The sequence below is a fragment of the Piscinibacter gummiphilus genome (genome assembly GCF_032681285.1).
In the GTDB taxonomy this organism is placed as follows: Bacteria; Pseudomonadota; Gammaproteobacteria; order Burkholderiales; family Burkholderiaceae_C; genus Rhizobacter; species Rhizobacter gummiphilus_A.
On record NZ_CP136336.1, the window covers coordinates 1,382,183 to 1,438,166 of the forward strand.

At 68.3% G+C, this 55,984-nt stretch carries 50 protein-coding genes (2 of these 50 cut by a window edge); 27 read left to right on the top strand and 23 right to left on the bottom strand.

Annotated features, from left to right (window positions below; genetic code table 11):
* Together RXV79_RS06650 and bla are read right to left on the bottom strand one after the other, a co-directional pair.
* On the bottom strand, positions 1-2,450 hold the 5' portion of the coding sequence (locus RXV79_RS06650) for a valine--tRNA ligase (protein ID WP_316702609.1). The gene continues 388 nt to the left of window position 1, outside the view; 2,450 of the gene's 2,838 nt are visible here — the first part of the coding sequence; the start codon lies at positions 2,448-2,450; its stop codon lies beyond the left edge, outside the window.
* A 100-nt stretch (positions 2,451-2,550) separates the two neighbouring features.
* Positions 2,551-3,432 (bottom strand): class A beta-lactamase, encoded by an 882-nt coding sequence (bla, locus tag RXV79_RS06655; RefSeq protein WP_316702610.1) that lies wholly within the window; start codon positions 3,430-3,432, stop codon positions 2,551-2,553.
* A gap of 133 nt (positions 3,433-3,565) precedes the next feature.
* On the opposite strand from bla, the gene RXV79_RS06660 reads away from it, so the two are divergent.
* From RXV79_RS06660 to RXV79_RS06680, 5 genes are all read left to right on the top strand, one after another.
* Positions 3,566-4,453: a LysR family transcriptional regulator gene (locus RXV79_RS06660; RefSeq protein ID WP_316702611.1), complete on the top strand. Its 888-nt coding sequence runs from the start codon at positions 3,566-3,568 to the stop codon at positions 4,451-4,453.
* Positions 4,454-4,528: 75 nt separating this feature from the next.
* Positions 4,529-5,644, top strand: a complete 1,116-nt coding sequence (locus RXV79_RS06665; protein WP_316702612.1) for a hypothetical protein — start codon at positions 4,529-4,531, stop codon at positions 5,642-5,644.
* Positions 5,641-7,296: a vWA domain-containing protein gene (locus RXV79_RS06670; protein WP_316702613.1), complete on the top strand. Its 1,656-nt coding sequence runs from the start codon at positions 5,641-5,643 to the stop codon at positions 7,294-7,296. Before RXV79_RS06665 ends, RXV79_RS06670 begins: the two co-directional genes overlap by 4 nt.
* Positions 7,293-7,988, top strand: coding sequence for a hypothetical protein (locus RXV79_RS06675; protein WP_316702614.1), 696 nt, complete (start codon positions 7,293-7,295; stop codon positions 7,986-7,988). The genes RXV79_RS06670 and RXV79_RS06675 overlap by 4 nt, the downstream gene beginning before the upstream one ends.
* Positions 7,985-9,202, top strand: a complete 1,218-nt coding sequence (locus RXV79_RS06680; protein ID WP_316702615.1) for a toxic anion resistance protein — start codon at positions 7,985-7,987, stop codon at positions 9,200-9,202. Before RXV79_RS06675 ends, RXV79_RS06680 begins: the two co-directional genes overlap by 4 nt.
* Positions 9,203-9,211: 9 nt before the next feature.
* On the opposite strand, the gene RXV79_RS06685 is transcribed toward RXV79_RS06680, so the two are convergent.
* The 4 genes from RXV79_RS06685 to RXV79_RS06700 all read right to left on the bottom strand — a co-directional run bounded on the left by RXV79_RS06685 (position 9,212) and on the right by RXV79_RS06700 (position 14,345).
* Complete coding sequence (locus tag RXV79_RS06685; RefSeq protein WP_316702617.1) at positions 9,212-10,567, bottom strand: amidase family protein; 1,356 nt, start codon at positions 10,565-10,567, stop codon at positions 9,212-9,214.
* 60 nt (positions 10,568-10,627) lie between these two features.
* Positions 10,628-11,605, bottom strand: a complete 978-nt coding sequence (locus tag RXV79_RS06690; protein WP_316702618.1) for a GMP reductase — start codon at positions 11,603-11,605, stop codon at positions 10,628-10,630.
* Between the two features lie 206 nt (positions 11,606-11,811).
* The gene (locus tag RXV79_RS06695) at positions 11,812-13,875 is read right to left on the bottom strand and encodes a xanthine dehydrogenase family protein molybdopterin-binding subunit (RefSeq protein ID WP_316702619.1); all 2,064 of its coding nucleotides are present in this window, start codon (positions 13,873-13,875) and stop codon (positions 11,812-11,814) included.
* A complete protein-coding gene (locus RXV79_RS06700) occupies positions 13,872-14,345 on the bottom strand; it encodes a (2Fe-2S)-binding protein (RefSeq protein WP_316702620.1) in 474 nt (157 codons plus the stop codon). Before RXV79_RS06700 ends, RXV79_RS06695 begins: the two co-directional genes overlap by 4 nt.
* Before the next feature lie 73 nt (positions 14,346-14,418).
* Here RXV79_RS06700 and RXV79_RS06705 point away from each other — a divergent pair, with 73 nt between their 5' ends.
* On the top strand, positions 14,419-15,015 hold the full coding sequence (locus RXV79_RS06705; RefSeq protein WP_316702621.1) for a Crp/Fnr family transcriptional regulator: 597 nt from the start codon (positions 14,419-14,421) through the stop codon (positions 15,013-15,015).
* On the opposite strand, the gene RXV79_RS06710 is transcribed toward RXV79_RS06705, so the two are convergent.
* Positions 15,000-16,031, bottom strand: coding sequence for a patatin-like phospholipase family protein (locus RXV79_RS06710; protein ID WP_316702622.1), 1,032 nt, complete (start codon positions 16,029-16,031; stop codon positions 15,000-15,002). The two genes, RXV79_RS06705 and RXV79_RS06710, sit on opposite strands and share 16 nt — an antisense overlap.
* Before the next feature lie 51 nt (positions 16,032-16,082).
* Between RXV79_RS06710 and RXV79_RS06715 the strand changes: the two genes are divergently transcribed.
* Positions 16,083-18,476, top strand: coding sequence for a UvrD-helicase domain-containing protein (locus RXV79_RS06715; RefSeq protein ID WP_316702623.1), 2,394 nt, complete (start codon positions 16,083-16,085; stop codon positions 18,474-18,476).
* Between the two features lie 4 nt (positions 18,477-18,480).
* Here RXV79_RS06715 and RXV79_RS06720 read toward each other — a convergent pair whose 3' ends face one another.
* Positions 18,481-19,326, bottom strand: a complete 846-nt coding sequence (locus tag RXV79_RS06720; RefSeq protein WP_316702625.1) for a class I SAM-dependent methyltransferase — start codon at positions 19,324-19,326, stop codon at positions 18,481-18,483.
* Between the two features lie 88 nt (positions 19,327-19,414).
* On the opposite strand from RXV79_RS06720, the gene RXV79_RS06725 reads away from it, so the two are divergent.
* The 5 genes from RXV79_RS06725 to RXV79_RS06745 all read left to right on the top strand — a co-directional run bounded on the left by RXV79_RS06725 (position 19,415) and on the right by RXV79_RS06745 (position 24,273).
* Complete coding sequence (locus RXV79_RS06725; protein ID WP_316702626.1) at positions 19,415-20,368, top strand: LysR family transcriptional regulator; 954 nt, start codon at positions 19,415-19,417, stop codon at positions 20,366-20,368.
* Between the two features lie 113 nt (positions 20,369-20,481).
* Positions 20,482-21,177 carry a DUF3348 family protein gene (locus RXV79_RS06730; RefSeq protein ID WP_316702627.1) on the top strand — a complete coding sequence of 232 codons (696 nt, stop codon included), beginning with the start codon at positions 20,482-20,484 and terminating at the stop codon, positions 21,175-21,177.
* A complete protein-coding gene (locus RXV79_RS06735; protein WP_316702628.1) occupies positions 21,174-23,036 on the top strand; it encodes a DUF802 domain-containing protein in 1,863 nt (620 codons plus the stop codon). The genes RXV79_RS06730 and RXV79_RS06735 overlap by 4 nt, the downstream gene beginning before the upstream one ends.
* Positions 23,033-23,692: an OmpA family protein gene (locus tag RXV79_RS06740; RefSeq protein WP_316702629.1), complete on the top strand. Its 660-nt coding sequence runs from the start codon at positions 23,033-23,035 to the stop codon at positions 23,690-23,692. Before RXV79_RS06735 ends, RXV79_RS06740 begins: the two co-directional genes overlap by 4 nt.
* A complete protein-coding gene (locus RXV79_RS06745; protein ID WP_316702630.1) occupies positions 23,689-24,273 on the top strand; it encodes a DUF2894 domain-containing protein in 585 nt (194 codons plus the stop codon). Before RXV79_RS06740 ends, RXV79_RS06745 begins: the two co-directional genes overlap by 4 nt.
* Positions 24,274-24,303: 30 nt before the next feature.
* Here the strand turns inward: RXV79_RS06745 and RXV79_RS06750 are convergent, their stop codons facing one another.
* From RXV79_RS06750 to RXV79_RS06765, 4 genes are all read right to left on the bottom strand, one after another.
* Positions 24,304-25,464, bottom strand: a complete 1,161-nt coding sequence (locus RXV79_RS06750; RefSeq protein WP_316702631.1) for an ABC transporter substrate-binding protein — start codon at positions 25,462-25,464, stop codon at positions 24,304-24,306.
* 233 nt (positions 25,465-25,697) lie between these two features.
* The gene (locus tag RXV79_RS06755) at positions 25,698-26,246 is read right to left on the bottom strand and encodes a hypothetical protein (RefSeq protein WP_316702632.1); all 549 of its coding nucleotides are present in this window, start codon (positions 26,244-26,246) and stop codon (positions 25,698-25,700) included.
* A gap of 4 nt (positions 26,247-26,250) precedes the next feature.
* Entirely contained in the window at positions 26,251-26,694 is a 444-nt protein-coding gene (locus RXV79_RS06760; protein WP_316702634.1) for a hypothetical protein, read from the bottom strand.
* Positions 26,695-26,804: 110 nt separating this feature from the next.
* Positions 26,805-27,503 carry a P-loop NTPase family protein gene (locus tag RXV79_RS06765; RefSeq protein ID WP_316702635.1) on the bottom strand — a complete coding sequence of 233 codons (699 nt, stop codon included), beginning with the start codon at positions 27,501-27,503 and terminating at the stop codon, positions 26,805-26,807.
* A gap of 175 nt (positions 27,504-27,678) precedes the next feature.
* Here RXV79_RS06765 and RXV79_RS06770 point away from each other — a divergent pair, with 175 nt between their 5' ends.
* Complete coding sequence (locus RXV79_RS06770; RefSeq protein ID WP_413816667.1) at positions 27,679-29,925, top strand: PhoX family protein; 2,247 nt, start codon at positions 27,679-27,681, stop codon at positions 29,923-29,925.
* An 85-nt stretch (positions 29,926-30,010) separates the two neighbouring features.
* On the top strand, positions 30,011-31,441 hold the full coding sequence (locus tag RXV79_RS06775; RefSeq protein ID WP_316702636.1) for an FAD-dependent oxidoreductase: 1,431 nt from the start codon (positions 30,011-30,013) through the stop codon (positions 31,439-31,441).
* On the opposite strand, the gene panB is transcribed toward RXV79_RS06775, so the two are convergent.
* Positions 31,416-32,270: a 3-methyl-2-oxobutanoate hydroxymethyltransferase gene (gene panB / locus RXV79_RS06780; protein ID WP_316702637.1), complete on the bottom strand. Its 855-nt coding sequence runs from the start codon at positions 32,268-32,270 to the stop codon at positions 31,416-31,418. The genes RXV79_RS06775 and panB overlap by 26 nt on opposite strands.
* A 119-nt stretch (positions 32,271-32,389) precedes the next feature.
* Between panB and RXV79_RS06785 the strand changes: the two genes are divergently transcribed.
* On the top strand, positions 32,390-33,310 hold the full coding sequence (locus RXV79_RS06785) for a LysR family transcriptional regulator (RefSeq protein WP_316702638.1): 921 nt from the start codon (positions 32,390-32,392) through the stop codon (positions 33,308-33,310).
* Between the two features lie 14 nt (positions 33,311-33,324).
* Here the strand turns inward: RXV79_RS06785 and RXV79_RS06790 are convergent, their stop codons facing one another.
* The 5 genes from RXV79_RS06790 to RXV79_RS06810 form a co-directional block, all read right to left on the bottom strand.
* Positions 33,325-34,554 carry a glycosyltransferase gene (locus tag RXV79_RS06790; protein WP_316702639.1) on the bottom strand — a complete coding sequence of 410 codons (1,230 nt, stop codon included), beginning with the start codon at positions 34,552-34,554 and terminating at the stop codon, positions 33,325-33,327.
* Positions 34,555-34,647: 93 nt separating this feature from the next.
* Complete coding sequence (locus tag RXV79_RS06795; RefSeq protein WP_316702640.1) at positions 34,648-35,397, bottom strand: SDR family oxidoreductase; 750 nt, start codon at positions 35,395-35,397, stop codon at positions 34,648-34,650.
* Entirely contained in the window at positions 35,394-36,188 is a 795-nt protein-coding gene (locus RXV79_RS06800) for a BPSS1780 family membrane protein (RefSeq protein ID WP_316702642.1), read from the bottom strand. Before RXV79_RS06800 ends, RXV79_RS06795 begins: the two co-directional genes overlap by 4 nt.
* Before the next feature lie 10 nt (positions 36,189-36,198).
* Positions 36,199-37,158, bottom strand: coding sequence for a homoserine kinase (locus tag RXV79_RS06805; protein WP_316702643.1), 960 nt, complete (start codon positions 37,156-37,158; stop codon positions 36,199-36,201).
* Positions 37,159-37,230: 72 nt separating this feature from the next.
* The gene (locus RXV79_RS06810; protein WP_316702644.1) at positions 37,231-37,923 is read right to left on the bottom strand and encodes a lipase secretion chaperone; all 693 of its coding nucleotides are present in this window, start codon (positions 37,921-37,923) and stop codon (positions 37,231-37,233) included.
* A 474-nt stretch (positions 37,924-38,397) separates the two neighbouring features.
* Here RXV79_RS06810 and RXV79_RS06815 point away from each other — a divergent pair, with 474 nt between their 5' ends.
* Positions 38,398-39,261 (top strand): hypothetical protein, encoded by an 864-nt coding sequence (locus RXV79_RS06815; RefSeq protein ID WP_316702645.1) that lies wholly within the window; start codon positions 38,398-38,400, stop codon positions 39,259-39,261.
* Between the two features lie 71 nt (positions 39,262-39,332).
* Here the strand turns inward: RXV79_RS06815 and RXV79_RS06820 are convergent, their stop codons facing one another.
* Positions 39,333-40,337: an AraC family transcriptional regulator gene (locus RXV79_RS06820; protein ID WP_316702646.1), complete on the bottom strand. Its 1,005-nt coding sequence runs from the start codon at positions 40,335-40,337 to the stop codon at positions 39,333-39,335.
* Between the two features lie 226 nt (positions 40,338-40,563).
* Between RXV79_RS06820 and RXV79_RS06825 the strand changes: the two genes are divergently transcribed.
* Both RXV79_RS06825 and RXV79_RS06830 read left to right on the top strand, forming a co-directional pair.
* Positions 40,564-41,700, top strand: a complete 1,137-nt coding sequence (locus RXV79_RS06825) for a GGDEF domain-containing protein (protein ID WP_316702647.1) — start codon at positions 40,564-40,566, stop codon at positions 41,698-41,700.
* A gap of 26 nt (positions 41,701-41,726) precedes the next feature.
* Entirely contained in the window at positions 41,727-42,203 is a 477-nt protein-coding gene (locus RXV79_RS06830; protein ID WP_316702648.1) for an MgtC/SapB family protein, read from the top strand.
* A 3-nt stretch (positions 42,204-42,206) separates the two neighbouring features.
* Here RXV79_RS06830 and RXV79_RS06835 read toward each other — a convergent pair whose 3' ends face one another.
* On the bottom strand, positions 42,207-42,761 hold the full coding sequence (locus RXV79_RS06835; RefSeq protein ID WP_316702649.1) for a porin family protein: 555 nt from the start codon (positions 42,759-42,761) through the stop codon (positions 42,207-42,209).
* 63 nt (positions 42,762-42,824) lie between these two features.
* A complete protein-coding gene (locus tag RXV79_RS06840; protein WP_316702650.1) occupies positions 42,825-43,679 on the bottom strand; it encodes a DNA ligase in 855 nt (284 codons plus the stop codon).
* 165 nt (positions 43,680-43,844) lie between these two features.
* On the opposite strand from RXV79_RS06840, the gene polA reads away from it, so the two are divergent.
* From polA to RXV79_RS06870, 6 genes are all read left to right on the top strand, one after another.
* Positions 43,845-46,616, top strand: coding sequence for a DNA polymerase I (gene polA, locus RXV79_RS06845; protein WP_316702651.1), 2,772 nt, complete (start codon positions 43,845-43,847; stop codon positions 46,614-46,616).
* Positions 46,617-46,857: 241 nt separating this feature from the next.
* Positions 46,858-47,658 carry an ABC transporter ATP-binding protein gene (locus RXV79_RS06850; protein WP_316702652.1) on the top strand — a complete coding sequence of 267 codons (801 nt, stop codon included), beginning with the start codon at positions 46,858-46,860 and terminating at the stop codon, positions 47,656-47,658.
* The gene (locus tag RXV79_RS06855) at positions 47,655-48,371 is read left to right on the top strand and encodes an ABC transporter ATP-binding protein (RefSeq protein WP_316702654.1); all 717 of its coding nucleotides are present in this window, start codon (positions 47,655-47,657) and stop codon (positions 48,369-48,371) included. Before RXV79_RS06850 ends, RXV79_RS06855 begins: the two co-directional genes overlap by 4 nt.
* A 3-nt stretch (positions 48,372-48,374) precedes the next feature.
* Complete coding sequence (locus tag RXV79_RS06860; protein WP_316702655.1) at positions 48,375-49,244, top strand: branched-chain amino acid ABC transporter permease; 870 nt, start codon at positions 48,375-48,377, stop codon at positions 49,242-49,244.
* An 18-nt stretch (positions 49,245-49,262) separates the two neighbouring features.
* Positions 49,263-50,249 (top strand): branched-chain amino acid ABC transporter permease, encoded by a 987-nt coding sequence (locus RXV79_RS06865; RefSeq protein WP_316702656.1) that lies wholly within the window; start codon positions 49,263-49,265, stop codon positions 50,247-50,249.
* A gap of 81 nt (positions 50,250-50,330) precedes the next feature.
* Positions 50,331-51,545, top strand: coding sequence for an ABC transporter substrate-binding protein (locus tag RXV79_RS06870; protein ID WP_316702657.1), 1,215 nt, complete (start codon positions 50,331-50,333; stop codon positions 51,543-51,545).
* A gap of 45 nt (positions 51,546-51,590) precedes the next feature.
* Here RXV79_RS06870 and RXV79_RS06875 read toward each other — a convergent pair whose 3' ends face one another.
* Both RXV79_RS06875 and argH read right to left on the bottom strand, forming a co-directional pair.
* Entirely contained in the window at positions 51,591-52,493 is a 903-nt protein-coding gene (locus RXV79_RS06875) for an alpha/beta hydrolase (protein ID WP_316702658.1), read from the bottom strand.
* A gap of 39 nt (positions 52,494-52,532) precedes the next feature.
* Positions 52,533-53,930, bottom strand: a complete 1,398-nt coding sequence (gene argH, locus RXV79_RS06880) for an argininosuccinate lyase (RefSeq protein ID WP_316702659.1) — start codon at positions 53,928-53,930, stop codon at positions 52,533-52,535.
* Positions 53,931-54,066: 136 nt separating this feature from the next.
* Here argH and RXV79_RS06885 point away from each other — a divergent pair, with 136 nt between their 5' ends.
* The 3 genes in view from RXV79_RS06885 to RXV79_RS06895 are tightly spaced (each overlapping or abutting the next) and all read left to right on the top strand, a layout consistent with a single transcriptional unit that may run on beyond the window.
* Positions 54,067-55,200, top strand: a complete 1,134-nt coding sequence (locus RXV79_RS06885; RefSeq protein ID WP_316702660.1) for a sensor histidine kinase — start codon at positions 54,067-54,069, stop codon at positions 55,198-55,200.
* Positions 55,197-55,979, top strand: a complete 783-nt coding sequence (locus tag RXV79_RS06890; protein ID WP_316702661.1) for a LytR/AlgR family response regulator transcription factor — start codon at positions 55,197-55,199, stop codon at positions 55,977-55,979. Before RXV79_RS06885 ends, RXV79_RS06890 begins: the two co-directional genes overlap by 4 nt.
* Positions 55,976-55,984 carry the beginning of a hypothetical protein gene (locus tag RXV79_RS06895; RefSeq protein ID WP_316702662.1) on the top strand. 1,290 nt of this gene lie beyond the right edge of the window, so only the first 9 of its 1,299 coding nucleotides appear in the window; its start codon is at positions 55,976-55,978; its stop codon lies off the right edge, out of view. Before RXV79_RS06890 ends, RXV79_RS06895 begins: the two co-directional genes overlap by 4 nt.

Consider the following 55,984-nt stretch of genomic DNA (forward strand, 5'->3'; position numbering starts at 1 on the left):
ACACGGTCGCTCGGCGACAGCCCCATCTCGCCCCGCAGCGCACGGCAGGCACTCACCAGCCCCTTGAGCTTGGCCATCCAGGCATCGGCCTTGGGGTCGATGCGGTCGAGCTGCGCCGTCGGGTAGCTGGCGGTGGCGATCGTTTCGGCGTTCTTGCGGCCAGCGATCGGCGCCACCGTCTCCCACAACTCCGCGGTGAGGAAGGGCGTGATCGGGTGCAGCAGGCGCAGCACCGTTTCGAGCGTGCGGATCAGCGTGCGGCGTGTGGCGCGTTGCTGCGCCTCGTTGCCGTTCTGGATCTGCACCTTCGCGATCTCGATGTACCAGTCGCAGTATTCGTCCCACACGAACTGGTAGAGCGTGTTGGCCACGTTGTCGAGGCGGTACTCCTCGAAGCCCTGCGCCACGGCGGCTTCCACGCGCTGCAGCTCGCTCGCGATCCAGCGGTCGGCCTGGCTGAAGCTCATGTAGCCGTGGAAGGCGCCGCCGGGCTCGCACTCGGCCTTGGTGTGTTCCTTCAGGCCGCAGTCCTGGCCCTCGGTGTTCATCAGCACGAACTTGGTCGCGTTCCAGAGCTTGTTGCAGAAGTTGCGATAGCCCTCGCAGCGCTTGGTGTCGAAGTTGATGCTGCGGCCGAGCGTGGCGAGCGCGGCGAAGGTGAAGCGCAGCGCATCGGCGCCATAGCCCGGAATGCCCTCTGGGAATTCCTTCTCGGTGGCCTTGCGCACCTTGGGCGCCGTCTCGGGCTTGCGCAGGCCTTGTGTGCGCTTCTCCAGCAGCGGGGCGAGCTCAATGCCGTCGATCAGGTCGACCGGGTCGAGCACGTTGCCTTCCGACTTGCTCATCTTCTTGCCGTGCGCATCGAGCACCAGGCCGTGGATGTAGACGTGCTTGAACGGCACCTTGCCCGTGAAGTGCTTGGTCATCATGATCATCCGGGCGACCCAGAAGAAGATGATGTCGTAGCCGGTCACGAGCACGGAAGACGGCAGGAAGAGGTCCTGCTCGATCGTCTTCTCAGGCCAGCCCAGCGTGGAGAAAGGCACGAGGGCCGACGAGTACCAGGTGTCGAGCACGTCTTCGTCGCGGCGCAGCGGGCCGGTGTAGCCGGCTGCCTTGGCCTGGGCGTGGGCTTCTTCCTCGGTGCGCGCCACGAAGAGCTGGCCGCCGTCGCCGTACCAGGCCGGGATCTGGTGGCCCCACCAGAGCTGGCGCGAGATGCACCAGTCCTGGATGTTCTTCATCCACTGGTTGTAGGTGTTGACCCAGTTCTCGGGCACGAACTTCACGTCGCCCGTTTCCACCGCTTCGATGGCTTCCTGCGCGATGCTCTTGCCGTTGGCGCCAGCCTTGGTCATTGCCACGAACCACTGGTCGGTCAGCATCGGCTCGATGATCTGGCCGGTGCGGGCGCAGCGCGGCACCATCAACTTGTGCTTCTTCACCTCGACGAGCAGGCCTTCGGCTTCGAGCTGCTCGACGATCTTCTTGCGCGCGACAAAACGGTCGAGCCCGCGGTAGGCCTCGGGCGCTTCGTCGTTCACCTTCGCGTCGAGCGTGAAGATGGTGAGCATCGGCAGCTTGTGGCGCAGGCCCACCTGGTAGTCGTTGGTGTCGTGCGCCGGCGTGACCTTCACGACGCCGGTGCCGAACTCCTTGTCCACATAGTCGTCGGCGATCACCGGCACGAGACGGCCGGTGATGGGCAGCTTGACCTGCTGGCCGATCAGGTGGGTGTAGCGAGTGTCTTCCGGGTGCACCATCACCGCCGTGTCGCCGAGCATGGTCTCGGGGCGGGTGGTGGCGACCACGAGTGATTCAGACGAACCGTCGATCGGATAGCGGATGTGCCACAGCGAGCCATCTTCTTCCTCGCTCTCCACCTCCAGGTCAGACACCGCGGACTTGAGGATCGGGTCCCAGCTCACCAGCCGCTTGCCGCGGTAAATCAGTCCTTCTTCGTACAGCTTCACGAAGGTGTCGGTGACGACCTTCGACAGCTTCTCGTCCATCGTGAAGTACTCGTGCTGCCACGACACCGAGTCGCCCATGCGGCGCATCTGGTTGGTGATGGTCGAGCCCGAGACTTCCTTCCACTCCCACACCTTGGCGACGAAGTTCTTGCGGCCGAGGTCGTGGCGACTCTGCTTCTGCTGCTCCAGCTGGCGTTCCACCACGATCTGCGTCGCGATGCCGGCGTGGTCGGTGCCGGGCACCCACAGGGTGTTGTGGCCGCGCATGCGGTGGTAGCGCGTCAACGAGTCCATGATGGTCTGGTTGAACGCATGGCCCATGTGCAGCGTGCCCGTCACGTTGGGTGGCGGCAGCTGGATGCAGAACGACTCCTTGGTCGGGTCGAGCGTGGGTTCGTAGGCGCCGCTTTGTTCCCACAAAGGGCCCCACTTGGCTTCGATGGCGGTGGGTTCGAAGGATTTGGCGAGTTCGGTCATGGTGAGGCGAAGCGGACCGTGCGGGCCGGCGGAAGGACTGCGGAGAAGGGCGTGAATTGTAGGCGGCGGCCCTCCCGCGGCGGCCTGGGCGGTGGCGGCCTCAGCCTCGCTCGAACACCTGCGCGGCGATGTGGGCATGGACGCGGTTCTGGTCGGCCGCCGGCACGGTGCTGGCCGTGAGAAACGCAGCCACCACGATCGGCCGGCCGGCGGGTGTCCAGAACACGCCCACGTCGTTGGTGCTGCCTCGGCCGCTGGTGCCGGTCTTGTCGGCCAACTGCCAGCCCGCGGGCAGGTTGGCGCGCAACCGGCTGCCGCTCGTCACCGTGGCCAGGCCCCAGGCCTTGAGCTGCTCGCGCGACCGGGCAGACAACCCGTCGCCCAGCACCAGGCGCTGCATCAGCGAGGCCATCGCCCGCGGGCTGGTCGTGTCTCCCGCGTCGCCGTGGCGGGCGTCGTTCACTTCGGGCTCGTTGCGGGCCAGCAGCGTGGTGTTGTCACCTCGGCTGCGCACGAAGCGGTTGAACGCGGCGGGCCCGCCGAGGGTTCGCAGCAGCACGTTGGCCGCGGTGTTGTCGCTGTGCGCCACCGTCGCCGCGCACAGGTCGCCGACTCGCATGCCGGAGGCCACGTGCTGTTCGCTGACGGGCGAATGGGGCAGCAGCTCGTCGCGCGAATAGGTCAGCACCCGGTCGAGCGATTCGCGGCCTGCGTCCACTTCGGCGAGCAGGGCGGCGGCCAGCGGCCATTTGAAGGTGCTGCACATCGGGAAACGCTCGTCGCCGCGCCAGCTGAATTGCTGGCCACGCTGCGGGTCGATCAACGTCACGCCCAGCAGGCCGCCTGCCTGCTTCTCGAGTGCTTGCCAGCGTCGTTCGAGCGGGCCGTCTGCGTGAGGGCTGGCAGCACCCGGCCGGGCGCTTGCGCAGGATGCGCCGCTCAACGCGGTGGCGAGCAGGGCGGAAAAGGTTCTTCGATCCATGGGGCTTGCCATCGTCTGGCTGTGGGGTTGGGAAGGTCCGCACGATAGTCAGCTGCCGAGGGGTCGACAAACGGTGAATTGCAGGGCCAGACCCCAGAAAATCTGGGGGAATCCGCGCGCCAGAATGGTCGCCATGCACCTCCCCCTCAACGCGATGCGGGCCTTCGAGGCCTCGGCCCGCCACCTGAGCTTCACGCGCGCGGCCATCGAGCTCAACGTCAGCCAGGCGGCCGTGAGCCAGCAGGTCAAGAATCTGGAGGAGCGCCTCGGCGCCGCGCTGTTTCGTCGCGTGCCGCGCGGCCTCGCCCTCACCGACGAGGGGCTCGCGTTGCTGCCGACGGTGGCCGATGCGTTCGATCGCCTGAGCCGCGGGCTCCAGCGTTTCCACAAGGGCCGCGCCACGGAGGTGCTGACGGTTGGCTGTGTCTCGAGTCTCCTGGTGCGCTGGCTGATGCCGCGGCTGCCCGAGTTCGAGCGGGCGCACCCGTGGATCGATCTGCGGGTCTTCGGCAACAACAACCGCGTCGACCTGGCTGGCGAGGGTCTGGACTTCGCGCTCCGCTTCGGCCAGGGAGCGTGGCATGGCGTGCACGCGGTGCCGCTCTTCGGCGCGCCGCTGTCGGCGCTCTGCACCCCTGCGCTGGCCGTGCGCCTGCAAGAGCCGCAGCATCTGTTGCGGGAGACGCTGTTGCGCTCGTATCGCGTCGACGAGTGGCCGGCGTGGTTCGCGCAGTGCGGGTTGCAGGCGCCCCTGCTGCGCGGGCCGGTGCTCGACAGCTCGCTTGCGCTGGCCGAAGCGGCCCTGCAAGGGACGGGGGTTGCCTTGCTGCCGCTTGCCCTGTTCGAGCGCGAGCTGCAGCAGGGCAGCTTGGTGCAGCCCTTCGAGGCCTCGATCCTCACTGGCCGCTACTGGCTCACGCGCCTGCAGTCGCGCCAGGAGGGCGCGGCCATGCGCGCGTTCGCCGAATGGCTTCAGCAGCAGTGCGGCGAGGCCGCCCCCCACCGCGCCGCCGGGGTTTGATGCACATGCCGTGGCGCGGGCGCCGGCCGCGCTCCGCTATGCTCGCGTCGCGTCAACGAGGAGGAGCCTGCGCCGATGTCGAAAACCGCCAAAGTCCTGCTGACCCTTGTCTTGCTCGCAGGTTTCAGCGCCGCGCTGTACTTTGCGCTGCGCGGGCAGAAGGCGGCGGAGGCAGAGATCGCCCTGGGGCCGGTGACCGAGCTCAAGGGCGTGATCGCGCTCGACGTCGAGCCCTTCTTCAAGGACGAGCGCGTCAAGAAGATCCTGGCCGACAACCGCCTGCCGGTCTCGGTGGTGCGTGTGGGCAGCCGCGAGATGGCGGGCAAGGTGGTCGCGGGTCAGATGCCCGACTTCCTGTTTCCGTCTGGCGTGGTGGCCGCCAACCAGATCAGCGACGCGGCCCGAAAGGCCGGCGTCAACGTCGCGCAGTCGTCGCCCTTCCACACGCCGATGGTGATCGCCAGCTGGGCGCCGATCGCCAAGATCCTCGTCGCCAATGACATGGCCAAGCCGCTGGGTGAGCGCATCTATGGTGTCGACATGGCCAAGCTCACGCAGGCCATGCTGGCCAAGAAGCGCTGGAAGGACCTGAAGGACAGCAGCGCCTACGACGTGACGCGCAGCGTGCTCGTCTCCACCACCGACGTGCGCCGCAGCAACTCGGCCGCGAATTACCTCGCACTCACGAGCTACGCGGTGCATGGCGACGTGGTGACCGACCGCGCCACCGCGATCCCGCTCGCGACAAAGCTCGCCGAGCTCTTCAAGCGCCAGGGCTACCAGGAGAACTACGTCAACGGCAACTTCGACGACTACGTGGCCATCGGCATCGGCAAGACGCCGCTCGCCTTCATCTACGAGTACCAGCTCGTGGCCTACGCGCTCGACAAGAAGGGCGTGGGCCCCGATATGGTGTTGCTCTACCCGCAGCCGACCATCGTCAACAAGGTGGTGTTCATGGCGGTGAGCGAGAAGGCCAAGGCGCTGGCCGACCTGCTGGCGCGCAACGTCGACCTGCAGCGCATCGCGGTGAGCTATGGCTTCCGCGTGGCCGACACCGGCCTCTTCATGGAAGCGGTGAAGCCGACCGGCCTCGCCGTGGAAGAACGCATCACGCAGGTGATCGACCCGCCGGCCTTCGAGCTGATGGCCGAGATGATCGACGCGGTGGCCAAGGAGATGACGCAATGAAAGGAATCCTGGGAGGGGTGTTGCTCGCGGTGCTGCTGACCGCCTGCGGCAAGAAGGAGGCGGCCGATGCGCCGAAGCCGGCCGACAACAAGCCCGTCTTCACCGTGCTTGCCACCACCGACCTCAAGGACGCGCAGCCGCTCGAAGCCATGGTCGAGAAAGCGACCGGTGTGCGCCTGCGCTTCACCTGGGGCGGCACGATGGAAAGCACCGAGGCCGTGCTGAGCGGCAGCACGCCGGCCCACGCCGCCTGGTTCGCCAACGCGAAGTACCTGCTGAGTGACCCGCAGGGCCAGGCGCGTGTGAAGCTGCAAGAGAAGATCATGCTGTCGCCGATTGCCGTCGGCGTGAACCAGACCGCGGCCAAGCAGCTCGGCTGGGACGACGCGGCCACGGCCGCCAAGGTCGGCTGGCGCGAGATCACACAGGCCGCCTCGCAGGGCAAGCTGCGCTACGCGCTCTCGAACCCCGCCACCTCCAACCAGGGCTTCATGGCGCTGATGGGCGTGGTGGCGGCGGCGAGCCAGAAGTCCGAAGCGCTCACCGCCGCCGACGTGAACCGCGGCGCCATCGCCAGCTTCCTCAAGGGCTACAAGCTGCCGGGCGACAACTCCACCTACCTCACCGAGAAGTTCCTCGAACAGCAGGGCAACAACCCGACGCAGCTCAACGCCTTCATCAATTACGAAAGCTGGCTGCTCTCGCTCAACAACGGCGGCAAGCTGCGCGAGAAGCTGGTGCTCGTGTACCCGCACGAAGGCGTGGCCACCGCCGACTACCCCTTCATGCTGCTGAAGGACGAGCGCCGCGACGACTACCTGAAGGTCGTGGCCTACCTCAAGGGCGCCGATGCGCAGAAGTGGCTCGCCCGCCAGACCCTGCGCCGCCCGATCAACGCCGAGGTGGCCGCCACCGTGGCCGACGTGCTGCCCAAGGAAGGCATGCGCATCGAGCTGCCGTTCTCGCCCGACCGCGCCCTGGCCGATGGCCTGATCGACGCCTACCTCAACGAATTCCGCCGCCCGATCGCCAGCACCTTCGTGCTCGACACCAGCGGCAGCATGGACGGCCAGGGCCGCCGCGCGCAGCTGATCCAGGCGTTGCACTACGTGGCCGGCGCCGACAGCTCGCTCACCGGGCGGCTCGCCAAGCTCACCAACCGCGAGAAGGTGTGGATGCTGCCGTTTTCCGACCAGCCCTGGCGCATGACCTACTTCGAGATCCCCACCGGCCGCCCGCAGGCCAAGGGCGTGCAGGTGCAGGAGGATTCGGAGGCCAAGCAGGCCATGCTCGCCGACGTGCGCGCCTACGCCGACGGCCTGCGCATGACCGGCGGCACCGCGCTCTACGACAGCGTGCTCGCCGCACTCAAGCACATGCTGGAGCAGAAGCAGAAGAACCCGAACTACCAGTACTCGGTGGTCGCGTTCACCGACGGCGAGAACACCAAGGGCCGCAGCCTGGAGCAGTTCCAGCAGGCCTATGCAGCGCTGCCGGAAGACGTGCGCGGCATCCCCGTCTTCATGGTGCTCTTCGGCGAAGCGAAAGAGGCCGACCTAAAGGCGCTGGTGCAGACGACGGGCGGCAAGGTCTTCGATGCGCGCAAGACGCCGCTCTATGCGGTGTTCAAGGACATCCGAGCCTATCAATGATGGACAAGCTCGCCCGGGTGCTGCTGAGCGCTGCCAACTGGTGCGGTCTCGGCCTCGCCACCGTCGTGCTGGTGTTGAAGGCGCTCAACCTGATCGGCCTCGCCGGCCTGCCGCTGGCCTTCGGCGGCTACGTGGCCGGCTTCGTGGTCGGCGGCCTGTGGCTGGGCTTTCCCAAGCTAGGAGGGCCGATGTGGGAAGACGCGCTCGACTTCAGCGACGAGGGCGATGCGAGAGAGGCCATGACCCGGGCGCTAGCCGGTGTGCGGGGCCTCGTCGAATACAACCCCGAGAACCGCCTGCCCGCGAGCCTGCAGGCCAAGGCGTTGGACCTGTGCAAGTCGCTGCAATCGCTCTTGTCGCAGTGGGAGCGCAGCCAGGGCGTGCTGTCGATGCAGGAGGGCTTTCACGCCCGCCACATCGCCATCTCGTACCTGCCCGATGCGCTGAAGGCGTATCTGTCGATTCCGCCGCAGTACGCCGCCAGCCGCGTGCTGCACGATGGCAAGACCGCGCAAGACATCTTCCGCGATACGCTAAGTGAGCTCGAAACCAAGGTGAAGCAACTGGCCGACGACTTGGCCAGCCAGGACGCCCAGGCCTTCCTCGTCCACTCGCGATTCCTGCATGACAAGTTCGGCAAGCCCTCGCTTGCTGCCCCTGAGATTCAACCCGTAGCGGAGCCCAGGAAATGAACGGCCCTGAAGACACCCCCACCGTCGCCTACGGCGGCGTGCCCAACTTCCAGTTGACCCCGCCCGAGGTCATCACGCCCGTGCCGGCCGAGGCCACGCGCACGGCGGTGCCGCTCAAGCCCGAGGTGGCCAAGGCGGTCGACGACCAGGTGATGCGCTTCATCGACGCGCTGATGAGCGAAGACGTGCATAGCGCCGAGTTCAAGCACAAGCTCGACAGCGCCTTCGCGCTCGGTCGCGAGGAGATCTCGAATGCGGCTGGCCTGATGCAGGGCCGGTTCCTGCAGCGCAACTTCATCGGCGCCGAAGAGACAGCCGCCTACAAGGCCATTGGTGAGATCCGCGGCCACCTCGACAAGCTGAATCCCGGCAATGAAGGCGACCTGCTGGCGCCCAACAAGCTCCTGGGCATCATCCCGTTCGGCAACAAGCTCAAGGCCTACTTCCGCAAGTTCGAAAGCGCCGGCTCGCAGCTGCAGAAATCGATGAGCCAGCTCTACGCCGCGCGCGACGACGTGCAGAAGGACATCGTCGACATCGAAGCCACCCGCACCAAGCTGTGGGACGCGATGCAGAAGCTCGCCGCCGCCGCGCAGTTCGCCACCTCGCTCGATGCGCGCCTCGCCGAGAAGGTGCAGTCGCTGAAAGCCACCGACCCGCAGCGCGCCAATGCGCTGGAGCAGGAGGTGCTCTTCTACGCCCGCCAGAACCTCGCCGACATCCTCACCCAGCAGGCGGTGTGCGTGAACGGCTACCTCGCGCTCGACGTGCTCAAGAAGACCGGCCGCGAAATGATGAACGGCTGCAGCCGCGTGGCCACCACCGGCATGAGCGCGCTGGCCGTCGCGCAGACCGTGGCGCGTGCCACCGGCAATCAGGTGCAGGTGATGGAGATGCTGCAAGGCGTCAACACCACCATCGGCAACCTCATCACCGAAACCGGCCGCCAGCTCAACAGCCACGTCGACAAGACGGCCGAGTTCGCGAGCAACCCCATGCTGGGCATCGACAAGATCAAGGAGATGTTCGACCAGACCTACAAGGCCATGGACGCGATGGACTCGTTCCGCTCCAAGGCGATCACGGTCATGGGCCAGAACAACACCATCATGGCCGAGCAGTTGCAGAAGAGCCAGCAGTACATCGACCGCGTGCGCCAGCAGCAGGCCCGCGAGGCGGGCCAGGCCCAGATCCAGGGGCCGGTCGCGCTCTGACGGCGGGGCTCAGCGCCTGAGCTGGCCCACGATGCCGGCGAGTGCGAGCGTGGTGCGGTCCTCCTGCCAGGGCCCGATGATCTGCACGCCGATCGGCAGGCCCTCCTTCGAGCGGCCCATCGGCGCCACCGACGCCGGCAGGCCGGCCACCGTGGCGATGCCGGGCCAGCCGAGCTGATCGCCGTAGGGCGTGAGTTCGCCGTCGACGCTCAGTTGCCTCGCCTGCCACGGGCCGTCGTCGAACTGAGTGAACGCGGGCGTGCCGAAGACCGGCGTCAGCACGGCATCGAACTCGCGAAAGAGCGCCGCCCACTGGTTGCGCAGGCGTTGGCGTGCATCGAGCAGGCCCAACCACTGGTTGGCGCTCAGCTCCGGCTGCCGCTCGGGCGTGGCGCGGTTGATCTCGGTGAGCAGCAGTGGGATGTAGAGCTTGTGTGAGGCGTCGAGGTCGGGCAGCAGCGGGCTGCTGCGCGCGACGCTGGCGCCCGCGCGCTCGAAGTCGGCGGCCAGTGCTGCCAGCGTCTGTCGCGTGTCGGCGTCGGTGGCGCAGCGTGGGTGGGTGTCGATCACCAGCAGGCGGGCGCCTCGCGGCGAGGTGACACGCGGCTTCGGCGGCTCGAAGCGCAGCCCGGGGTCGAGCGGGTCGGCCACGGCGAGCAGGTCGAAGGCGAGGGTGAGGTCGTCGATGTTGCGCGCCAGCGGGCCGATCACCGCCAGGCCCGAGCCGGCACCGTCGGCGCGCGGCGGCTTGTGCCCGCGCGGCGGCAGCAGGCCGAAGCTCGGCTTGTGGCCGTACAGCCCGCAGAAATGCGCCGGCACGCGGATCGAGCCGCCGATGTCGGACCCGAGCTCCAGCGGCACCATGTACGAGGCGAGCGCCGCAGCCGAGCCGCCCGACGAGCCGCCCGGCGAGCGCTTGAGGTCAAGCGGGTTGTTCGTGCGGCCGTAGAGAGGGTGCACCGTCTGCCAGTCGCCGAGCGCCACCGGCACGTTGGTCTTGCCGAGGAGGATGGCGCCGGCTTCCTTCATGCGCGTGACGGCCAGCGCGTCGGCCTCGGGCCGGTAGTCGGCAAATTCGGCGAAACCCCAGGTGGTGGGCAGGCCCGCCACGTCATACGACTCCTTCACTGTCATCGGCACACCGAGCAGCGGCTTTCGCTCGCCGCGCGCCAGCGCTGCATCGGCGGCACGGGCGGCCTCTCGTGCGCGGTCGAAATCGCGCACCACCACTGCGTTGATCTCGGGGTCGCGCTGCTCGATGCGTGCGATGTGCAAGTCGCACAACTCCAGCGCGCCAATCTCGCGTTGGGCCAGCGCTCGAGCCAGCTCGATGGCGCCAGCCTGTTCGGGGAGGGATGAGGGCATGTGGGGCTCCTGGGTGAAAGAGGGTCGACCTCGTTTCACCATAGCACCGGGCCCAAGGCCTTACATCAGCAGATGCTCGCCCGCGTTGTCGCCGCCGAGGATCACGTAGTTGACCTTGCGGATGTCGGCGAGCTTGGTGCCGCCGGCGTAGCTGATGGAGCTTTGCACGTCTTCGCGCATCTCGCGCAGCGTGTCGGCCAGCTTGCCCTTGATGGGCTCCAGGATGCGCTTGCCTTCCACATGCTTGTATTCGCCCTTGTTGAAGTCGCTGGCCGAGCCGTAGTACTCCTTGAAGAGCTTGCCGTCGACTTCGACCGTCTTGCCTGGCGACTCTTCGTGCCCGGCGAAGAGGGAGCCGATCATCACCATCGCCGCGCCGAAGCGCACGCTCTTGGCGATGTCGCCGTGGTCGCGGATGCCGCCGTCGGCAATGATGGGCTTGGTGGCCACGCGCGCACACCACTTGAGCGCACTCAACTGCCAGCCGCCGGTGCCGAAGCCCGTCTTGAGCTTGGTGATGCACACCTTGCCGGGGCCCACGCCCACCTTCGTTGCATCGGCGCCCCAGTTCTCGAGGTCGATCACCGCTTCCGGCGTGGCCACGTTGCCGGCGATCACGAAGGTGCTGGGCAGCTTCTGCTTGATGTGCTCGATGGTCTTGCGAACGCTCTCGGCGTGGCCGTGTGCGATGTCGATGGTGATGTAGTCGGCGCCCACGCCTTCGGCGGCCAGCTGGTCGATGACCTTGAAGTCGTCGGGCTTCACGCCTGAGCTGATCGACACGAACAAGCCCTTGTCGCGCATGCGTTTCGCATAGGCGAGGTTGTCGATGTCGAAGCGGTGCATCACGTAGAAGTAGCCGTTGGCGGCGAGCCACTCGGAGATGGGCTCGTCGATCACGGTCTTCATGTTGGCCGGCACCACCGGCAGCTTGAAGGTGTGGCGGCCGAACTGCATCGAGGGGTCGCATTCCGAGCGACTCTCCACGCGGCATTTGCGCGGCAGCAAGAGGATGTTGTCGTAGTCGAAGATTTCCATGTCAAGGCTCCTGTGCGTCAAACGGGCGGCGCGTTGAGGCAGTGCGCGGCCCAATGGCTGCTGTGAGCGCTTGACTTGGTGACCCGGCTGTCCGCGGCGCCACCAGCGAGGGTGGAGCGGACACAAAAAACCGGGCACCAAAAATTTGGGCCCGGTGGGGCATTCTACGCAGCCGCTTCTCGCGGAAGGCGGTCAAAAACCACGGTTCACGAGAGGTCGGCTGGGGTGACCGGCAGGCGGCTTGGCTGCTTGCCACTGGCAGCCACGAGCGCGTTGTAGATGGCACCGGCGCCTGCCACGATGGCTGCTTCGCCGGCGCCGCTCGGCGGCCTGTCGCTCGCCACGAGGTCGATGTCGAGCGAGGGCATGTCGGTGATGCGCGGAAGCGGGTAGTCGGCAAAGCCGGTCTGCGCGGCGCGCGCGTCGGGGGCTGCGAGGTGGTCGAAGAGCACGAGGCCAAGGCTCCACACGAGGTTGCCTTCCACCTGTGCGCGCACGCTGCGCGCATCGACCATCGCGCCGCAATCGTGGCTGCACCAGAGCCTGGTCACGCGGATGCGCTCGGCGCTGATGGCGACTTCGGCCACTGCCGCGACCACGCTCAGCCCCTTGTAGACGCCGCATGCCACACCCCGGCCCACACGCTCGCCAGGCGCCGCCACGCGAGGGGCTTCACGTTGCGCGAGGTCGGCCGCGCGTTGCAGCACGGCGGCCAAACGGCCGGGGTCGGCCAGGTGATCGCCGGCCGGTGCGTGGGCCAGGTGACGCAGGCGAAACGCCACCGGGTCTTGCCCGCTCGCACGCGCCGCGGCATCCATCGCCGCTTCGATCGCGAGCACGTTCGGCCCCGCGCCCAGGCCGCGCCAGGGGCCGGTGGCGAGCGGCACGCGCGTGAGCTGCATCGAGCGGCGCTGCCGCGTGAACGCATACGGCGCGTGCTGGCCGCGCGAGGTGCCGGCGTCGCCCACGAAATCGGTGAAGGTCTGCATCCACGGCGGCATGCCGGCCGAGGTGAAGATCACGTGCGAACTGGAGAGCGCGTGCCACCAGTCGGAGACGAGCCCATCGGCGCCCACGCGCACCTTCACCCGGTGCGAAGACGGCGGGCGGTGAAAGCCGCCGGTGAACTCGTCTTCGCGTGTCCATTGCAGCTTGACGGGCGCTTTCATCGCGCGCGCCACGTAGGCCGCCTCGCGCTCGATCAGCGCCACGGTGCGCCCGCCGAAGCCACCGCCCAGGCGCTGGTTGTGCACGGTGATGTGTTCGAGCGGCAGGCCGTGGTCGCGCGCCATCACGTCACGGATGAAGAACGGGTCTTGCGTGGCGCACCAGAGGTCGAGCCGCTCTTTGCCATCAGCGCCGGTGCTGAACTGCGCGACGGTGCAGCGCGGCTCGATGGCGGCGTGCGCGGCCATGGGCACGTCGAGCCGCAGGTCGACCGTCCAGGCACCGTCCTGAACGCTGCCGCTGTCTTTGGTGAAGCGGCCTGTCGCGAGCACCGCATCGATGTCGACCATGCGCTCGGGGTCGGGCCTGTGGGCCGGCTTTTTCCAGCGCACGGCTGCGGCGGTGCGCATCGCGAAGAGTGCCTGCGGGTGCAGGCCCACCAGCACCGGCCCGTCGATCTCGCGCAGCAAGATCTGGGCGACGAAGCCGGGCACGGCCTGCACCGCGGTGCGTTCCCAGCCTTCGAGTTCGACGCCGAGCTCCGGGCGCCAGGGTGGGCGCAGCACGGTCGCGTGCAGCATGCCGGGCAGGCGGACGTCGGCGGCGAAGACCGGCGCGCCGGTCACGAGGGCGTGGTGCTGGGGCGGTGCGATGGCCGGCGAGGCAGCGGGCTGCCGCAGGGCCGTGATGGCACGAAGCGGAGACTCCACGCCGCGGGCCTTCATCTCGTCGCGCAAGCGGGCGCAGGCCGTGGCCAGCGGCACCAGCAGCTCGCGCACCGAGTCGCTGCCGACGGTGCCTTTCACTCTCCCGATGTCGCCGGTGCCGGGGATGCGCACGTCGATCGCCTCCTCGGCCACGCCCAGTTCGAGTGAAGCGATGCGCCGCAGCCCACCCAGCACGTTCTGGCCCATCTCGACCCGCGGGCACCACAGCACGAAGCGGCCCTCGGGGGTCCGATGGATCCAGCCGACCGCATCGTCGAGCGTGGGAGTGGGGCGCTTGGGGATCGGCGGGATCAGCGAGCACCCGCCGAGGCCGTAGCTGACCGTGATGCTGCCGGCCGTGGCCAGCAGCGCGCGGCGCGAGACGGCGGCGCTCATCGTGCGCCTTCCTCGCGGGCGATCTGCGCGGCGCGGTGGATCGCCGCGCGGACGCGGTCGTAGGTGCCGCACCGGCACAGGTGGCCGGCCATCGCGGCGTCGATCTGCTCGTCGCTCGGGTTCGACGTGCTGGCCAGCAACGCCGCTGCGCCCATGATCTGCCCGCTCTGGCAGTAGCCGCATTGCGCAACGGCCAGCTCCAGCCACGCCTGCTGCACCGGGTGCAGCCGCTCGCCGCGCGCCAGGCCTTCGATGGTGGTGAGCTCGCGCCCGTCGGCGGCGCTGCAGGGCGTGATGCACGAGCGCACCGCCTGCCCGTCGAGGTGCACGGTGCAGGCGCCGCACACGCCTTGGCCGCAGCCGTAGCGCGTGCCGGTGAGGCCTTGGTCTTCGCGCAGCCACCACAGCAGCGGTTGCGCGGCGTGCTCGTCGCCGAGCGTCTGGGTTTGTCGGTTGAGTTGGACTTGCATGCCGCGACCTTAGGAGCGGGCTCGGGGTTTGTCGTTATCTCGGGTTAAGAGCGCGCTGCGTTACCGTGCGGCGATGCGAACGCTCGCCGCGCAGCCTCTGCTCGAACACCTCGCCGGCGGCCCCCTGCCGGAATGGGCCGCCTTCTCCGCGGAGGTGCAGCCACGCACCCTCGCAGCGGGCGAAGCGCTCTTCGAGAGCGACGTGCCCTGGCCTTGGCTGTGCATCGTGCGAAGCGGCTTGTTCAAGCTCGCCTACCTGCGTGAAGACGGCAGCGAGCGCATCAAGTCCTTCATCCACGAGGGTGGCTTCTTCGCCAGCCTGGCCGCGCTCGCACCGGGTGGGCGCACGAGCTTCACCGCGGTGGCGCTGGAGCCGAGCGTGGTGGAGCCGCTCAGCTACCCGCGCATCCTCGCGCTCGGCGAACGGCACCTCGCGTGGCAGAAGGCTCTGCGTGCCGGCATCGAGCACTACGGCGTGCGCAAGGAAAAGCGCGAGCGCGAGCTCCTGATGCTGAGCCCCGAGCAGCGCTACCGGCTCTTTCTGCAGGAATCGCCCGCGCTCGCGAAACGCATCGCGCAGCAGGACGTCGCGCTCTACCTCGGCATCACGCCGGTGGCGCTGTCGCGCATCCGCGGGCGCATGGCGCGCGTCACTCAGACCGGCGCGTAGAGCGCGGCGAGGTCGATGCTCGAGCGGTGGCCCACGTCACCCGCATGCGCGTCGAGCCAACGCCCGGCGCGGGCGCGGCCGAGGTCGCGCAGGTTCTCGAGGAAGGGCAGGTGCGCGATGAGCCGGGTTTCGCCGGCCAGTTCACCCAGCTCGTCATGCGCGTCGATCAGGTGCAGGTGCAGCCGGCGTAGCCGCCGCTCCAGTGCGCCGATGAAGGGCCAGCGCGATTGCCGCGCTTCGGCGCACGCTTCGGCCAGCGTGCGCGCTTCGCGCAGGAAGGTGGCGTTGAAGGCGAACTCCAGCGCGCGCGCCTGGATCTCGTCGGCGCTCACCGGCGTACGTGTGTAGCGCAACGGGGTGAGCGAGACGATCAAGGGCTCGTCGATGCCGCTTCGCACCAGCGGAAAGAGCGCGGGGTTGGCGCTGTAGCCACCGTCCCAGTACGGCTCGCCGTCGATCACCACCGCGTGGTGCAGCGTGGGCAGGCAGGCCGACGCGAGCGCAGCGTCGACGCTCAGCTCGTGTGCCTCGAAGAGCCGCAGCCGCCCGGTGTTGGCGTGCGTGGCGGCGATGTGCAGGGCCATCGGGCTCGCCGCGCGCAAACCTTCGAAGTCGATCTGCTCCTGCAGCACTTCACGCAAGGGGTTGGTGCCCAGCGGGTTGAACTGGTAGGGCGAGAGCAGGCGCGTCCAGTGCATCAGCGCACGGGCCGCGGCATTGAGGCCGGGCCGGGCCGCGTCGCCCGAGGTCAGGAGGTCGAAGGGCACGCGGGTGCCGATGGCCGTCCAGAAGCGGCTGAGGGCATCGCGTGCGCCGTCGGGGCCGCCGCGCCGCCAGCCGTCGGCCAGCGCAATCGCATTCATCGCCCCCGCGCTGGTGCCGCTGATGGCGGTGATGTGGAAGTGCCCGGCTTCGAGCAGGCAATCGAGCACGCCCCAGGTGAACGCACCGTGTGCACCGCCGCCTTGCAGGGCGAGGCCGAGGGAAGGGGTTTTGAGACGTGGGATCAAGGGCATCGAAGGGGGATGGCAGGAAGCATGCCGGGGGTGTTTTCCTAGAATGTGTCGATGACAGCCTCCCTGCCTCTTTTTTCGCCCGACGCCCCTGAAGAAGGCGCGACCGGCGCGCCCTCCGGCCACGAACCACAAGGGCTGCTGCGCGGCCTGAACCCGGAGCAGCTCGCGGCCGTCACGCTGCCGGCGAAGTCGGCGCTGATCCTTGCCGGGGCAGGCTCGGGCAAGACGCGCGTGCTCACCACCCGCATTGCGTGGCTGATCCAGACCGGGCAGCTTACGCCCGGTGGCGTGATGGCGGTGACCTTCACCAACAAGGCTGCGAAGGAAATGCTCACCCGGCTGGGTGCGATGCTGCCGGTGCCGGTGCGCGGCATGTGGGTCGGCACCTTCCACGGGCTGTGCAACCGTTTCCTGCGCGCGCACTGGAAGCTCGCGAACCTGCCGCAAGGCTTCCAGATCCTCGATTCGAGCGACCAGCTCTCGGCCGTCAAGCGCATCATCAAGGCGATGAACCTCGACGACGAGCGCTTCGTGCCCAAGCAGGTCACCTGGTTCATCGCCGGCAGCAAGGAAGAAGGGCTGCGCCCCAAAGACGTGGACGTGCGCGACGAGCAGAGCCGCGTGATGGTGCAGGTCTACCAGGCGTATGAAGAGCAGTGCCAGCGCGAGGGCGTGGTCGACTTCGCCGAGCTGATGCTGCGCACCTACGAGCTGCTGCGCGACAACGTGGCGCTGCGCGAGCATTACCAGCGGCGCTTCCGCCACATCCTCGTCGACGAATTCCAGGACACCAACCGCCTGCAGTACGCCTGGCTCAAGATGTTCACGGGCCCGCAGACCGCGGTGATGGCCGTGGGCGACGACGACCAGAGCATCTACGCCTTCCGCGGCGCGCAGGTGGGCAACATGACCGCCTTCGAGCGCGAGTTCGGCGTGGAGCAGGTCATCAAGCTGGAGCGCAACTACCGCTCCTACGGCAACATCCTCGACGCGGCCAACGAGCTGATCTCGCACAACACCAACCGCCTCGGCAAGAACCTCAGCACCGAGGCGGGGCCCGGCGAGCCGGTGCGCGTGTTCGAGGCGACGAGCGACTTCTCCGAAGCGCAATGGTTCGTCGACGAGGCGCGCCAGCTGCACCGCGACGGCATGGCGCGCAGCGACATCGCGCTGCTCTACCGCAGCAACGCCCAGAGCCGCGTGATCGAAAGCGCGCTCTTCAACGCCGGCATGCCCTACAAGGTGTATGGCGGCCTGCGCTTCTTCGAGCGCGCCGAGGTGAAGCATGCGCTGAGCTACCTGCGCCTGATCGAGAACCCGAACGACGACACCAGCTTCCTGCGGGTGGTGAACTTCCCCACGCGTGGCATCGGCACCCGCACCCTCGAGCTGCTGCAGGACGCCGCCCGCGCGAGCGGCCGCAGCCTCTCGCAGAGCGTGACCGCGGTGCCGGGCAAGGGCGGCAGCAACCTGCAGGCCTTCGTGGCGCTCATCGATGCGATGCGCGAGGCCACCAAGGGCCTCAACCTGCGCCAGATCATCGAGCACATGCTGCACGAGAGCGGGCTGCTCGACTTCTACAAGACCGACAAGGAAGGCCAGGACCGCATCGAGAATCTGGAAGAACTGGTCAATGCGGCCGAAGCCTTCGTCACGCAGGAAGGCTTCGGCAAGGATGCGGTGGCATTGCCCATCGACGAACATGCCGGCGCCATCGCCGAAGGCCTGCCCAAGGCCGTGGCGAGTGTCGACCTGACACCCGATGCCGAGACGGGCGAGATCATGTCGCCGCTCGCGGCCTTCCTCACGCACGCCTCCCTCGAAGCCGGCGACAACCAGGCGCAGGCGGGGCAGGACGCCATCCAGCTCATGACGGTGCACTCGGCCAAGGGACTGGAATTCGATGCCGTCTTCATCACCGGGCTGGAAGAGGGCCTCTTCCCGCACGAGAACAGCGTGTCGGACGTCGACGGCCTCGAAGAAGAGCGCCGCCTGATGTACGTGGCGATCACGCGCGCCCGCAAGCGCCTGTACCTGAGCTTCAGCCAGACGCGCATGCTGCACGGCCAGACCCGCTACAACATCAAGAGCCGTTTCTTCGACGAGCTGCCCGAGAGCGCGCTGCGCTGGCTCACGCCGCGCAACCAGGGTTTCGGCTCGGGCTTCGCGCGGGAGTACCAGTCGGCCTGGGCGAAGGGCTCGGGGCTGGGCTCCATCGTCGGCGCGGGCAACGTGGCGCCGCGCAACGCACCCGCGAGTGGCCCGGTCACCAAGAGCAGCCACGGGCTGCGCGTGGGCCAGAGCGTCTTCCACACCAGGTTCGGCGAGGGCGTGCTGGTCACGCTCGAAGGCACGGGCGACGATGCGCGCGCGCAAGTGAACTTCGGCCGCCACGGGATGAAGTGGCTGGCCTTGAGCGTGGCGAAGCTCACGCCGATCGAGTGACGGGTCAGCGCACCCGCGCGTGCGTGATGTGTGCGGCCGGGTTGGAGCGCAGCCCGTTCACGCCAGCGGCGTCGTAGCGCTGCACGAGGGCGTCGCCGCCGAGGTCTTCGAGCAGCTCGTAGCCGAGGCTGAGCAGAAGCGCCGCCAGCCCCGCCGGGTCGAAGCCGGACAGGAAACCTTCGCCGGCGGAGGCGACGGCCTGCTGCAGCTCGCGGAAGTCGGCCGGCGCGTCGTGGCCGGGGCGGAGTAGCGCTTCATCGACATAGGTGAAGACCAGCTCGCTGCCTCGTGCCGCGCAGGACGCGACGGCTCGCAGCGTCGCGAGATTGGCTTCGCGCGAGAGATACATCGTCACCCCCAGCCACGAGAAGAACGCCGGCCGGCTGCTGTCGAACGGCGAGCGTTCCAGCGCTGTGGCCAGGCTCTCGTGGGCCAGGTCGGCGGCGATGTAGTGCGGCTGCCCCGCTTGAGCGGCCGTGTGATTGGCCAGCAGGCGGCGTTTCAGGGCCTGCGTGGCGGGGTGGTCCACCTCGTAGATCGACAGCGCGCCGGCCGCGCTGTCATGGCGCTGCGGGTAGCTGTCGAAGCCGGCGCCGATGAGCACGTACTGTGCGATCCCGTGCGCCTGGGCGACGTGCAACGCGTCTTCGGCGCAACGGCTGCGCAGGATCACGTCGGCAAATGCCGCGTTGGCCCGCAGCGCCGCATCGGGCACGGCGCGGCGTATCTCGGCCGGCACGATCCGGTCTGCCCAGTCGTCGTGGAGCAGCGGCGAGGGCGCGCTGCGGGTGTGCAGGGCGCGCATCAGTGATGTAGCAATGGCGGTGCGGCTGGGGTCGTGTGGCGTCATGGCAGGCGATGGAGCTGAACGGGGCCGCAGTGTGAGCGCCGGTGGCATGTCTGTACAGTGCATTGTTCTGACGCCATACCTGCATCAAATGAAATTCATAGACCTCAACCTGCTGGCCGCACTCGATGCCTTGCTGAGCACCGGCAGCGTGACGGCCGCCGCCGAGCGCATGCACCTGAGCCCACCCGCCATGAGCCATGCACTGGCGCGATTGCGCGAGGCCTTGGGCGACCCGCTGCTGGTGCGCGCCGGCCGCGGGCTGATGCCCACGCCGCGCGCGGTGGAGTTGCGCGAGCCGGTGCGTCGGCTGGTGGCCGAAGCGTCCGAGCTGATGCAGGCAGGCGCCGAGACGCGTTTTGCGCAGACGCGGCGCGAGTTCGTGATCCGTGCGCCCGAAGGCGCCGGCATCGTCTACGGCGCGACGATGCTCGCGATGGTGCAGCAGCGGGTGCCGCTGGCCAGCCTGCGCTTCGTGGCCGAAAGCGACAGCGATGCGATGGCCCTGCGCGAGGGCCGTGTCGACCTCGAGATCGGCGCCGCCTACGACCGCGGGCCCGAGGTGCTGAGCGCACCGCTCTACGAGCAGCAGCTGGTCGGGGTGGCGCGCAAAGGCCATGCTCTGCTGGCCGGGCGCGTGACGCTCAAGCGCTTTGCCGCCGAGGCGCACGTGGCCGTGGCGCGGCGAGACCGCACGCTGACGCCGCTCGACCGCCTGCTCGGCGAGGCCGGCGTGGCGCGGCGGGTGCTGCTCACGGTGCCCAGCACCTACGGCGCGATGATGGCCGCCGGCATCTCCGACCTCGTGGCCAGCGTGCCGGACCGCATCGCGCACACCGTGGCGGCCGCGCTCGACCTGGTGGTGTTCAAGCTGCCCGTGGTGGTGCCGCCCGAACAGGTGGTGCAGGCCTGGCACCCCCGCCTGGACGCCGACCCGGCCCACCGCTGGCTGCGCGAGTGTGTCGAGACCCTGCCGGCCCGGGTCCGGCATGGGCCGTTGCGCGAGCGTGCGCACCGCGCGATGCTGGGCTTCGACGAGCGCTGAGGCCTAGCACGGCAGGCTGCCGCCGGAGAGGGTCTTGGCGCCGGCCGGGCAGGGGCTGCGTAGTAAACTGCGCCCCCTTTTCCAAGGCACCCAAGTCACTTCGACAGGCATTCATGCAGCACGGGTCTTTCCCCGCGGGCGTGGCCGGTTCGGAGCTCACCCGCCTCCTGGCCCGCCTGGCCGAGACGCCTCCCCCCGACACCGCACCGGCCTTTGCCGAGGGTCTGGGCCGCTGGCTGGGCTGGGCCGACGCCGTGTCGTTGTCCACCGCGCTGAGCACCGACCTGGGCCGTGTGGACGCAGGTCCAGCGTCTGGCGCCAGCGGCCTCGAGGAGGCGGACTTTCATCGCGTGCGTGCGGCCCTGGCGGCATCCATCGCCAAGGGGCCCGACGACGACGCATCGAGCCCGGCCGACTTCAGCCCCTATCGCCGCCACTGCCATGCGCAGCAGCAGGCGATGCAGAACGCGATCGCTGCGTTGCGGCAGCGCCTGCGCGATGCGCTGTCGCGTCGCTCGCCTGCGTTGGCCAAGCTGGCTGCGATCGACGCGGTGATGGACCGTGCCCTGAGCGCGCAGGAACGCACGCTGCTGGGCCTCGTGCCCCTGCGCCTTCAATCCCATTTCGAGCGGATGGCCCGCGCCGCCCGCTCTGCTGACCGCTCTGGTGGCGACAGCACCGACGACACCCGCTGGACAGACGCTTTCCGGCAAGACATGGAACGCGTTCTCCTGGCTGAACTCTCGCACCGGCTGATGCCGGCGCAGGGCCTGCTGGACAGCCTGCACCCCTTACCCCAAACACCATGAACCGATTCCTTCCTCACACCGCCTTCGTGGCGGGCCTGGTCGCCGTTGCCTGGGTGGGCGCGGGCTACCTGCCGGGGCACCTGCTGGCGTTCTCGCTGGTGCTGCTGATCGGCCTCTTCTACCTGCTGGGGGCGCTCGAGCTGCATCGCTTCCAGCAGGCCACCGACAGCCTGGGCCGCGCGGTGAAGGCAGCCGCCGCGCAGGCGCCGGCAACCCTTGCCGAATGGCTGGCCACGCTCCACCCGAGCCTGCACGCGAGCGTGCGCCTGCGTGTCGAAGGGGGCCGTGCCGCGCTGCCGGGGCCGTCGCTCTCGCCGTATCTCTCGGGCTTCCTCGTGCTGCTGGGCATGCTCGGCACCTTTCTCGGCATGGTCGTCACGCTGAAGGGGACCGGCCTGGCGCTCGAACATGCGACCGATGTGGATGCGATCCGTGCCTCGCTGGCCGCACCCGTGCAAGGTCTCGGCCTGGCGTTTGGCTGCTCGGTGGCGGGTGTCGCCGCGTCGGCCATGCTCGGCCTGATGTCGACCCTCGTGAAGCGCGAGCGTGTGCGATGCGTGCAGCAGCTCGATGCGCAGATCGCCGGCCCGCTGCGCGGCTACACGCGGGCGCACGAGGAAGCGCGCCAGCGCGACGAATCGCTGCGCCTGTTGCGCACGCAGGCCGATGTGATGCCAGCGGTGGTGGCGCAACTGCAAGGCTTGGTGGAGCAGATGGCGAAGCAAGGCGAGCTCTTGCACGAGCGCCTGCTCGACAGCCAGGCAAAATTCCAGCACGAAGCGCAGCGTGCCTACAAGGACCTGGCCGCATCGGTGGATCAATCGCTGCGGTCGAGCCTCGCCGACAGCGCCCGCGTGGCCAGCGCGGCCATCGAGCCGGCGGTGCAGGCCACGATGGCCGGGCTGGCGCGCGAAGCCGGGGTGCTGCGCGACGCCCTGGCTGAGCGCGCCGATGCGCTGGTGGACAGCGTGGCCGCACGCCTCGACGACAGCACCACGCGCTGGGCCGCCGCCTGGGGCACGGCCTCGGCCCAGCAGCGCGACGACCACGTCGCCCTGGTGGAACACACCCGCAGCGGCTGGTCGGCGACCCAGCAGGCCTTCGAGCGCCATGCCGCATCGCTGCTCCAGGCGGTGGGTGAGGCACAGGCCGCGCAAGCCGAGCGCAGCGAGCAGGCGCTGGCCGCACGCCAGCAGCAGATCTGCTCGGCGCTCGAATCGACGGCCCAGGCCATCACCGCGCAAGCCGAAGCGCACGCACGCGCCACCCTCGACGAGATCGGCCGCCTCGTGCAATCGGCCGCCGAAGCGCCGCGTGCGGCCGCCGAGGTCATCGGCGAGCTGCGCGGCGCCCTCAGCGACAGCCTGGTGCGCGACAACGCCGCCCTCGAAGAACGCAATCGCCTGCTCGCCACCCTGTCGGGGCTGCTCGATGCGGTGAACCACGCGAGCACCGAGCAGCGTGCCGCGATCGATGCGCTGGTGTCGGGCACGACGGAAGTGATCGACCGCGTGGGGGCGCGTTTCCATGAGACGGTGGCTGCCGAGTCGCGCACGCTGGAGCAGGTGGCGGCGCAGGTCACCGTCGGTGCCGCAGAGGTGGCGAGCCTGGGCGAAGGCTTTGGCACAGCGGTGGATCTCTTCAGCCGTTCGAGCGAGCGGCTGATGGCGCAGCTGGAGCGGGTGGAAGGCGCGCTGGGCCAGAGCCTCGCGCGCAGCGACGAGCAGCTCGCCTACTACGTGGCGCAGGCGCGCGAGATCGTCGACCTCACGCTCGGCTCGCACCAGAAGATCGTCGAAGACCTGCGGCGGGTGGGCCGTGCGGTGCATGACACCGCCACCGAGGCCGACGCAGCATGACGGCGAACGACGAGATCGATGACGTCGAGGGCGGCTCGACCGCCACCGTCTGGGCCGTGTTCGGTGACCTGATGGCGGGCCTCTTGGGCGCCTTCGTGCTGATCCTCGTGTTCGTGATGGCGACGCAGCTCGAGCTGGCCGAGCGCCTGAAGAGCGAGGTCGCGCAGCGCCAGGCCGAGCAGCAGCGCCGTGAGGCGCTGGAGCGCGCCTTGGCCATTCCGCTCGCGGCGGGCCGCGTGAGCCTGGCCGATGGCCGCATCGCGATCAGTGGCAGCGTGCTGTTCGCCTTCAACTCCGACGAGCTGCAGCCCGAGGGCCGGCAACTGCTGCAAAGCCTGGCCGCCCCGCTGGCCACCTACCTGGCGACGCGCGACGAGGTGCTGATGGTCAGCGGCTTCACCGACGACCGCCAGATGCGCGACAGCTCGCGTGCGAAGTTCGCCGACAACTGGGAACTCTCGGCCCAGCGCGCGCTGACCGTGACACGCGCGTTGATCGAGGCCGGCGTGCCCTCGAAGTCGGTGTTCGCCGCGGCCTTCGGCTCGCAGCGGCCGGTGGCCTCGAACCAGGAGGCTGCCGGGCGTGCGCTGAATCGCCGGGTCGAGATCGCACCGATGCCGGCACCGAAAGACTCGACGGCGGGAGCGAAGAAGTGAGTTCCAGCGACGGCGCGGCCGAGCTGCTGGCGCGTGTCGAATCGGTGCGGGCACAGATGGCGCCGGTGAGGCACCGCGTGCTCGCGGCCATGGCCCGTCGGGTGGCGCAGCACCAGGGCGAGGCCCGCCGGCAGTTGCTGGCGCGTGTCGAAGCTTTGATGAGCGAACCGGCGGCGCAGGCCGAGTCAGCCGCAGCGGTGGCGCCGCTGCCGGCCCGGGACGACGCTCAGCTCGGGCTGTCGCAGCTCGTCAACTGGCTCAACCGCCATGCGGGTGACACGGCGGCAACGCCCGCGCGCATGGCCGCGCCGCAGCCGCTCAAGTCGGTGGCCAACTTCCAGGGCACCTGGTCGAGGCTGCGCGTGGAGCAGCGGCTACGCCAGGCGCTGACCCAGGTGCCGGCGCAGGCGGGGCCCTTGCACTCGGCCCGCATCGTGAGCCGCGCACTGCAGACCCTGCATGACCTGTCGCCGGCCTACCTCGACGCGTTCATGACCCACGTCGATGCGCTGCAGTGGATGGAGCAGACCAGCGGCGGCGGCGATCTCACGCCGCGTGCCTCACGATCGCGCGCGAAGTGAATCGCGCGCGACGTGAAGCCTCGACGACTGTCAGCGCAGCAGCCGGCCGCCGCTGCCGATCACGGTGACTTCGACGAAGCGCGAACCCACGCGGTTGTCGCCGCCGAAGTTGACCTTGAAGCCGCCGGTGTCGAAGTCGCGCATGTCGGCGAGGTTCTGCAGGATGCGCTCGCGGCTCGGGTCGGCGCGTGAGCGTTTCACCGCCTCGACCAGCACCTTGGCGGCGATGAAGCCTTCCATGCTGGCGTAGGAGACGGTCTTCGTCGGCTGGTACTGCTTCATCGCGGCGTGGAACTCACGCACCACCGGCACCGGCGAGGCCATGTTGTAGGGGAAGGGCATCACCTGCGAGATGCCCACGCCGCGGGCGAGTTCGTCGCCGGTGTTCTTCAGGAGTTCCTTGAAGTTCACCACCGAGATGCTGAAGAGGCGGGCCCGGTTGCCGCTGTCGCGCAGCTTCTTGATGAGGGCCGACGAGGCCTTGTTCACCGCGACCATGATCACCGCGTCGGGTTGGGCGTCACCGATGGTCTTGGCGGCGGCGTCGATGTCGTCGGGCTTGGTGCGGTCGTAGTGGCCGGTGGCCACCGCCTTGAGCTTGAGCTTTTCGAGCGCCCGCTCGGCACCGATCAGGCCACCCTTGCCGAAGCCGTCGTTCTGATAGAACACCGCGAACTTGCGCAGGCCCAGCGTGTAGAGGTGCTCCACCATCTTGGCCGTCTCGTCGGGGTAGCTGGCGCGGATGTGGAAGAGGTTGGGGTTCACCGGCACGCGCAGCTCCTCGGCGCCGGTGTAGGGCGCGAGCAGGGCGATCTTGTTGTCGGTGAGGATGTTGTTCTTGTTCAGCGCGGCGATGTTGGCCGTGCCCACGTAGCCGAAGAGGGCGACGGGGTTGTCCTTCTCGAGGATCTCCTTCGTGTGCGCGACGGTCGCCTCGGGCTTGTACGCATCGTCTTTCTGCACCACGCGGATCTTGCGGCCGTAGACGCCGCCCTTGGCGTTGACGCTCGCGAAGTAGGCGGCAGCGCCGGCCGAGTACTCGTCGCCCGTGCCGGCGATCACGCCGGTCAGCGGCACCACCTGGCCGATGACCACCTCGTTGGCCGCGTGGGCGGCGAGGGCGCTGAACGCCAGCAGGGGTGCGGCCAGCAGCCGCAGGGAAGAATTCACAAACCGTCGGACGTCGTGCATGTCGTGCTCCAAGTGCTTGCGGTCTGGTTGCCGCTCGTGGTCAGTGGCGCGCAGTCTAGGTGGGCCCGGTCGGCAATCGCACAGGCGGAGCCCCGCGAGGTGTGACGCTGTGCACACCAGCAACTGTTTTGAAAGTCGGTTCTGCACTGCAGGCGGCGGGGCGCTCGAGTGCGCACCCTGGAAGAAAAACACCCGCTCGGGTTGCGAGCGGGTGTCGGCTGGAACGCGGCAGCTCAGAGTTTCAGCTTCGCGATCTTGCCCAGGCCCTGGGCGATGTTGTTGCTCACGGCACGCTCGGCCGCCAGGCGGATGCGCTCGACGCCGGCAAATGCTTCGCTGGTGGTCGCGGAGCCTTCGCTCCGGATCGACTCCTTCCATACCGTGCTGCCGTCTGCGCGCTTGAGTTCCCAGATCATCTCGTTCTTCACGGTGAAGTTGAGGCCCATTGCCGGGTAGTCGGCCGTGAGCAGCGCCACGGTGAGCCGCAGGTTGCCGGCCCCGCCCTTGATGACCTGCGAGAAGGTCTTGTTCTTGTCGATGGCGGTCGCAATCGCTTCGGCCACCGAGTCGTCGGACAGGTGGCGCTGCGCGGTGGCATGCGAGCTGACGCCCGACACCGCGACCGACACGGTCTGTGAATGGCGGGTACCGGCTTCGACGGTGGCCGGCACCAGCGAAGCGGGCGTGGACGGCGCGATCGCGCAGCCGCTCAGGGCCGCGGCGGCGATGACGAGGGCAGGGGCTGCAACGCGTTGCAGCCAGGTGCTGAGTTGGATGTTCATGCGGTCACTTGGTGGGTTTGGCGTTGACGATGTTGGTCACGACTTCATCCACCATGTCGGGCGGCGACTTGCGCGTGAGCGAGGTGTGCAGCGAGTTGCCGGTGGCGAGCGGGAGCTCGTTCTTGTCGCGCACGGTGATCGTCAGTTCGAGCAGGTACATGGTGATGTCCCACATCCACTTGTCGATGTAGGTCACGACAGCGTCGGACTTGTACGGCTTGGCCTGCTCGGGGCCGATGTCGGCCTTGTAGCCGCGCTTGGCGAAATTGGCTTGGATCAGCTCGCCCACGCCGCGGTCGTCTTTGGGCTCCTTGACCACGTATACCGATTTCACGGTACTCAGGTCGGCGCCCGGCATCAGGTTCGCGGTGGCGCGGTTGACGGCACAGCCCGTGGTGAGCGCCATCGCGCCCAGCATCATGGCGAGGAACAGGAATCTCTTGATCATTTTCGGGGCCTCCCGCCCCATTTCTCTGACGGCGACGTTGCCGGGCAGAACTATGCGCGCAGGAGAGGCCGATCCCCATCGGCGAAAACCACGAACCGTGGTTCCGAGGGTCAGACCTCGATCTCGTCGAGCTCGCGGTAGATGTCGCGCATCCACATCTTCAGGCGCTGGCGCTCCATGAGGCCGAGGCCGTTCGGGCCTTCGCTCTCCTGCGGCGTCTTGGCTTTCCAGAAGCTGCTGCTGGTGGCGTCGATCTTGTTGATGACGGTGTCGTGCAGCTTGCGCATCGTGACCACCTGGGCGCCGAGCGACATGGCGCGCGACTGCTCGCCCGATTGTTCGAGCACGCTGAAATCGCTGCCGCGCACGTGGTTGCGCACCAGCACGTATTTGAGCGCCGGGCCGAAGCGGTCGAGCAGGCGCTTGAGCAGGTCGACCGAGTCCTTGCCGGTGTCCATCACGTGCCAGTAGTGGATGCTCGAGCCCATCTCGTCGACGAGATTCAGCACGCCGGAGTCGTCCATCCACTTCACCAGCGGCTCGTGCGTCTGCGCGGCCAGGTCGACGAGGATGCGGCGCTGCGGCTGGTCGACGGTGGCTTCGATGATCGAGTCGAGCGCTTCATAGCGGTCGACCACCACCGGCGACGCGTAGCCCGCGTAGAAGCGCATCAGGGCGCCGTGCGAGCGGTCGGTGTCGAAGCCGAGGAAGGGCAACTGCTTGTCGATCATGTACTGCGCCAGCGTGCGGGCCAGCAGCGATTTGCCGACACCGCCTTTTTCGCCACCGATGAAGTGGATGTTGCTCATCGAGTCGATCTCCTGTCGAAGCTGAAGGCCCTGGATGGGGGCGAGTATCTCCGCAATCCATTCCAGTCACGAAGCTGTCACGCAACCGTCACGCACCCTTCATGCCGGCTTCCTAAGCTGCCGGCGCCCGCCACGAGCGGGGCCCTGCATCGCTCATCCATCCTGCGAGGATTCCTTGAACAAACCCTTCGAAGGCCACACGCTGGCCGCCCACGGCGACGACGCCGACCTGAACACGAGCGCCAACCCGAGCTTCATGACCGTGCTCGACGCACGCCTGAGCCGCCGCAGCCTGCTGCGCGGCGGCGTGGGCACCGCCGCCACGGCCGTGCTCGGCAGCTGGAGCCTCGCCGCCTGCGGTGGTGGCGACGACGACGACGCGCCTGCCGCGCCGGCCCCCATCACCGCGCTCGGTTTCACCGCCGTGCCCAAGAGCCTGGCCGACACGGTGAGCGTGCCCGTGGGCTACACCGCCAGCATCATCTACGCGCTGGGCGACCCGCTCACCGCCACCACGCCGGCTTACCGCAACGACGGCACCGACACCGACTTCGAGAACCGCGCCGGCGACCACCACGACGGCATGGAGTACTTCGGCCTCTCTGCCGACGGCACGCGCCGCGACGTGAACGGCTCCGAGCGCGGCTTGCTGGCCATCAACCACGAGGCGACGAGCAACCTCGACGTGCGCTCGTACTACCTGCATGCCAACGGCGGCACTGTGAATCCGCGCCCCACTGCTGAAGCCGACAAGGAAATCGCCGTGCACGGCATCTCGGTCGTCGAGGTGCGCAAGACCAACGGCCAGTGGGCCTACGTGCAGACCTCGGCCTTCAACCGCCGCGTGACGCCGCTCACGCCGGTGCAGATCGCCGGCCCCGTGCGCGGCAACGCGCTCGTGCGCACGCTCTACTCCACCGCCGGCACCGCCGCCCGCGGCACGCTCAACAACTGCGGCACCGGTCAGACGCCCTGGGGCACCGACCTCACCGGCGAAGAGAACTGGGCCGGCTACTTCACGCGTGCGGCCGGCGATGACGCCGCCCGTGGCGACAAGAGCGTGGTCTCGCTCAACCGCTACGGCCGCGCGCAAGGCTCGGCCAGCCGCCACGGCTGGGAAACGGCCGGCGCCGCCGATCAATACGCCCGCTGGAACATCAGCAAGACCGGCGCGAGCACCGACGGCACCGACGACTACCGCAACGAGCTGAACACCTTCGGCTACATCGTCGAGATCGACGCCTACGACAAGACCGCCGCCATCAAGAAGCGCACCGCCCTCGGCCGCTTCGCGCACGAGAGCGCCTCGTTCGGCCTGCAGCGTGCCGGCCAGCCGCTCGCGGTCTACATGGGCGACGACTCGCGCGGCGAGTACATCTACAAGTTCGTCTCCACCGCGAACTGGGATGCGGCCGACGCCAACAGCGCCAACCGCATCGCCACCGGCGACAAGTACCTCGACTCGGGCAAGCTCTACGTCGCGCGCTTCAACGCCGACGGCACCGGCACCTGGATCGAGCTCGACATCGCCAACACCGCGATCGCGAACTACGCCACCTACGACTTCGCCGATCAGGCCGACGTGCTGGTCAACGCACGCCTCGCGGCCGACGCGGTGGGCGCCACCAAGATGGACCGCCCCGAGTGGTGTGCCGTGCACCCGACCACTGGCGAGATCTACTACACGCTGACGAACAACAGCAACCGCCGCGTCGAACCTGCGAGCGGTTCGCAACATGCAGTGGACGCGGCCAACCCGCGGGCGTACACCGACACCAAGGGCGCTGCGACGCAGTCGGGCAACGTCAACGGCCACATCATCCGCATGGCCGAGACCGGCAACACCAATGCCGCGACGACCTTCAGCTGGGACGTCTACCTCTTCGGTGCGGAAGCCGGCAGCAACGCCACGCAGATCAACCTGTCGTCGCTCACCGCCGACCAGGACTTCTCCAGCCCCGACGGCCTGTGGTTCAGCAAGAACACCGGCATCTGCTGGATCCAGACGGACGACGGCGCCTACACCGATGTCACCAACTGCATGATGCTGGCCGGCGTGCCGGGCCGTGTGGGCGATGGCACGGTGGCCACGCTCAACTACACGCGTGCCGACTCCACCACGCTCAGCATCCAGACGCGTGTCGGCCGCGCGCCGACGGCGACCACGCTGAAGCGCTTCCTCGTCGGCCCGGTCGACTGCGAGCTGACCGGCTGCGCGGAGACGCCCGACGGCAAGACCCTCTTCGTCAACATCCAGCACCCGGGCGAAAACCTGGGCGCCGTGGCCAACATCGCCAACCCGGCGCTGTACCCGAGCCACTGGCCCGGCAACGCTGGCTACGGTGCCGGTGGTGCCACGGCCCGCCCGCGCTCGGCCACGCTTGCGATCACCAAGAACGATGGAGGGCGCGTGGGGAACTGAATTCCCCGCCGAACGAACCAAGAGCATGAGAGCGTTTGGCCGCGGGTTTCCCGCGGCCTTTTTTATGGCACGGTAGATTCGCTGCATGGCCGAACGCACCCCCACCGACGAACGCATCATGGTGTCCGAGGTCTTTGCGCGCAGCAGTGCGCGCGAGGCCCGCGCCGACCTTGGCCACGTGACCGAAGCGGCACGTCGATTGCCTATCTACCGTCGCTGCGAGGTGCTGGTGGTGGGCGGTGGCCCCTCGGGCACGGCAGCGGCGGCGAGTGCGGCGCGGCAGGGTGCCGACGTGGTGCTGCTCGAGCGCTACAACCACCTGGGCGGGCTCTCGACCGGCGGCCTCGTGATCTGGATCGACCGCATGACCGACTGGGCCGGCACGCCGGTGATCCGCGGGTTTGCCGAAGAGCTGTTCGCGCGTCTGCCCGCCGACGCGGTGGCCGGGCCACCGCGTGAGGAATGGGGTTCGGCCGAGGCTGCACGTGCCGCGCATTGGGCACCGCGAACGGCGGCGTTTCACGGCATCGTCACCTGGTCGCCCACGCTCGACCCGGAGCGGCTCAAGAGCGTGTCGCAGGAGCTCTTGATCGAGCGAGGCGTGAAGCTCGTGTACCACGCATGGGCGGCCGATCCGATCGTGGAGGACGGGCGTGTGCGCGGGGTGAGTTTCGAAAGCAAGGAGGGCCGCATGGCCCTGCTGGCCGACGTGGTGGTCGACGCCACCGGCGACGGCGACCTCTTCGCCCGCGCCGGCGCCGCGTTCGACAACGACATCGAGGCCGACGACATCCATCACTGCATGAACACCGCCTGGCTCTTCGGCGGCGTCGACATGAAGCGTTGGATCGCGTTTCGCACCGGCGAGCCCGAGCGCTACGCGGCCTTCATGCAGACCGGGCGCGAGGCCTGCAGTCTCTTCGACAAGCCCTTCGTGTCATGGCGCGACGACATCGCGCTTTTTCTCGGGCCGCGGCAGTCGGGCTACTCGGCGCTCGACGTCGACGACCTCACCGCGGTGGAGGTGCGCTCGCGCCGCGCGATGGAGCAGCACCTGAATCACTACCGCGCGCACGCGCCGGGTTTCAAGAACGCCTACGTGCTGCAAGGCGCGCCGCAGATCGGCGTTCGGCATGCGCGTCGGCTCAAGGGCGTGGGCAGCGTGCTGCGCGCGCGTTGGGCCGAGGGCACGCCGTTGGCCGACGAGATCGGCCTGTCGCCCTCTGTGTCACCCAAGTTCCCGAGCATCTCGATCCCCTACGGCGCACTGGTGCCGCAATCGCTCGACGGGCTGCTCGCGTGCGGCCGCCACGTGTCGTGCGACCCGGCTTCGCATGGCTTCATGCGCGAGATCCCGCAGTGCTGGGTGACCGGCCAGGCCGCGGGGGTGGCGGCGGCGCTGGCGGTGCAGCAGGGTGTGCCGCCGAGGAACGTCAACGTGCCCGCCTTGCAGCGGGCGCTGTTGGCGCAGGGTGTGCTGCTGCGCCCGCTCAGTGCGTCGCCAGCAGCGACTTGAAGCTGTCTTTCGAGGCGGGCGTGAGGTCGGAGGTCTGCTCCGGCCCCGGGAACTGGCGCGCGCCCACGTCGGCCACGTAGCGCTTGGCGGCCGCCGCAATGTCCTGTGCCACGTTGAGGTAGCGCCGCGTGTGCCGCGGCTGGAAGTCGGTGTAGAGACCGAACACGTCGTGGAAGACCTGGATCTCGCCATCGCAGCGCGGCCCCGAGCCGATGCCGATGGTGGGGATGGTGAGGCGCTTCGACACCTCTTCGGCCACGGTGGCCGGCACCAGCTCCAGCACGACGGCGAAGGCGCCGGCCTCCTGCAGCGCGAGCGCATCGTCGAGCAATGACACGGCCGCCGTCGGCTCCTTGGCCTGCACGCGCGCGCCGCCGAGCGAGTGCACCGACTGCGGCGTGAAGCCGAGGTGCCCGCACACCGGGATGCCGCTCTTGACCATGCGCTTGACCAGCGGTGCGATCTCCGCGCCCCCTTCCACCTTCACCGCGCCCACGCGGCCTTCGGCCATCAGCCGGCCGGCGTTGCGCACGGCATCGTCGGCCGAGGCCTGGTAGCTCATGAAGGGCATGTCGCCGATCACGAGCGCGCGCTGCGTGCCGCGCACCACGAGCCTGGCGTGATAGATGATCTGGTCGAGCGTCACCGGCAGCGTGGTGTCTTCGCCTTGCACCACCATGCCGAGCGTGTCACCCACGAGCAGCAGCGGCACGCCGGCGGCGTCGAGCATCTGAGCGCCGGTGTAGTCGTAGCAGGTGAGGGCGGCCACACGTTCGCCACGGGCCTTCATCGCGACGATGTCGCGGGTGCTGAGTCGGATCGTCTTCATGTCGAGTGCTTCACCCAGGGGAAGCGGGAGTGGAGACGGGGCGCACATTGCCAGCCCCCAAGATGGCAGTCAACGCTAAGATTTGCCGCAATCTTCTTAGCTATGACTAATGGCTCGCCATGACCCTGGAAGACCTGCGCATCCTCGTCGCCGCCTGTGAAGCGGGCAGCTTGAGTTCACTGGCGCGCGACCTGAAGCGCACGCAGTCGGCCGTGAGCCAGCACATCGCGCGGCTCGAAGCCGAGCTGGGCGTGAAGCTCTTCGACCGCCATGCGCGCGGGGTGGCGCCCACGGCGGCGGGCCGCGTGCTGAAGGATTTCGCGCTCGAAGGGCTGGACGCCATCGAAGTGGGCCTGCAGCGCATCCGCGCGCTGCAGCACGGCGAGTCGGACACGCTCAGCATCACGACGGGCGGCACCACGGTGCGCCACTTCATGATGGATGCGATCGTCAAGTTCCGCAAAAAGCACCCCGGCGTGAACCTGCGCTTCCTGCCCGCGGGCTCGACCCGGCGCTGCTTCGAAATCCTGCGCCTCGCGCAGGCCGACCTCGGCTTCATCACCATCGGCGAGCCAGCGCGGGGCATCCGCGTGCGCACGGTGGCCCAGCAGCAGCTCTTCCTGCTGGCAGCGAAAGACGATGCGCTGGCATCGAAGCGGCGCCTGCGCGTGGCCGATCTCGCCGGCATCCGCTACCTGGGGCTTTCGGGCGGCACCACGCACCAGAGCGCCATCGAGCAGGCGGCGCAGGAGCGGGGGCTCGAGCTCAAGGCCGAGATCGTGTTCGACGATTTCGACACGGCCAAGGTCTTCGTCGAGCTGGGCCTCGGCCACGCCATCGTGCCGGCGGTGCATGCGCACAACTTCGCGAAGACGGGCACGGTGAAGGCCATTCCGATCGTGGACCTGCCAGCGGTGTCGATCGGCTGGGCCTTCCGGCACTGGCAGCACCTCTCGCCGGCGGCACGCGATTTCGCGGCGCTGATGGACCAGGCGCTGGCGCGCATGGCGAAGTCGGTCGCGGGCTTCTCGTTGGCCTGACGACTCTGGCCTGACTACGCCGGCAGCTTGAACCCGCTGCGCCGTGGCGGCAGCGGCACGGGCTGGCCTTGCTCGATCCAGCGTTCGAGCTGCTGGGCCACTTCGTCCGCACTCGGCATCTGGGCGATCTCGTGGGCCAGCCGCTCGGCGGTGTGGCGAAAGCGTGGCTCGCTCAGCAGCTGCTGCACCGCGTGGCGGATGGCGTAGAGGTTCTGCTCGGCCCCGAGCAGCACCAGGCCGGCGTTGCTGTGCTCCAGCGCGGCGGTGTTGACGAACTGGTCGGCCATCTGCGGCAGCGCGAGCTGCGGCAGGCCGTGGGCCGCGGCGGCGTACACCGTGCCGGCGCCGCCGTGCGAGATGACGAGCTGGCAATGCGGCAGCAGCTCCGCCTGCGGCACATGGCGCTGTGCATGCACCGTGGGTGGCAGGGGCTGCAGCTGCTCGGGTTCAACGTCGGGCCCGGTGGCCACCACCACCCGCAGTGCCATGCCCGAGAGCGCCGCCAGCACCGTGCGCAGCAGCTCGGGGCGGTTGAGCATGGTGCCCAGGCTCAGGTAGACGAGCGGCAACTCGCGCTGCGCGGCGAGCGGGCCCGGCACCAGGCGCTGCAACTCGACAGGCGCCGTGGCCGCCGCGTCAACCGGCTGCAAGGAGTGCGCGGGCAACTCGGCTGGCAAGGGCTCGGGTTGCAGGCTGGGCGGGCAGATGTCGAGGTACAGGTGGCGGTACAGGCCGCCATCGGATGGTGGGGGCGCGCCGGTGAGCCGCACCCAGTGGCTCGCGATGTGGGCCACGGCCTCCTGCACGCGATGCGCCGGCAGCGGCATGCCGAAGCCCTGCGTGACGTGCGGCACGCCGGCCACCTGCGCCGCCAGCGGCACGGCCAGCGCGGCGTTCTCGCCAATCACGAGATCGGGCTTGAAGGCGTGGATGGCGGCCTGCAGCGGGGCCAGCATCCGCGCGGCGATCACGGCGCCGTAGAGCTTGGGGAAGATACGCGCGGCAGCGTCGGTGCCGCGTGCAGCCGACAGCTCCGGCCAGCGGCCGAACAGGCGGAACCGCGCCGACTGCCAACCCGGCCCCACCTCGAAGCAGGGCACCGGCAGGTGCGACGGCACGAAGGCCTGGGTTTCGGCAGCCCCCGCCCAGGCCACGCCGTGGCCGCGTGCATGCACGGCCTGCAGCAGCGGGAGCAGGGCCCGCACATGGCCTTCGCCGGGGGTGGCGCAGAAGAGAACGCGCATGCGCTGACTCTAGGCGCCAGCATGTCGGGAGGGAATAGTCAGTTCTGAGCACGCCCGTGCAAGCGCGTGCCGGTTCTCACGGCGCAGGCGTTTTCAGCCGCGGCCGACGTAGGGCATCTTGGTCGCCATGATCGTCATGAACTGCACGTTGGCTTCCAGCGGCAGCGAGGCCATGTGCACCACCGCGTCGGCCACGAGCTGCACGTCCATGCGGGGCTCGACCATCATCTGCCCGTTGGGCTGCAGGATGCCGCGCGCCATGCGCTCGGTCATCTCGGTGGCGGCGTTGCCGATGTCTATCTGGCCGCAGGCGATGTCATACACACGGCCGTCGAGCGAGGTCGACTTGGTGAGGCCGGTGATCGCGTGCTTGGTGGCGGTGTAGGGCGCGGTGAAGGGGCGCGGCGCGTGCGCCGAGATCGAGCCGTTGTTGATGATGCGGCCGCCGCGCGGGTCTTGCGCCTTCATGATCCTGAAGGCCTCTTGGGTGCACAGAAAGGCGCCGGTCAGGTTCACGTCGACGGTGTTCTTCCACTGCTCGTAGCTCAGGTCTTCGAGCGGCATGGGCGGGGTGCCGCTGCCGGCGTTGTTGAAGAGCACGTCGAGCCGGCCGAAGCGCGCGAAGGCTGCGGCGAAGAGCGCTTTCACCGAGGCCGGGTCGGCCACGTTGGTGGGCACGGCGAGTGCGTTGGCGCCGAGGTCGCCTGAGTCGGCGATGGCCTTCTCCAGCAGCTCGGCGCGCCGGCCGGCCAGCACCACGCCGTAGCCGGCGCGCAGCAGGGCGAGCGCCGAGGCCTTGCCGATGCCGGTGCCGGCACCCGTGACGAGGGCGATCTTCTTCATGCAGTGGGCTCCTCTGCGGTGGGCGCGCCGAAGCAGTCGGCGTAGGTGAAGTACAGCGAGGCGTAGAACACGGCCATCATCACGAAGGCAATCGGCACGAGCAGGGCCATCGCCGTCTGCTGGCTGGCCACACCCAGCAGGCCGACGAGCAGCGAGGCGGCCAATGCCACCAGCACCACGGCGGCTGCGTTGGTGAGGCTGTAGACGATGAAGGCGCCCTTGTTGCGCCACACCGCGACCACGCTCGAGAAGAGCGACTGGCCGGCCGAGTGCCCGCCCCAGTGCACCAGCGCCGGGGCAAACCAGAAGGGCACGCTCAGCAGCACGGTGGCCGCGGCCATCCACAGGAGGCCGCTTTGCAGGCGCGGGTCGAGCGTGGGTGGGGGCGCGTTCGATCCGGGCGGCGGTGGTGTGGGCAGGGCCACATCGTTGCCGACGATGAGCGCGAAGCCGCCGATCACCACCACCATCACCAGCGCATAGATGGCGCCCAGCTGCCACAGCGTGCGCCGGCGGCGCGGGTCGCCGCGCAGCGGTTGCACGAAGACCTGCAGGTTGGGCGGCCCGCCTTGCAGCACCTGCTGCGTAGTGAGCATGAAGCCGAGGGTGACCAGCGGCAGCGCGGCCCACATGACGATGGTGCCGATCAGCGGAATGATCTGCACCACCACGGCCAGCAGCATCCACATGCCGATGAGGCTCAGGTAGAGCATCGGGCGCGAGGCGAAGGCACGCAGGCCGAGCAGGACCCACTGGGCGCCGCGGCGGGCGGGAACGGTGTGGAGTTTCATGCGCGACCCATCAGGCGATGGCCGGGTGCCAGGGCTCGGCAACGCGGTGGCTGAGCACACGCTCGAAATGCGTGGGGTCGTGCGGCTTGAGCATGGAAGCATCGCGCGGCAGGTGGAAGTCCCACAGCCGCGAGACCCAGAAGCGCAGCGCGGCGGCGCGCAGCAGTGCGGGCATCAGGCGGCGCTCGCTCGAGTTGAGCGGGCGCACCGCGTCGTAGGCGCCGACGAAGGCCAGGGCGCGCTCTTCGACGAGACGACCGCTTTCGAGATCGGTGCACCAGTCGTTGAGGCACACCGCCACGTCGAAGAGGAAGGTGTCGACCCCGGCGAAGTAGAAGTCGAAGAAGCCGGTGAGCTGGTGGCCGACGAACATCACGTTGTCGCGGAAGAGGTCGGCGTGGATCGGGCCCTTGGGCAGCGCTTCGTAGGCGGCGGAGGCGGCCACCTGCTGCTGGTAGGCGAGCTCGCTTTCGATCAGCGTGCGCTGCTCGGGCGTGAGGTGCGGCAGCACCACAGGGATGGTTTCGGCCCACCAGGCGAGGCCACGCAGGTTGGGCTGGTGGCGCGGGTAGTCGGCGCCGGCCAGGTGCATGCGGGCGAGCATCGCACCCACGCTTTCGCAGTGGCTGATGTCGGGGGCGAGCTGGTGGCTGCCTTCCAGGCGGTTGACCACCGCGGCCGGCTTGCCGCACAGCGTGTGCAGGATCTCGCCGGTCTCGTCGGCCTGCGGGTCGGGCACCGGCACGCCGTGCTGCGCGAGGTGCTTCATCAGGTGCAGGTAGAAGGGCAGCTGCTCGTGGCTCAGGCGTTCGAAGAGCGTGAGCACATAGCGGCCCTTTGTCGTGTCGGCGAAGTAGTTGGTGTTCTCGATGCCCGAGGCGATGCCCTTGAGGGCGGTCAGCTCGCCGATGCCCAGGTGGCCGATCAGCGCGGCGGCATCGTGGTGCGGGACTTCTGTGAAGACGGCCATCTCGTGGTCAAACCAGGGTGCGGGAGGTCATGGCCGCGGATTGTAGGCAGCGGGGTCGTGCACCCCGCGGCCTCAGGGGATGGTTGCGCTCGCGGCGGAGGCTGCCTGCGGCAGGGCCGTGCGCAGGGCGTCGATGCGCTCCTGTTTCTGGGCGTCGGTCAGCGTGGCGTCCTGCTGCACGGTCATGATCTCGAGGAGGGCGCGGGCCTCGCGCGCACCCGGGCCGAACAAGGCTTGCTCTGTGACCGGGCTGAAGTGGCGCCGCTGGATCGCATCGACCTGCGCGAAGAGCTGGTGCAACTCGTCGGCGTTGCTCGGCGGCGGCGCCGCGGCGAGCAGGCCCGACACGTCGGCCCGGTAGCCGATGTAGCCGTGCACGAGCGTGAGCGCGCGTTCAGCGTCTTCGTGCGGCAAGGAAAGGCGCACGGCCTTTTCGACGCGGGCCAGGTCGGCGGCGGTGGGCACCTCCGGCAGGGAGTTGACGAGGGCATCGAGCGCCACGCGTGTTTCTTCATCGAGCTGAAGCCCACCGGCGTAGCCGATGTGAAAAAGCTGCACCGCCTGGGCCAGCGGGTCGCCGGTCGGGCCTGTGCCTGGCGCGGGCCGCGTGTCGGTTCGCGCCGCGTCGTGGTTCGAGGCGGGAGCCGAGGTCGCGGTGGGCTCGGCCTCGGGCGCCTCGAAGTAGACGTAGGCGAGACCCACCGCCAACGCAGCCAGGACTGTGATCACGCCCGCACGAAAGGTGAGAAGAGAAGACCAGGACATGGCGCCAGCCTAACGCAAGCTTTGCGTTTGCACACCTGCTGCGCGGCGTGGCGAGTGGTCTCATCGCCTCGCATCCGAAGGGTCTTCTGACGTGCAGCAACAACGCTGGGCAACAACCCAACTGTCGTGTCGCCATTGCATGAAGCGCCTCTCGAACGCCTGGGTCCGCGTGGGTGTGCAAGGCCTCACGGAGACGTTGGCCGAAGTGGCAATGCAAGTTCTGGCGGATCACCGAAACGCGCTTCTCGCTTCGAAGGCGCGCTGACCGAACTTGCAACGCCCGTCATCCGTTGCGGAATCGGCCGCCCCCAGGCGGCGCGTCTCACGTGCCTGAATGAAGAGGGGGAAACACGGTGGAGTGCCATGTGCGCCTGCGGGAGATTTCCGCACCTCGATCGGCAAGCGTCACACGGTGGCCGATCGGGGAAACGTGGTGATCACAACCACCTGTCCAACCACAACGGAGACACTCACATGCACAACCGATTCATCCGACGTGCCGCCCTGTTCGCAGGCGCACTCTTGTTCGCGGGCGCTGCGTGCGCCGGCAACTTCACGGCCACCTACACGGCGGGCAGCACCACCTACAACATCCAGGGCACCGAGCCGGCATCGGGCCGGCACCCGGTCTTCATCTACACCGTGGGCACGGTCGAAGCGTGGAACAACGCGCAAGCCACGGCCGCGGTGGCCGAGATGGCAGCCAAGGGCTTCGTGGCGGCCACGGTTCAGTACAACAGCGGTGTCTTCGGCACGTGTTCCCAGATCCTCGCCAAGGCGCGCGCCATCTACCAGGGGAGCACGGCGAGCAGCGCCGTGGCGAAGCTGTGTTCGCGCGCCACGGCCGACTGCAGCAAGGGCATCGTGGTGGCCGGCTTCAGCCAGGGTTCGGTGATCGCCATCAACGCGAAGAACTTCGACTCGCGCGTGCGTGCGGCGTTCGGCATGGGCGCCCACAGCCAGTACTCCATCTACGACACCGACTCGTGCATGAAGAACGGCACCCACGCGCTGCCATCGAGCAACCTGCGCATCGTCAATGGCGACGTCGACATCTTCCCCGGCGGCAACCCCGTGGCCGTGCGGCTCTCCTCGCAAGCTGTCACGGGCAAGAGCTGCGGTCTGACGGCCTATTCATGCCTCAGCAGCAACGGCAGCGGCTGGATCATGGTGCGCGGCAGCCAGGTGAACGACGGCTCGGCCGACCACTGCTATCAACGCAGGTCGGGCGGTTGCCTGGGCAGCCAGAACAACCTCGACACCGGCTGGCGCAGCGGCAGCGACGCTTGGGGCTTGAAAGCCAATCTGAACTGGCTCGCAGGTTTCGCCACGCCGTGATGGCGTGATGCGGGCCGCGGCGCCACCTGATCGGTGGGCCGCGGCGCTTGCCCGACAGGCACTCGCAACGATCAGGCGCGCAAGCCGTCGGTGCTGCGAAACGCGCCCGGCGTGTCCCCGGTCCACCCCCGGAAGGCGCGGTGGAACGCGGCCACGCTGTCGAAGCCAAGCTGCTCGCTGATGTGGCTGATGGGAGTGGCTTCCTTCGTGAGCAGGTGCAGGGCCCGCTCGCGGCGGAATTCGTCCTTGATGCGTTGAAAGGTGGCGCCTTCCTCGGCCAGCCGGCGATGCAGCGTGCGCACCGAGACACCCAGGGCTTCGGCGGCGCCATCGGCGGTGGCGGCCAGCGGCAGGCGCTCTGCCAGGTACTGGTGGACGCGCTGCGCCAGCCGTACCTTGTGGGCCCGGGCAAACATCCAGTCCTCCGGGGCCCGCTGCAGGAACTCGGCCAGTTGCGGCCGTGTGCGCCGGATGGGAAGTTGCAGGACTTTCGCGTCCATCACCAGCGCCGGCTCTCGCCGTCCGAAGGCCACAGGGCCCGGGTAGAGCACCTGGTAGTCGGCTGCGAAAGCGGGCTCTGGAAAGTGGAACTCCACCTGCAGGAGGGGCAGTCGCCGCGCCGAGAGCCACGAGATCACGCCGTGGATCAACTTCAGGATCAGATCGGCCGTGAAGGGCCTGCACGGCAGGCCGCCCGGCATCTGCACGAGCGCGATCCGCGCCGTGTCGCCCTGGTTGGCGATCTCGACATGGAAGTCGTCCTGCACCACGCGGTACATGCAGGCCCAGCGGTGAAGCACCACGTTGAGGTTCTTGGCGTCGAGCAGGGCGAGGCAGACGTACTTCAACGCACCGGGCCGCATCGGCCGCGAGAAGAGGCCGAGCAGTTCATCGTCGAGGGCCACGGCCATCGCCCGGTAGAACTGCGCGAACTGCTGTTCGGTGAGACGAGCCGTGTCGTCTTCCGGCACGCCATGCGCGCGCAGCAGCTTCGATGACTGGGAAGGTGAAACGCCCGCAGCCTCGAGCAAGGCGGTGACGTATGCGAGTGAAATCGTGGCGCCTGCGTGTTTCATGCCATACACCTTTGCATGCAGCAGATGGGGTGCGCGGATTCTGCGGAGCGCGTCCCTCCGGCATGCGCAAGGTTTTCCCGAGTTCGGCCGGCAAGTGGCGTGATCGATCAAACGGAAGGCCGATCCTGCAATTCACGAGAGCCGGCAATTTCGCACCGCAGTACACGCGCAGACAGGAGCCATTGAAATCAGAATCGAGGCCACCCTGTCGACCGCACGCCGCACGATGAAGCTTGACGCCCTGACCCTCTTCGCTTCGATGTTCATCAACCTCACGCTGATCGTGGGGGCGTTGCTGCTTGGTGTTGGGCGGAAGACGCGATCGGGGATGCGGCTGTGGACGGCGGCGCTGGTGTTGCAGGCCGTGGCGTGGGCCGCGCTCGTCGCCGCTTACAAGGGCTGGCCGCGCGAGATGGCGACGCTCGGCTCGGCCGCGATGGTCACCGGCTTCAGCTTCATGTACCTGGCCGCCAAGAGCTACCTGCGCCAGCCGGTGTCCCTGCCGTGGGTCGTCGGGGTGCCGGTGGTGACGGCCGTGTTGCACTGGCTCGTGTTCGAGAACTTCGCCGCCCGCATCCTGGTCGTCAACGTGGCCATCGGGCTTCAGATGTTGTGGCTGACCTGGCTGCTCCTGCGCCCCGGCTCCACCGGCAGCTGGCGCTGGCGGTGGCTGGCCGGGCTCGCGCTGGGCGCATCGGGTGCGATGGTGGCGTGCCGAGCGGTGCTCGTGATCGTGGCGCCTGAAAGCTACCCCCGCTTCGAGTCGCCGCATTGGGTCAACATCGTCGGGCTCATCGTCAGCAATGCGAGTGTGATGGCCGGGACCTTGGCGTTTCTCCTGGCCTACCGCGACGAGGCGGAGCAGGAACTCAAGCGCCTGGCCACCACCGACGGCCTGACCGGCGTGCTCAACCGTCGCCACTGGATGGAGCAGGGGCTGGCGCATTTCAACCTGGCGCGTCGCCACGGGCGTGGCCTCGTCGTGCTGATGCTGGACATCGACTTCTTCAAACGCATCAACGACACCTACGGCCATCAGACCGGCGATCGTGCGCTGACGCTGTTCGCAGCAGCCTTGCGGCAAGTGGTGCGCCAGCCCGATCTGGTGGGCCGCTACGGCGGCGAAGAGTTCTGCGTGCTGCTGCCCATGTCGGACCTGGCCGCCGCAGAGGCGGTCGACCAGCGTCTGCGGGCCGCTCTCGCACACGACGTGAGCCCCGTGCTCGGCTTCGACGTGACCTTCAGTGCCGGCGTGGCGGCGCTCCGTGAAGGCGAGGTCGGCCTTGAGGACATCATCGCCCGTGCCGACCAAGCCCTCTATGCTGCCAAGCAGGGCGGGCGCAACCGCATCGTGCGCGGCTGACCGGCCGTTTCCAGAAGAGACCGACCATGTGGACACGCATCCTCGACACCATCGCCGCCGAGTTCTCCGACGCCGTCGACGCCGAACAGATCACGCGCATCCTGCTGCGCCTGCTGCTGGCGGCGGTGCTGGGCGGCGTGCTCGGCTACGAGCGCGAGAGCCAGGGCAAGGCGGCGGGCATCCGTACCCACATGCTGGTGGCGATGGGCGCGGCGCTCTTCGTGCTGGTACCTCAGCAGGGGGGCATGGAGATCGACGACATGAGCCGCGTGATCCAGGGTGTGGTGGCCGGTATCGGCTTCCTCGGGGCTGGGGCCATCATCAAGAACAAGAGCGAAGAGAACGTGCTCGGCCTCACCACCGCGGCAGGCGTGTGGATGACGGCGGCCATCGGCATTGCCTGCGGCCTGGGGCGCGAGATGACGGCGGTGCTGAGCACGCTGCTGGCGCTGGGGGTGCTGTCGCTGGTGCCCAAGGTTGCCGATCGCAGCGCCAAGGTCTGACGCTCAGAAGAGCACGCGGGCGCCCAGCATGACGGCGCGCACGTCGCCCTTGCTGCCGCGGAACTCGGCCCGGCTCTGGTCGACGCTGAGTTCGAGGCGGATGTTCTGCCACGGGGTGACGTAGAGTCCGAGGCCGACATACGGCGCCACGTTCTTGTCGGTCGACTGTGAGCCGGAGATGGCCGCGGAGACCCGCAGTTGCGTCCTCAGCATGGCGATGCCGAAGCGGGTGGCAAAGCCGAAGGACGAGCTGAGCGGCAAGTCGCCAGCGATGCCCGCGGTGACGCCGGTCACGGCGAACTCGCCGGTGGCACCCGAGCTGCTCACCTTGGCGTTGCCGTAGTCCACGAGGCCGACCTCGGCCGAGATGCCTCCCGGAAAGCGGCGCCCGGCGAGAAAGCGGTACGCGTCGCCTTTCCTGTCGCAGGCACTCGACCCCGTGCAGTCCACCGAGAGCTGTCCGCGACCACCGGCCACACTGGCATAGGTCTGGGCGGCGACGTTCGACGACAAGGCACAGGCGGCAATGGCCGCCAGCGCGACGATGTGGTTCTTCATGACTCCCTCTTCATTGGTGGTGAACCCGCCCTCCGCGGGGCCGCCATTATTGATGGGCATCCGTCAGTCGAGCCGCACCCTCACGAAACTCGCGAAGCGCGGGGCGCCGTCCGGGTGCAGGCCCCGGTAGCGGTAGGTGACCTGGCTGCCGATGGGCGGTGGCGACACCCGATCGGTGTCGCGCAGGCCGCTGCCCAGCTTGAAGCGCAGGCCTTGCGGTGTTTCCACGAGCAGCGCACCGACCAGGCCGTCGTACTTGCCGTGGCCCGGCACATGGCCGACCACGGTGGCCTCGGCATCGAGGTGCTGCTTGAGCTTGAGCAGGTCGTCGCTGCGTTCGCCCCGATAGGCCGATGCGCCACGATGGAGCATCAGCCCTTCGCCGCCACGGTGCACCGTGTCGTGCAGCAGGGCCTGCAGCGCCGCCTCGGTGGTGGCTTCGTGCTGCGCCACCGCTTGCACTGTGGGCCGTGCGTGGGGCAGGGCCCGGCGAAGCTCGGCGATGCGCGTGTCGAACGGGCCCGGTGCGGCGGGCAGGTCGAAGACCATGTAGCGCAGCGCGCGCCAGGCGCCGTCGTCGGGCAGGTCGCGTGCGGCGGCCGAGGCCGCGCTCGTGAAGCGGCCGTGGCCCGCCCACAGCTCGCCGTCCATCGCGTGGGCAGGCCAGCCGTCGGTGAACCACACGGGCGTGTGGATGCGGTGGCCGTGGCGGGTCCACAGCGACTGGCCGTCCCAGTAGGCACGCACGCCGTCGTACTTCTCGCTCACCCACCATCCCTGCAAGGGCATGCCAGGGCGATAGAGGCCTGCCAGCATCAAGGGCCGCGGGCCGCCCGCGCGGGCGGGTTGCGGCAGGAAGGGCGCGGCGCTGAGCGACAGCAGCAGTGCGCGGCGGATGGGGTCGGTTCGCAAGGGCATGGGGCAGGGCAGGAGTGGAAGCCCGCAAGGCTATGCAGCGCCGCCCCGCCTGCCCAGCCCACCGTCGGGTGACGCGCCGCGGCACGGCCACACCCGCATGGGTGGGCATGGGTTCGAAATGGCAGCAGTCCGGCAGGGCGAGTCGCTTCCCCGACAATCCGCGCCATGAACCTGCCCCTGCTTCCCGACGACGGCCCGCTGCTGCTGGTCGATGGCTCCAGCTACCTCTACCGCGCCTACCACGCGCTGCCCGATCTGCGCGGGCCGGGCGGCGTGCCCACCGGGGCGATCCACGGCATGGTGGCGATGATGAAAAAGGCCGTGCAGGACGTGAAACCCTCGCACGCGGTGTGTGTGTTCGACGCGCCGGGCAAGACCTTCCGCGACGACTGGTACCCCGAGTACAAGGCCCATCGCTCGCCCATGCCCGAGCCGCTGGTGCAGCAGATCGAGCCCATCCACGAAGTGGTGAAGCTGCTCGGCTGGCCGGTGATGATGGTCGAAGGCGTGGAGGCCGACGACGTGATCGGCACGCTCTCGTGCATCGCCGCGAAAGCGGGGCAGAAGGTCATCATCTCCACCGGCGACAAGGACCTCGCCCAGCTCGTCAACGAGCACGTGACGCTCATCAACACCATGAGCAACGAGAAGCTCGACGTGGCCGGCGTGACCGAGAAATTCGGCGTGCCGCCCGAGCGCATCGTCGACTACCTCACGCTGATGGGCGATGCGGTCGACAACGTGCCGGGCGTCGAGAAGGTTGGCCCCAAGACGGCCGCGAAATGGATCGCTGAACACGGCTCGCTCGACGGTGTGATCGCCGCGGCCGACAAGGTGAAGGGCGTGGCCGGCGAGAACCTGCGCAAGGCACTCGAGTGGCTGCCCATGGGCCGCCAGCTCGTGACGGTGAAGACCGATTGCGACTTCGCCGAGCACGTGCCCGGCTGGCCGGCGCTCGAATCGCTGGCGCTGCAGCCCGTCAACCGCGAGGCGCTGCTCGACTTCTACACCCGCTACGGCTTCAAGACCTGGAAGCGCGAGCTGGAAGAGGCGCTCGGGGGCGGTAGCGCCGCGGCCGAGGCGCCCGCCGTGCTCGCCAACCCGACGCCGATGGTGGCCAACCACGCCATCAGCCGCAGCTACACCACCGTGCTCACCCCCGAGGAGCTGGAGCTGTGGGCCGACAAGGTGGAGTCGGCGCCGCTCGCCGCCATCGACACCGAGACCGATTCGCTCGACCCGATGGTTGCGCAGATCGTCGGCATCTCGCTCAGCGTGAGCCCGGGCGAGGCGGCCTACATCCCGCTGCGCCACAGCTACGCCGGGGCGCCCGACCAGCTGCCCTGCGACATGGTGCTCCAGCGCCTCAAGCCCTGGCTCGAAAACGCCGACGCGCCCAAGCTCGGCCAGAATATCAAGTACGACAGCCACGTGCTCGCCAATGCCGGCATCACCGTGCGCGGCTACGTGCACGACACGCTGCTGCAGAGCTACGTGCTCGAGGCGCACAAGCCGCACAGCCTCGACAGCCTCGCGCAGCGCCACCTCGGCCGTGCCGGCCTGTCTTATGAAGACGTGTGCGGCAAGGGCGCGCACCAGATCCCGTTTGCGCAGGTCGACATCGAGAAGGCCGCCGAGTACTCCTGCGAAGACAGCGAGATGACGCTGCAGGTGCACCAGACGCTGTGGCCGCAGGTCGAGGCCGACAAGGGCCTGCGCTTCGTCTACGAAAAGATCGAGATGCCGGTCACGCACATCCTGCAGCGCATCGAGCGCAACGGCGTGCTGATCGACCCCGCGCGCCTGGCCCAGCAGAGCCAGCAGCTCGGCGAGCGCATGCTGCAGCTCGAACGCGAAGCGCACGAACTCGCGGGCCAGCCGTTCAACATGGGCAGCCCCAAGCAGATCGGCGAGATCCTCTTCGGCAAGCTCGGCCTGCCGGTGATCAAGAAGACCGCGAGCGGCTCGCCCAGCACCGACGAAGAAGTGCTCGACAAGCTCGCCGAGGACTACCCGCTGCCGGCCAAGCTGCTGGAGCACCGCTCGCTGTCGAAGCTCAAGGGCACCTACACCGACAAGCTGCCGCTGATGGTCAACCCGAAGACCGGCCGCGTGCACACCAACTACGCGCAGGCGGTGGCGGTGACGGGGCGCTTGTCCAGCAACGACCCGAACCTGCAGAACATCCCGATCCGCACGGCCGAGGGCCGGCGTGTGCGCGAGGCCTTCATCGCGCCGACCGGCAGTGTGATCGTCAGCGCCGACTACTCGCAGATCGAGCTGCGCATCATGGCCGACATCTCCGGCGACGAGAACCTGCTCAAGGCCTTCGCCGAAGGCATGGACGTGCACCGCGCCACGGCCGCCGAGGTCTTCGGCATCGAGCCCGCGGCGGTGACGAGCGAGCAGCGCCGCTATGCCAAGACCATCAACTTCGGCCTCATCTACGGCATGGGGGCCTTCGGCCTGGCGGCGAGCCTCGGCATCGAGCGCAGTGCGGCCAACCAGTACATCGAGCGCTACTTCGCCCGCTACCCCGGCGTGAAGCGCTACATGGACGACACCAAGATTTCCGCGCGCGAGAAGGGTTATGTCGAGACCCTTTTCGGCCGGCGCATCTACCTGCCCGAAATTAACGGCGGCAATGGCCCGCGCAAGGCCGGCGCCGAACGGCAGGCGATCAACGCACCGATGCAGGGCACCGCGGCCGACCTCGTGAAGCTCGCGATGATCGCCGTGCAGGCCGCGCTCGATGCGCAACAACGGCGCACCTTGATGGTCATGCAGGTGCACGACGAACTCGTGTTCGAAGTGCCCGAAGCCGAGCTCGAATGGGTGCGCGCCGAGCTGCCGAAACTCATGGCGGGCGTGGCGCAATTGAAGGTGCCGCTGCTGGCCGAGGTGGGTGTCGGCCCGAACTGGGACGAAGCACATTGAGGAGCGCCTCGAGCGCAGCGTCCCGCGCGCGTTGAAGGCAGTTGAAGAAGCCGGTTTCAGGCACACGCGTTCGATTCCACCTCTCGGAACCGAGGCCTAGGAAAACAACTCCCTGGGCCCTCCCTTACGGGAAACACCCCTCTGCCTTTGCGCAGGACTCCACACTACATTGCGCTCGCCTTTCGATCTGAGGGGCGGAACGCCAGGTCAACGTTTTGCTTTGCAGAACCTCGGTCCATGAATGGGGAGAGTTGGAATCGACGCGCGCAGCACACCACCGCTTCTTGACGTTAGCGACGTCACGGTTCGCTTCGGTGGCATCACGGCCTTGGACAAGGTCTCCTTCCAGGTCGAGGCCGGCAAGATCGTGGGCCTCATCGGGCCCAACGGCGCGGGCAAGACCACGCTGTTCAACTGCCTGTCGCGCCTCTACGAATTCAGCGAAGGGCGCATCGCCTTCGAAGGCCGCTCGCTGACCGAAGTGCAGCCGCACGGCATTGCGTCGATGGGCATCGGCCGCACCTTCCAGAACCTCGCACTCTTCCGCACGATGAGCGTGCGCCAGAACGTGATGCTCGGCGGTCACAGCCGCACGAGCACGGGCTATCTCTCCAACGCCTTGCGCCTGCCGAGCGTGCGCCGCGAAGAGCAGCGCCTTCGCGAGCATGTGGAGCAGGTGATCGAACTGCTTGAACTCGGCTCCGTCGCCGAGACCGTGGTGGCCGACCTGCCCTTCGGCACCCAGAAGCGCGTGGAGTTCGGCCGTGCGCTCATCACACAGCCGAAGCTGCTGCTGCTCGACGAGCCGGCCGGTGGCCTGAACCACGAAGAAGTAGGTGCATTGATGGACCTGCTGCGCCGCATCCGCAGCGAACTCAAGCTGACCATCCTGCTGGTGGAGCACCACATGAACCTCGTGATGCGCGTCTCCGACCAGGTCGTCGCGCTCAACTTCGGCCGCAAGATCGCCGACGGCACGCCGGCGGAAGTGCAGGCCAACGCGGAAGTCATCAAGGCCTATCTGGGCGCGGAGGCTGCATGAGCGACATCCTCCTGCAAGTGCGCGGCCTGCGCGCGCAATACGGCCAGACCAAAGTGCTGCACGGCCTCGACTTCGACGTGAAGACCGGCGGCATCACGACCATCCTCGGAGCCAACGGCGCCGGCAAGACCACCACGCTGCGCGCCGTGTGCGGCATGGTGCAGACGCAAGGCGAGATCACGCTCGGCGGCGAGCGCATCGATGGCAAGGCCACGGAAAACATCGTGCGCCAAGGCGTGGCCCACGTGCCCGATGGCCGCGGCACCTTCCTCAACTTCTCGGTGGAAGAGAACCTGCGCGTCGGCGCCTACACACGCAAAGACAAGGCCGAGGTCGCGCTCGACTTCGAGCGCATGTACACCTACTTCCCGCGCCTGAAGGAGCGCCGCAAGCAGCAGGCCGGCACGCTCTCGGGCGGCGAACAGCAGATGCTGGCGGTGTCGCGCGCGCTGATGCTGCGGCCTCGGTTGCTGCTGCTCGACGAGCCGTCGTTCGGCCTCGCGCCGCTGGTGGTGCAGGAGCTCTTCGAGATCTTCAAGGCCATCAACCAGAGCGACAGGATCAGCATGCTGCTGGTCGAGCAGAACGCCTCGCTCGCGTTGAAGCTCGCCGACCACGCCTACCTGCTCGAGACCGGCAAGGTCGTGATCTCGGGCACCTCGGAATCCATCCGCAACGACGAGTCGGTGCGCCGCTCGTATCTGGGCTACTGATCCATGGATTTGTTGATTCACCAAGTGCTGTCGGGCCTGGCCACCGGCGGCATCTACGCCAGCATGGCGCTCGCGCTGGTCATGATCTACCAGGCCACGCACGAGATCAATTTCGCGCAGGGCGAGATGGCGATGTTCGCCACCTACCTCGCGTGGGCCCTGATGCAGGCCGGCCTGCCGTACTGGGCGACCTTCTTCCTCACCACGATCGTCGCGTTCGTGGCGGGCGTGGTGATCGAGCGGGTCGTCATCCGCCCGGTGGAAAACGCGCCGGTGCTCGCGGTGGTGACCGTCTTCATCGGCCTGCTCGTCATCTTCAACAGCGTGGCCGGCTGGATCTTCGGCTACACGATCAAGCCCTTCGCGAGCCCGTTCCCCGAGCAGCCCTTCTTCGGCAACCGCTACATGTCGTCGCACGAGATCGGCTCGATGGGCATCACGCTCGTGCTGCTGGCGATGCTCTTCGTCTTCTTCCGCTACACGCCGCTGGGCCTGGCCATGCGCTCGGCGGCTCAGAACCCCGTCTCGGCGCGGCTCGTGGGCGTGCGGGTGGGCTGGATGCTCGCGCTGGGCTGGGGCCTGGCCGCGGCCATCGGCGCGATCGCCGGGATGATGGTGGCGCCGGTCGTCTTCCTCGAGCCCAACATGATGGGCGGCGTGCTGCTGTATGCCTTTGCCGGCGCGCTGCTCGGCGGCATCGACAACCCGTGGGGCGCCGTGATCGGCGGCTTCATCGTGGGCGTGCTGGAAAACGTGGTCGGCGTATACCTGGGCACCGAGCTCAAGCACACCGTCGCCCTGGTGCTGATCGTGGGGGTGCTGGTGCTCAAGCCTTCGGGCCTGTTCGGCAAGACCCATGTCTCGCGCGTCTGAGGCCTGAGGAGCACCACCATGACCACCACCCTCCAAAAGCCCGCGCTCAGCGGCAAGCAGCTCGCCGGCCTCGCAGTCCTCCTGGTCGCGGCGGTTGCCGTGCCGATGTTCATCCCCGACTACCGCGTGTTCCAGCTCGCGCTCGCGCTGTGCTACGCCATCGCGATCCTCGGGCTCAACATGCTGATGGGCTTCAACGGCCAGATCTCGCTCGGCCACGGCGCCTTCTATGCCATCGGCGCGTATGTGGCGGCGGTGCTGATGGACAAGGTCGGCTTGCCGTACTGGGCCACGATCCCGCTTGCCGGTCTCGTGTGCCTGGTGGCGGGTTTCCTCTTCGGCCTGCCGGCGCTGCGCCTCGAAGGCCTGTACCTCGCGATTGCCACGCTCGCGCTCGGCATCGCCATGCCGCAGATCCTCAAGCACAAGGCGCTCGAGCACTGGACGGGCGGCTCGCAAGGCCTCGTCATCATGAAGCCCGATGCGCCGGAATGGACCGGCCTGTCGCAAGACAAGTGGCTGTACCTCTTCATCCTCGCGTGGACGGTGCTGCTCTTCTTCATCGGCTGGAACCTGCTGCGCGGGCGCATCGGCCGCGCGATGGTGGCGCTGCGCGACCAGCCGATCGCCGCGCGGGCAATGGGCGTCAACGCCTCGATGTACAAGTCGCTGACCTTCGGCGTGTCGGCCATGTACACCGGCATCGCGGGGGCGCTCGGCGCGATCGCGGTGCAGTTCGTGGCGCCCGACTCCTTCGGCATCTTCCTGTCGTTCAGCCTCTTCATCGGCGTGGTGATCGGCGGGCTGGCTTCGATCTCGGGTGCGATCTTCGGCGCGCTCTTCATCCAGTTCATCCCGAACGTGGCCGACCAGATCTCCAAGTCGGCGCCGTGGGCCATCTACGGCGTGTTCCTCATCGTCTTCATGTACGTGATGCCCACAGGGGTGGCCGGCCTGATCCGGATCCTGAGGGCTCGGTTTCTACGAGGGCGGGTAACTCAGTAGACCCTCATCGGTGGCCGATGCGTTGATGGGAAGCGTCTGGCCGCAGCCAATGTGTTTTCAGTTCGATCGAAAGGAAGCGACATGACATCCAGAACCTTGAACCTCGTGCTGGCGGCGTCCGCGTCGCTGGCCTTCAGTGTCGGCGCGATGGCCGCAGGCAAATACGGCCCTGGTGCCTCCGACACCGAGATCAAGATCGGGCAGACCATGCCCTACAGCGGCCCTGCCTCGGCCTACGGCACGATCGGCAAGCTGCACCAGGCCTACTTCAAGATGGTCAACGAGCAGGGCGGCATCAACGGCCGCAAGGTCAACCTGATCAGCCTGGACGACGGCTACAGCCCGCCCAAGACGGTCGAGCAGATCAGAAAGCTCGTCGAGCAGGAAGAAGTGCTTGCCACCTTCAACACGCTCGGCACCGCGCCCAACAGCGCGATCCACAAGTACATGAATGCGAAGAAGGTGCCGCACCTCTTCCTGTCGACGGGCGCCACCAAGTGGGCCGACCCGAAGGCCTACCCGTGGACCATCGGCTGGAACATCGCCTACCAGTCCGAAGGCATGATCTACGCGAAGTGGCTCTTGAAGAACAAGCCCAACGCCAAGGTCGCGATCCTCTACCAGAACGACGACTACGGCAAAGACGTGCTCAAGGGCGTGAAAGACGGCCTGGGCGCCAAGGCCGCCACGATGGTGGTGAAGGAAGCGACCTACGAGGTGTCCGATCCGACCGTCGACTCGCAGATCCTCACGCTGCAGGCGTCGGGTGCCGACACCTTCATCAACATCACCACGCCGAAGTTCTCGGCCCAGGCGATCCGCAAGGCCTTCGACTCGGGCTGGAAGCCGCTGCACATCGTGAACAACGTGGGCGCGTCGGTGGGCTCGGTGCTGGTGCCGGCCGGTCTCGACAAGTCGAAGGACCTGATCACGCTGCAGTACTACAAGGACCCCAACGACCCGCAGTGGAAGGACGACCCGGCCATGCTCGAATGGCGCGCCTTCATGGGCCGCCACTACCGCGAGGGTGACCCGAAGGATGCGTCGAACATGTACGCCTACCTCACGGCGCAGACCCTGCACCAGGTGCTCAAGCAGTGCGGCAACGACCTCACCCGCGAGAACCTGATGAAGCAGGCGGCCAACCTCAAGAACTTCAAGCTGCCGCTGCTGCTGCCCGGCATGGCGATCAACACCTCGCCGACCGACTTCTTCCTGATGGAGCAGGGCCAGCTGGCCAAGTTCAACGGCACGCAGTGGGTGCTGTTCGGCGAGCTGATCGGCGCGAACGACTGATCGCGGGTCGATCCATGTGAGAGAGCCGCCTTCGTGCGGCTCTTTTCATTGGGCCGCCGATTTCGCGGCGGTGGTGGGTGTGGTGGCCGGCTCGGCCAGCATGAAACCCGACACGTCGTCGAGCACGCTCGACATCCAGCGCAGCGACCACGCCATCGAGGCCACCAGCGTCACGTGGTCCACGCCGTCGTAGAGCTTGAGCTCCACCGGCGCGCCGGCTGACTTCAGGCGCTCGGCCATCTGCTCGGTGTTGCGCACCGGGTTGACGAGGTGGTCGCTGCGCGCCGCACCGAGGAAGGCGCGCGGTGCGTCGCGCTTCACGTAGTCGATCGGCTGCGTGCCGGGGGGGACGTCGGGGTGGTGGAACACCACCTGCGCCTGTGGGTTGCTGATCGGCAGGAACTCATAAGGGCCCGCCAACCCGATCCAGCCGGCGAGCGACGCGGGCGACTGGCCTTGCGCCTTCAGCCAGCGCTCGTCGAGCGCCACCATCGCGGCGTTGTAAGCGCCGGCGCTGTGGCCCATCACGTACACCCGCTGCGGGTTGCCGCCGAGCTTCGAGGCTTCCCTGAGCGCATAGCCGGTAGCACGGGCGCTGTCGTCGAGAAAACCGGGGTAGCGCACTTCCGGGTAGAGGCGGTAATCGGCGATCAACGCCAGCACGCCGCGCGAGGCCAGCGCTTCGCCGGCAAAGGTGTATTCGGTGCGGCTGCCCCAATGCCACGAGCCGCCGTAGAAGAACACCGCCACCGGCCACCCGCCGCGCGGCGGCTTGCCGGAAGGGCGATAGACGTCGAGCTTGTGCCGCGGGTCGGGCCCGTAGCTCACGCCCACGGTCGCCACGTAGGTGGACGAAGGCTTGAGCGCATTGAGGCCCGAGGAGCAGGCGCTCAAGGCCGGCAGGGTGAGCAGGGTGGCGAGGCGGCCAAGGTGGAAGCGTCGGTTCATGGAGACCCTTACGCGCCCGGTTTCGCCCTGGATGCAGCCTCAGCCGAGGCGCTGGCGGTGCCGCGCGATCTGGGCGCGCACCTGCACGGGTGCCGTGCCGCCGAGCACCTGGCGGGCGTTGAGCGAGCCGGCGAGGCTCAGCACGCCGAACACGTCGTCGGTGATCGTCGCGTTGAAGCCTTGCAGCGTGGCGAGCGGCAGTTCGGAGAGGTCCTTGCCTTGCGCGATGGCGGTCTTCACCGCATGGGCGACCACCTCGTGCGCATCGCGGAAGGGCAGGCCCTTTTTCACCAGGTAGTCGGCGAGGTCGGTGGCGGTGGCGTAGCCGCGCAGGGCCGCGCGTTCCATGGCGTCCTTCTTGACCGTGATGCCGCCCACCATCTCGGCCATGATGCGCAGCGTGTCGCGCAGCGTGTCGACGGTGTCGAACAAGGGCTCCTTGTCTTCCTGGTTGTCCTTGTTGTAGGTGAGGGGCTGGCCCTTCATCAGCGTGATGAGCCCCATCAGGTGGCCGACCACCCGGCCGCTCTTGCCACGCGCCAGCTCGGCCACGTCGGGGTTGCGCTTCTGCGGCATGATCGACGAGCCAGTGCAGTAGCGGTCGGCGAGGTCGATGAAGCTGAAGTTCTGGCTCATCCAGAGCACGATCTCTTCCGCGAGGCGCGACACATGCACCATCGCGATCGAGGCGAACGCGGTGAACTCGAGCGCGAAGTCGCGGTCGCTCACCGCATCGAGGCTGTTCTGGCACGCGCCGTCGAAGCCCAGCGTCTTGGCGACACGCTCGCGGTCGAGCGGGTAGCTCGTGCCGGCGAGTGCGGCGGCGCCGAGCGGCAGCTGGTTCACGCGCTTGCGCACATCGGCAAGGCGCTCGGCGTCGCGTTTGAACATCTCCACATAGGCCAGCAGGTGGTGCGCAAAGCTCACCGGCTGGGCCACCTGCATGTGGGTGAAGCCAGGCAGGATGGTGTCGACATTCTTCTCGGCCACGTCGACCAGCGACTTCTGCATGTCGGCCAGCAGCGGCGCGAGTGAGTCGATCTCGTCGCGCAACCACAGGCGCACGTCGGTGGCCACCTGGTCGTTGCGCGAGCGGCCGGTGTGCAGGCGCTTGCCGGCGTCGCCCACGAGGGTGGTGAGGCGGGCCTCAATGTTGAGGTGCACGTCTTCGAGGTCGAGCTTCCACTCGAAGCTGCCGGCCTCGATCTCGCCCTTGATCTGCGCCATGCCGCGCTGGATGTCGGCGAGGTCCTGCGCGCCGATCACACCCTGCGCGGCCAGCATCTCGGCGTGGGCCAGGGAGCCTGCGATGTCGGCCTTCCAGAGGCGCTTGTCGAAGTCGACGCTCGCGGTGTAGCGCTTGACCAGCTCGCTCATCGGCTCGGAAAAGAGCGCAGACCAGGCTTGGGATTTCTTGTCGAGTTGGTTGGAGGACATGGCGGGCGGGGGGCGTGTAACGCTGTGTGTGTGCGGTTGCCGGGGGGCGTGTCTTGGCGACAATCGCAGGACGGCGCGGTGTTCGCGCCGGCTTCAAGATCAGAGCGGCCGATTCTATTCGGCCACCCCGCCCGACATGCCCGAGCCCAAGCCCCCAGACGCCGTGAACGCGCCCAGCCGCCCGGCCCGAGCGGGGGCCGAAGGCGCCGGGTCGGCAGACCCTTCCAGCACGTCCAGCAGCAGCCTCTTCGGGCCCACCGGCTTCGGCCCTTACGAGCCCGGCGTGAAAGGGCGGAACGGGGCCGTCTCGGCCTTCGACGTGTGTCACGTGGGGGTGGTGCTGCGCGCGCTGCTCTTCGTGCACTGCACGCTCGCGGTGGCGGTGAGCTTCGGGGCGAGCGATCTGGCGTCGTGGCTCACGCTGCTGGCGGTGGCAGCCAGCATGGCGCTGCCGGCGCTGCTGCTGTGGCTGGTGCTGGCCTGCCTGCTCAAGCAGGTGTTGGCGCGGCTGCCGGCCGTGGCGCAATGGGTGGTGGCCGTGCTGCTAGGGGCCGGCAGCGGGGCCTTCGGCTGGGGCCTGCAGGCCGCGGGCGGCCTGGGCCCGGGCACCACCTTGCTGCCGCCCGCGCTGGCCGGCGCGCTGCTCGCCGCCGCCATGTTCTATTGGCTCACGCTGCGGGCGCGGGCCCGGCTGCCGGCCGATACCACCGCGCGGCTGGCCGAGTTGCAGTCGCGCATCCGGCCGCACTTCCTCTTCAACACGCTCAACACGGCGATCACGCTGGCCCGGCTCGACCCGGCCCGTACCGAAGGGCTGCTCGAAGACTTGGCCGAACTCTTCCGCGTGGCGCTGAGCGACAGCGGCGCTTCGGTCACGCTGGCCGAGGAGGTCTCGCTCGCGCAGCGCTACCTCGCCATCGAGCAGGTGCGTTTCGGCGAGCGCCTGCAGGTGAGCTGGGAGCTCGATGAAGACGCCGGCACCGCCCGCGTGCCGCCGCTCCTGCTGCAGCCGCTGGTCGAAAACGCGGTGCGCCACGGCGTGGAGCCGGCGCCCGATGGCGGCGTGGTGCGCATCCGCACGCGGGTCAAGCGTGCGCATGCGGTGGTGAGCATCGTCAACACCTTGCCGCAGCAGCCTTCGCGCCCGGGCAACGGCATCGCCCTGCGCAACGTGCGCGAGCGCCTGCGCCTCATGCACGACGTGGCTGCGCAGTTCGAGACGCACATCGACAAAGACTTCTTCCGCGTGCAGATCGTCATCCCGCTATGAACACTGAACTCAAGGTCCTGGTGGTCGACGACGAAGAGCTGGCCCGCCTGCGCCTGCGCGGCCTGGTGCAGGACTGCCCCTCGCCCAAGGCGCAGGTGGTGGGCGAGGCGGCCAACGCGAGCCAGGCGCTCGTGTGGCTCGCCGACCGCCCCTGCGACCTGGTGCTGCTCGACATCCACATGCCCGGCCTCGACGGCACGCAGCTCGCCGCGCGCATCAAGCAGCTGCCCCACCCGCCGGCCATCGTGTTCGTGACGGCGCATGCCGAGCATGCGTTGCAGGCCTTCGACCTCGACGCGGTCGACTACCTCACCAAGCCCGTGCGCCGCGAGCGGCTGCACGCCGCCTTGCAGCGGGTGGCGCAGCGCCTCGGCCAGCCCCATGGCGCCGCGCGTGCGCCAGCCGAGGCGGCCGACGAGCCGGTGATCGTCGTGAACGAACTCGGGCGCAAGGTGCGGGTGCCGGTCTCGGAGGTGCTCTACCTCAAGGCCGAGTTGAAGTACGTGACGCTGCGCACCGCCACGCACACCCACGTGCTCGACGACGCGCTCACCGACCTCGAGCAACGCCTGGGCGACCGTTTCCTGCGCATCCACCGCAATGCGCTGGTGGCGCGCAAGGCGCTGCGGGCGCTGGAACGGCGCGTGCTTCCGGCCGAGGGCGAAGACGAGGCGGCCGAAGGCTGGGTGGTGCGGGTGGCGCCGGTCGATGAATGGTTGGTGGTATCGCGCCGCCAGGTGGCGGCGGTCAAGGAAGCGATCGCAGAGGGGGGCTTGTGAACAAC

Bases quoted from the DNA above. Each gene is read 5' to 3' on its own strand.
- RXV79_RS06755 (WP_316702632.1), bottom strand. From the start codon at position 26,246: ATGAACATCCAACTCAGCACCTGGCTGCAACGCGTTGCAGCCCCTGCC.
- RXV79_RS06860 (WP_316702655.1), top strand. From the start codon at position 48,375: ATGGATTTGTTGATTCACCAAGTGCTGTCGGGCCTGGCCACCGGCGGC.
- RXV79_RS06800 (WP_316702642.1), bottom strand. From the start codon at position 36,188: ATGAAACTCCACACCGTTCCCGCCCGCCGCGGCGCCCAGTGGGTCCTG.
- RXV79_RS06830 (WP_316702648.1), top strand. From the start codon at position 41,727: ATGTGGACACGCATCCTCGACACCATCGCCGCCGAGTTCTCCGACGCC.
- RXV79_RS06675 (WP_316702614.1), top strand. From the start codon at position 7,293: ATGATGGACAAGCTCGCCCGGGTGCTGCTGAGCGCTGCCAACTGGTGC.
- RXV79_RS06810 (WP_316702644.1), bottom strand. From the start codon at position 37,923: ATGTCCTGGTCTTCTCTTCTCACCTTTCGTGCGGGCGTGATCACAGTC.
- RXV79_RS06785 (WP_316702638.1), top strand. From the start codon at position 32,390: ATGACCCTGGAAGACCTGCGCATCCTCGTCGCCGCCTGTGAAGCGGGC.
- RXV79_RS06690 (WP_316702618.1), bottom strand. From the start codon at position 11,605: ATGGAAATCTTCGACTACGACAACATCCTCTTGCTGCCGCGCAAATGC.
- RXV79_RS06705 (WP_316702621.1), top strand. From the start codon at position 14,419: ATGCGAACGCTCGCCGCGCAGCCTCTGCTCGAACACCTCGCCGGCGGC.
- RXV79_RS06765 (WP_316702635.1), bottom strand. From the start codon at position 27,503: ATGAGCAACATCCACTTCATCGGTGGCGAAAAAGGCGGTGTCGGCAAA.
- RXV79_RS06670 (WP_316702613.1), top strand. From the start codon at position 5,641: ATGAAAGGAATCCTGGGAGGGGTGTTGCTCGCGGTGCTGCTGACCGCC.
- RXV79_RS06730 (WP_316702627.1), top strand. From the start codon at position 20,482: ATGCAGCACGGGTCTTTCCCCGCGGGCGTGGCCGGTTCGGAGCTCACC.
- polA (WP_316702651.1), top strand. From the start codon at position 43,845: ATGAACCTGCCCCTGCTTCCCGACGACGGCCCGCTGCTGCTGGTCGAT.
- RXV79_RS06720 (WP_316702625.1), bottom strand. From the start codon at position 19,326: ATGACGCCACACGACCCCAGCCGCACCGCCATTGCTACATCACTGATG.
- RXV79_RS06870 (WP_316702657.1), top strand. From the start codon at position 50,331: ATGACATCCAGAACCTTGAACCTCGTGCTGGCGGCGTCCGCGTCGCTG.
- RXV79_RS06840 (WP_316702650.1), bottom strand. From the start codon at position 43,679: ATGCCCTTGCGAACCGACCCCATCCGCCGCGCACTGCTGCTGTCGCTC.
- RXV79_RS06835 (WP_316702649.1), bottom strand. From the start codon at position 42,761: ATGAAGAACCACATCGTCGCGCTGGCGGCCATTGCCGCCTGTGCCTTG.
- RXV79_RS06700 (WP_316702620.1), bottom strand. From the start codon at position 14,345: ATGCAAGTCCAACTCAACCGACAAACCCAGACGCTCGGCGACGAGCAC.
- RXV79_RS06665 (WP_316702612.1), top strand. From the start codon at position 4,529: ATGTCGAAAACCGCCAAAGTCCTGCTGACCCTTGTCTTGCTCGCAGGT.
- argH (WP_316702659.1), bottom strand. From the start codon at position 53,930: ATGTCCTCCAACCAACTCGACAAGAAATCCCAAGCCTGGTCTGCGCTC.
- RXV79_RS06890 (WP_316702661.1), top strand. From the start codon at position 55,197: ATGAACACTGAACTCAAGGTCCTGGTGGTCGACGACGAAGAGCTGGCC.
- RXV79_RS06725 (WP_316702626.1), top strand. From the start codon at position 19,415: ATGAAATTCATAGACCTCAACCTGCTGGCCGCACTCGATGCCTTGCTG.
- RXV79_RS06825 (WP_316702647.1), top strand. From the start codon at position 40,564: ATGAAGCTTGACGCCCTGACCCTCTTCGCTTCGATGTTCATCAACCTC.
- RXV79_RS06750 (WP_316702631.1), bottom strand. From the start codon at position 25,464: ATGCACGACGTCCGACGGTTTGTGAATTCTTCCCTGCGGCTGCTGGCC.
- RXV79_RS06790 (WP_316702639.1), bottom strand. From the start codon at position 34,554: ATGCGCGTTCTCTTCTGCGCCACCCCCGGCGAAGGCCATGTGCGGGCC.
- RXV79_RS06865 (WP_316702656.1), top strand. From the start codon at position 49,263: ATGACCACCACCCTCCAAAAGCCCGCGCTCAGCGGCAAGCAGCTCGCC.
- RXV79_RS06875 (WP_316702658.1), bottom strand. From the start codon at position 52,493: ATGAACCGACGCTTCCACCTTGGCCGCCTCGCCACCCTGCTCACCCTG.
- RXV79_RS06660 (WP_316702611.1), top strand. From the start codon at position 3,566: ATGCACCTCCCCCTCAACGCGATGCGGGCCTTCGAGGCCTCGGCCCGC.
- RXV79_RS06820 (WP_316702646.1), bottom strand. From the start codon at position 40,337: ATGAAACACGCAGGCGCCACGATTTCACTCGCATACGTCACCGCCTTG.
- RXV79_RS06735 (WP_316702628.1), top strand. From the start codon at position 21,174: ATGAACCGATTCCTTCCTCACACCGCCTTCGTGGCGGGCCTGGTCGCC.
- RXV79_RS06710 (WP_316702622.1), bottom strand. From the start codon at position 16,031: ATGCCCTTGATCCCACGTCTCAAAACCCCTTCCCTCGGCCTCGCCCTG.
- RXV79_RS06695 (WP_316702619.1), bottom strand. From the start codon at position 13,875: ATGAGCGCCGCCGTCTCGCGCCGCGCGCTGCTGGCCACGGCCGGCAGC.
- RXV79_RS06815 (WP_316702645.1), top strand. From the start codon at position 38,398: ATGCACAACCGATTCATCCGACGTGCCGCCCTGTTCGCAGGCGCACTC.
- RXV79_RS06740 (WP_316702629.1), top strand. From the start codon at position 23,033: ATGACGGCGAACGACGAGATCGATGACGTCGAGGGCGGCTCGACCGCC.
- RXV79_RS06795 (WP_316702640.1), bottom strand. From the start codon at position 35,397: ATGAAGAAGATCGCCCTCGTCACGGGTGCCGGCACCGGCATCGGCAAG.
- RXV79_RS06855 (WP_316702654.1), top strand. From the start codon at position 47,655: ATGAGCGACATCCTCCTGCAAGTGCGCGGCCTGCGCGCGCAATACGGC.
- RXV79_RS06680 (WP_316702615.1), top strand. From the start codon at position 7,985: ATGAACGGCCCTGAAGACACCCCCACCGTCGCCTACGGCGGCGTGCCC.
- RXV79_RS06775 (WP_316702636.1), top strand. From the start codon at position 30,011: ATGGCCGAACGCACCCCCACCGACGAACGCATCATGGTGTCCGAGGTC.
- RXV79_RS06885 (WP_316702660.1), top strand. From the start codon at position 54,067: ATGCCCGAGCCCAAGCCCCCAGACGCCGTGAACGCGCCCAGCCGCCCG.
- panB (WP_316702637.1), bottom strand. From the start codon at position 32,270: ATGAAGACGATCCGACTCAGCACCCGCGACATCGTCGCGATGAAGGCC.
- RXV79_RS06715 (WP_316702623.1), top strand. From the start codon at position 16,083: ATGACAGCCTCCCTGCCTCTTTTTTCGCCCGACGCCCCTGAAGAAGGC.
- bla (WP_316702610.1), bottom strand. From the start codon at position 3,432: ATGGATCGAAGAACCTTTTCCGCCCTGCTCGCCACCGCGTTGAGCGGC.
- RXV79_RS06685 (WP_316702617.1), bottom strand. From the start codon at position 10,567: ATGCCCTCATCCCTCCCCGAACAGGCTGGCGCCATCGAGCTGGCTCGA.
- RXV79_RS06760 (WP_316702634.1), bottom strand. From the start codon at position 26,694: ATGATCAAGAGATTCCTGTTCCTCGCCATGATGCTGGGCGCGATGGCG.
- RXV79_RS06850 (WP_316702652.1), top strand. From the start codon at position 46,858: ATGGGGAGAGTTGGAATCGACGCGCGCAGCACACCACCGCTTCTTGAC.
- RXV79_RS06805 (WP_316702643.1), bottom strand. From the start codon at position 37,158: ATGGCCGTCTTCACAGAAGTCCCGCACCACGATGCCGCCGCGCTGATC.